The following is a 57,671-nucleotide window of genomic DNA, read 5'->3' as shown; positions in this document are numbered from 1 at the left end:
CAGCACACACAGAAAATCTGCATTATTCTGCAGCAGGTAGTCTACCATTCGCATTAATGCATCGTAATCAACGCTCTCATCTTCTTTGAAAGGAGTAATCAGTGCTACCCCCATTCCTTTCAATTTCGTTTGTATCATGAGTATTAATAATAATCTCTAAATATTTTGGACGCAAAAGTACTAATATTTTCTATTTTCCCGGCAAAAATAATATATAAAATAAGATTCTTGCAGAAAAATGCTACGATATGAGCTTTAGAAATTCCTCTTCGTTCATAATCTTAACCCCTAATTTGTTTGCCTTTTCCAGTTTGGCCGGTCCCATATTTTCACCTGCCAGAATGAAACTTGTCTTGGCAGAAATACTACCTACATTCTTACCGCCATGTTTTTCTATGAGGTCTTTGTATTCATCCCGCGAATAGTGGGTAAAGACTCCGCTGATAACGATGGATTGCCCTGCTAACTTATCGGTGTATCCACTTAAATCCTCTTCCGTACGATACAGTTGTAAGCCGGCTTCTTTCAGTCGCTTTACAAGTTCCCGATTTGATTCGTTCGAGAAATAATTTAGAATACTTTGCGCAATCTTTTCACCGATTTCATCAATGGTTATTAGGGTTTCCAAGTCTGCGTTTTCCAGTTCTTCTATGTTTTTAAATGCTTTGGCTATTTTTTTTGCCACAGTCTCGCCCACAAAACGGATACCTAATGCAAAGATGACACGTTCAAAAGGAACCTCCTTGCTTTGATTGATGCCATTAATGATGTTCTCAGCCGATTTTTCTCCCATTCGGTCGAGACCTTTTATATCATCGGCCGTAAGTCTGTACAAGTCGGCGGTGTTTTTTATCAGTCCTAACCGATAGAACATGTCTACGGTCTCCGGCCCGAGCCCGTCGATATTCATAGCGCGTCGGCTGATAAAATGTTCAATTTTACCTTTTATCTGCGGAGGGCAAGCTGTTTCATTGGGGCAATAATGGGCGGCTTCACCTTCGTATCGTACCAGTTTACTACCGCATTCGGGGCAATTTGTAATGAATTTCACTTTTTCTCCGATCATGAAGGAACGTGCGGAAGTGTCTACTCCTGTAATTTTAGGAATGATTTCTCCGCCCTTTTCCACATATACCATGTCACTGATGTGAAGGTCGAGTCCTTCAATGATATCTGCGTTGTGTAGTGATGCACGTTTTACGATCGTGCCCGAAAGTTGTACCGGATCCAAGTTGGCTACCGGAGTAACAGCTCCTGTTCTTCCTACCTGGTAAGTTACAAGATTCAGCCGGGTAAGAGCGCGTTCTGCCTGAAATTTGTATGCAATGGCCCATCGGGGGGATTTGGCAGTAAAGCCTAAATTTTTTTGCTGCTTCAGACTGTTTACCTTGAGTACGATACCATCCGTGGCAACCGGCAGGTTTTTCCGTTCTACATCCCAATATTTTATATAATCAAATATTTCCTCTAACGTGCGACATTTATGCATGGCATTCGATATTTTGAATCCCCATTTTGCTGCTTCCTGTAAATTCTCATAATGTCCGTCGCATGGTAAATTCTCTCCGAGCAGGTAATAGAGATAAGCATCCAGCTTGCGGGAAGCTACGATAGAAGAGTTCTGTAATTTCAGTGTACCCGAAGCGGCATTTCTCGGATTGGCAAATAATGGTTCTTCGCGTGCTTCTTTTTCCCGGTTCAACTCTTCGAATACATCCCATGACATGAGAATTTCGCCTCGAATTTCGAACGATTGCGGATAATTGCTGCCATGAAGTACAAGCGGAATAGTGCGGATTGTTTTTACATTATCGGTCACGTCGTCTCCTTTTTCTCCGTCACCGCGGGTTACTGCACGCACCAGTTTGCCGTCTTCATATGTGAGTGAAATGGAGGTTCCATCGTATTTCATCTCACAGCATATCTCAAAATCTTCATTCAAAGCCTTTTTTACTCTTTCATAAAAATCGGTCACTTCGTTTTCCGAGTATGTATTTCCCAAAGACAACATTGGGTATTTATGTGGTACTTGCGTAAAATTCTTATTAAGGTCGCTACCTACACGCATTGTAGGAGAGTTATCGTCTTTATATTCCGGATAGGCTTGTTCCAGATCCTGTAATTCGCGCATCATGTCGTCGAATTCCTTATCTGAAATCTCCGGAGTATTCAATACGTAATAATTATAATTATGCCGGTGAAGTTCGGCACGGAGTTCTTCTATTTTTTCTTTTACAGTCATATTTCTTGGATTGTTTCAGGCAAAAATACGGGTTTATCTTTGAATATTTGTAAATTTGCGGAAAATTAAAAGACTATGCGTATTGATATAATAACCGTTCTTCCCGAGATGATTGAAGGCTTTTTCAATTGTTCGATTATGAAACGCGCTCAAAACAAGGGCCTTGCTGAAATTTATATTCATAATCTTCGTGATTATACCGAAGATAAATATCGGCGTGTAGATGATTATCCTTTTGGCGGTTTTGCCGGTATGGTGATGAAGATCGAGCCGATTGAGCGTTGTATCAATGCCTTGAAAGCAGAGCGTGACTACGATGAGGTGATATTTACTACTCCCGATGGTGAACAGTTTGATCAGAAAATGGCAAATACACTTTCGCTTGCCGGAAATCTCATTATTCTTTGCGGGCATTTTAAAGGGATTGATTATCGCATTCGCGAACATTATATAACGAAAGAAGTCAGTATCGGAGATTATGTGCTGACTGGTGGGGAATTGGCGGCGGCGGTAATGGCGGATGCTATCGTGAGGATTATTCCCGGAGTCATTTCGGACGAACAGTCTGCGCTTTCCGATTCTTTTCAGGACAATTTATTGGCAGCTCCGGTATATACCCGTCCGGCAGAATATAATGGATGGAAAGTACCCGATATCCTTCTGTCCGGTCATGAAGCTAAAATTAAAGAGTGGGAGTTGCAGCAATCATTAGAACGTACCCGGAGATTACGACCTGATTTATTAGACGAATAACAGATGTATAAAAAAACGAAAGCGTTGCTCGGAAAAAAGCAACACTTTCGTTTTTTAGGTCTACTTGAACCTTGCATGGTTCGTATACTTGAGGATGTCAAAAAATAGATTATTTTCTATGTTTGTTTTCGGATTTCCATTCCCTCTTATTTTAAAGGCATAATGACAGTTTTCTACATTAAATGCTGCGAATGGTTATTGTATGTTTACGATTATACCTCAAGTGCACCGATTATTTCATTAACTGATTTATATCCGTGTCTGTCTAAGTAATTATTTATACCATCGGCAACTTTCACTGTAATAGCTGGATCTATGAAATTGGCTGTGCCGATTTGTATGGCTGACGCACCTGCAAGCATGAATTCTATCGCATCTTTCCAATTCATGATACCTCCTAATCCGATGACAGGAATATTTACTGCTTTGGATACTTGCCATACCATGCGTAACGCTATCGGTTTCACTGCTGCGCCGGACATGCCCCCTGTTATTGTAGAGAGTATCGGACGTTTGCGTTCTGCATCGATAGCCATACCGAGCAATGTATTAATTAGCGATACGCTATCTGCACCGCTTCCTTCTGCCGCGCGGGCTATTTCAGTGATGTCTGTTACGTTCGGAGACAATTTTACGATAAGTGTCTTTTTGTAAGCAGAACGTACGGCTTTCACTACTTCGGCAGCTCCTTTGGCAGTAACTCCAAAAGCCATACCTCCCTGCTTTACATTGGGGCATGAGATGTTCAATTCTATAGCAGGAATTTTGTCAAGTTCATTAATAATTTCTGCTGTTTTTACGTAGTCTTCAATGGCTGATCCGGAAACATTCACAATCATATTGGTTTGAATGTCTTTAATACGCGGATAAATGTGTTCGACGAAGTAATTTACTCCCTTATTTTGCAGTCCCACAGCATTTAACATGCCAGAAGGAGTTTCTGCCATACGTGGGTATGGGTTACCTTCACGTTTGTGAAGAGTAGTCCCCTTTACAATAATACCGCCTATTCGCGCAATATCGATAAAATCGGTAAACTCTTCACCGTATCCGAATGTTCCGGAAGCAGTCATTACCGGATTCTTCATTTGTAATTCGCCTATTTTTACATTTAAATCTGCCATAATAGTTTATTTATATTAAATACGGGACCTTCTTTACAAACACATAAATGTCCTTCATCGGTATTTTCAACACAACACAGACAGGCACCGACTCCACAAGCCATCCTGTTTTCTAATGAGACTTCACAATTGATATTATTACTTTTGGCATATTTTGCTACGGCCATCATCATAGGTTTAGGACCACAAGTGTAAATCTGCTCAAATTTCACTTTATCTAATATGGAATGTTGGGTGACATATCCTTTTTCTCCGTGACTTCCGTCTTCGGTAGTCGTATATACTTCTCCGTAAGCTGCAAACTCATCCAACTGAAGCAGATCTTTGTCAGTTCGTGCTCCCAAGAGGAAGGTGGGCTTGTTTCCGCTTTTAGCCAGTTGCTCCCCTAAATAAAGCATGGGGGCTGTTCCTACGCCTCCGCCTACCAATAGGAGCTTATCAGATGGGTTTTCAGGCATTGTAAAGCCATTTCCCAATGGAAGTACGACATTGATTATTTCTCCATTGGCAACTTCTGCCAAACGGCGTGTGCCGTCGCCTACAAGTTGTATTAGAAACCATACTTCATTTCGTTGTCTGTCTACATAATTAATAGAAATGGGGCGGCGAAGAAAGGTAGTTGGTGAACCATCTACCCGTATTTCTGCAAATTGTCCCGGTAGCATTTCGGGAAGTGGTGACTGAGAAGCCAATTTCAGCAGTGCATAGTTGGCATGCAATTTGAGATTCTCAGTTACTGTCAGGTCTAAAATAAATTTTTTCATGTATTGAAGCTAAATTCATATTCCGACTGCAAAGATACGGGAAATTGTGCAAACAGACGTTTTTACTTCCTATTTTTCCGGTCGGAATGTTTCATAAGTATTATCATCAAAGAAAATTCTTATTTCTGTGATTTTTCGTGGAGGTCTTTCTTTGTAGATAATCTCTTGTTTTACAATCTCTTTAGTGGCGTTTGAGGGCTTTTCTAATGCCATTTCCTTACGATTTTCCAAAGCATTCGTGTTGATGGCCGGATTTTTTGGATTCTCAGAGGCAAATAGAGGATAATCCAACTCTGGTGAATCGATATTTTGCTCTTCGTCGGTCATATTTCCTTTTCCCGTCAGTAACCAGTCGAGGCTAATATGATTGTATTTCTCATGCAGTCGCATAATAAAGTCAGTACTCGGATATTTGTTCCGATCACCTAAAGTATGGGAGATTGTGGCCTGAGCTACACCGATGCTTTCTGCAAATGCTGCGGCTGTCATTTGCTCATGTTCCATGATCATTTTGATTCTGTCTTTGATGTCCATCTCTTTCTAAATATTTACAACTATATATTCTATGAGTATATTCACAAATGTATAACAAATTTCTTGTGATTACAAAGGTAAACAAATGAAATTACAATAGCAAATTTCAAAAGAGAATATTTGTGTATTACAATCGGCATATCAATGTTTACAATTGGAATCTACAATTGGAATCTTTAATGTAGAGTGCTATTTTCTTGTTAAAGTATATATTTATATACATGATGTATATAGTTGATAATAAACATATTGTATTCGTATAATATGTATTATATGCAAGTCTTTACAAATGTTTGTAGATTATTTTATCTTTATTTGGAGTTATAATTAAAGAAGATTGTTTATTCCATTGGAATATCGTATATTATAGTGTATTATGTGAAATGTTAACCACTCTCCTATTACGATGTTGAATGATTGTTTGTTTTTGTAATATCGAACAATTTACATTATTGAATGCTTATTTTGTATTATATATGTAAATATTACACATGTAAATATTGAAAATGTGAATCTATATATATTACATTTGTGAATAGATATCTTTTTAAAGCTTTTAATTTACTGTATCTAATCGTTTGATATATTTCATTTTTTATTTACGATTATTCTCTAATAATTTCAAATTAAAAATCTTCGCAATATTTGTACATATAATCCCATGGAGTGGTATTTTTTTGATTCTACAGAGGGTATTTCTCTATTAAATATCTGATTAATAGTCTATTAGTCTACTTTCCCCGTATCGTATAAAGAGTGCAAATAGAAAAAGGGGTGCAAATGGTGAGATATTGTAGCAAAATGCTATAATTACTGATCTAAAAATCCAGTTAATTTTGGGAAAACTATGGATTTTTGCAGAATAGACTGTTTTTGATCATGTATTTGGGTGAGGAGCTTTACTTTTATCTTTTTAGTTTTTCTTTATGCCCCTTTTTATTTGTCCCTCTATAAAGAACTATTCGTTCCCTCATAAGGGAACGAATAGAACATACTTGGTTTATTTCTTACTTTATTAAACTTCTTTCTAAGTTTATTTTATACTAAACATGTAATTGAGTGCCGTATTAATACTGATTTCGGTTCATTGGGCGAATGTGTATATATATCGTGATAGGGGGATATGTGGTACGGAGATAATGCAGGAAACTGTAAGATATTATGATAAATATATATAGATGTCTGATTGTATTTGTATCTCCCAACTCTGAAGGAAAGAAGCTGGGAGATTAGAGTGTATAGTTTGTTGTAAACGGCCTGCAGAAGTCTTTCGGATAATTGATTAAAGGGCGTATATGCGTAGTTTTATCAATGTAAAATTTTAAACACCAACTCTCGGAGGATGTCTCCGTCGTTCATGGAAGCGTTGTTTATTCCCTTCGATTTTGCATCGGCATATCGTATTTCTCCAATGATTTGCATGGTCTTCACACCATTATATCGGCGCATGGCAGTCAGGTAATCACGGGCAGCCCAAGGTGATTTTAATCCTAACCAAGAGGCTACTCCCTGTTCTGTTTTTTCGGGAGAGTAATAAGCCAGCATCAGGTTTGAATAGAAATTGAAGAGTAATGAAAGTGTCATCTGTATAGGATTAGTTTTAGGATTTTCTTCAAAGTATTTTATTATTTTATTTGCTTTGAGAACGTCTTTTTCAACCAATGCGCTACGCAGTTCGAAGTTATTATAATCTTTGCTGATGCCTATGTTTTTTTCTATTTGTTCGGGAGTGACCCGTTTTTGTCCGTTAGGCAGGGTGATAATGAGTTTTTCTAATTCTCCGGTTAACCGACTTAAATCGGTTCCGACAAAATCGGCCAGCATAGCTGTAGCTTTGGGCTCCATATCAATGCCCTTACGTTTCATATAAGAGTTGATAAAAGCAGGCAATTGTGAATCTTTAATTTTCTTAGACTCGAAAAGAATGCCCGCTTTTTCTACTTCGGCTGCTAACTTTTTTCGTTTATCCAGTGTGCCGTGCTTGTGACACACGACAAGAATAGTAGAGTTTAAAGGCTTTTGTAGATAGTATGAAAGTTCTTCTATGTTGCGGATTGCCTGTGCCTCTTTTACTACCACTACTTGATATTCAGACATCATAGGATAGCGTTTTGCGGCATTTATAACAGTTGCCACATCTACATCGGCTCCATATACTACGGTCAGGTTAAACTCCTTTTCAGTCTCTGTCAGTACATTTTCTGTGATATAATCGGCTATGAGGTCGATATAATATGATTCTTCTCCCATCAGGTAGTAGATGGGACGATATTGCTTAGCTCTCAGTTCTTTGAGGATATCATCGCAACTCAGTTCTTGTTTTGCCATATTAGTGAAAAGGGCTTTACCAGTCGAATTTCAAATGTTTTACTGTTTTTTTCTCATCAATGATCATACGCAGAGAAGCGATACCGATTTTGACATGCTCTTCAACGTAGTTTTGGGTAACGATGTTATCGCTTTTGTCGGTTTTTACACCTTCCGGTATCATCGGTTGGTCGGATACCAGCAGCAGGGCTCCTGTAGGAATATGATTGGCAAAACCGCAACTGAATAAAGTAGCTGTTTCCATATCTACGGCCATGGCCCGGGTCTTTTTCAGATATTCTTTGAAGTCTTCATCGTGCTCCCAGATCCGACGGTTGGTAGTGTAGACTGTGCCGGTCCAATAATCGCGGGCATAGTCACGTATGGAAGAGGACACGGCACGTTGTAGCATAAATGCCGGCAGTGCAGGTACTTCCGGTGGGAAATAGTCATTGGATGTTCCTTCGCCACGGATAGCGGCAATAGGTAAAATGAGGTCTCCTATTTTATTTTTCTTATCAATGCCTCCGCATTTTCCTAAAAACAGGCAGGCTTTGGGATGGATGGCACTCAAAAGGTCCATGATGATGGCGGCATTAGGGCTTCCCATACCAAAATTGATAATTGTGATACCTTCTGCGCTGGCAGAGATCATATTGGCGTCGCGCCCCAAAATGGGTACATTGAATTTCTCTGCAAATATTTCTACGTATTTGTTGAAGTTGGTCAACAGGATATACTCTCCAAAATCTTCCAGGTTACGTTTTGTATAACGGGGTAGCCAATTAGCTACGATTTCTTCTTTTGTTTTCATAAGATTCATTAAATTTGTGCTCTCTCTGCAGGGAACCATTATTTAACTTACAAAAATACAAAATGTTATCGTTAAACTTGCCAGTATATGATACTAAAATTACGTCACGAAATGGAAAAAATGTTATTTTCGACGTAATTCGTAAACGATATGTTGCCTTAACACCCGAAGAATGGGTACGTCAGCACTTTGTTCACTTTCTTATTGCACACAAGGGATATCCCGTATCCTTAATGGCCAATGAGGTACTTCTTAATTTGAATGGGACGAAAAAGAGATGTGATACTGTACTATATAGGCGTAATCTTACGGCGCGGATGATTGTGGAATATAAGGCACCTCATATTGAGATTACGCAGGCTGTATTTGATCAGATTACACGTTATAATATGGTGTTGAAAGTAGATTATCTTATTGTAAGTAATGGAATGCAGCATTATTGTTGCAAAATGGATTATGAAAAGCAGAGCTATACCTTTTTGGAGGATATTCCGGATTATGGTTTAATAAATGATTAATAATGATTCAATGTGCCAATATGCCAATGTGCCAATTAGCTGCGCTATCATTGCACTGCGCAGCCAATTGGCACATTGAATCATTATTAATCATTATTTAAACCGTTCCTGTAATTTCTGCATCAGTTCATAGAAGTTCGGTATGTAGACGGTGGCTAATAAAGTATTCATAGCCATACCGAAAACTACTGCCGCTCCAAGGGCAATACGACTTTCTGCTCCCGCACCGGATGCGAATAGTAATGGCATCACACCTAATACGAACGCAAAAGAGGTCATTAATATAGGTCTTAAGCGGACATGACCGGCTTCATAAGCAGCGTCTCTGATTGAATTTCCTTCCGCCCGGAAATCACGGGCAAATTCCACAATCAAAATCCCATTCTTGGCTGAAAGGGCAATGAGTAGGATAATACCGATCTGGGTATATATACTTACCGGAGTTCCCATTACAAAACAACCGATCATGGCACCGAGTAATGCAACAGGCAATCCCATAATGGCGGCTACCGGGCTTGTCCAGCTTTCATATTGTGCAGCAAGTACAAGGAAGGCCACTAATAGAGCCATCAGGAAAACGATAGTAGTGGTGCTTCCTGCCTGTGTTTCTTGATAGGCAACAGAGGTCCATTCATAACCGAACTCCTCTCCTAAATGCTGACTGACAAGTTCTTGCATTTGCCGGATAGCTTCACCGGAGGAGGCTCCCGGTGCAACATTGCATGTGATGGCCGCTGTCTGGTACATGTTGTAACGGTTTATCTGGTTCTGTCCCAGTTGTTCTTCCACATCTGTGAATGAAGAGAACGGGACCATTTGACCTTGAGCATTCGGCACGCTGAGTTGCAGTACATTGTCAATGACTTTTTGTGCTTGGTCACCAGCTTCAATTTTAACTTGATAGATACGTCCGAATTGTACATAGTCGTTCACGTAGGCCGCTCCCATATAATAACCTAATGTGGCAAATACCTGATTTAGCTGAATGCCCATGAATTGTACTTTATCACGGTCGATATTCAGAAAATACTGGGGTACGTTGGCCTGATACTGGCTGCTGATAGAAGCTAATGCAGGTTTGGTGCGATAAGTATTGAGAAGCGTTCCGATAGCTTGCTGCATTTCTGTCGGCCCCAGGTTACGGTTGTCTTCAAGCTGTAACTGTAAGCCTCCGGTAGCTCCCAGGCCCGGTATTGCAGGAGGAACCATTGCGAATATCTGTCCTTCCTGTATGCTGTATGCCATTTCATTGAAACGTTTTACAACGGCGGCGGCAGTATGGTTTTTCCCCTTTCGCTCACCCCAGGGTTTTAGTACGACAAAGTATGTGCCCGCATTGCTTTGTTCACCTCCCATGATAGAGAAACCGGAAATACCGATATAATTTTTCACTTCGGGATAGGTGTCGAGAATGGCGTTAATCTGTTTGCCTACGGCCTGTGTACGTTCAAGGCTGGCTGCCGGAGGAAGTTGTACGACAGCAATGAAATATCCGTCATCCTCGTCCGGAACAAAAGTGGACGGCCATTTTACGAACAAAAAGATGGCTATCAAAGTAAATGCACCGTAGGATACTAATGCTGCTACAGGGCGTTCGAGCAACCATTTTACGATACGGTCATAAACTCCTTGAGTTTTGTCATATACTTTATTGAATCCTTTGTATATGAAGAAGTTGGATGGCTTACTCTTTTCCAGAAACAAAGCGCAGAGTGCCGGAGTCAGCGTTAATGAGTTAAAACCGCTCAGCACAGTGGAAGCTGCAATGGTAAGGGCGAATTGTTTATACAATTGTCCGGAGATACCGCTTATAAGAGTGGTTGGAATGAATACGGCCAATAATACAAGCACTACCCCGACAATAGGACCGGTGATCTCTCCCATCGCTTTGGTCACTGCGTCACGGGGAGAATATTGTCCTGTTTCGAGTAGTCGCGAAGCATTTTCTACTACCACAATAGCATCATCCACCACTATGGCAACGGCCAGTATCAGCCCGAAAAGGGTCAGTGTGTTGATGGAGAAGCCAAGAGCGGCCATTACAGCCAGAGTACCGATGAGCGATACCGGAATGGTAATACACGGTATGATAACCGCTCTCCAATTTTGAAGGAAGAGGAAGATCACGAGCACTACCAGTAAGGTGGTCTCGAGAAAGGTGACGAGCACTTCGTCAATCGAAGCATTGATCACATCGGTGGTATCCAGCGTGACATTGTATTCTATTCCGGAGGGAAAATTCTGCGCCAGTTCTTTCATTTTCTCTTTTACCCCTTTAGATACGTCCAGAGAATTGGAGCCCGGTTGCTGATAAATGGCAATGGCTGCCGTAGGATGTCCGCGCAACTGGGATACGACGCTGTAGGAAGCAGACCCCAGATCGATGCGTGCTACATCTTTCAGGCGTAGCATTTTTCCTTCCGATTCGCTGCGTAAAATGATGTTGCCGAATTCATCCGGTGACGAAAGGCGTCCTTTTACGCTCAATGTATATTGAAAAGCGTTCGCATTATCTTTTCCGATGGGTTGCCCTACGGTTCCTGCGCTTACTTCCATATTTTGGGCCTGGATAGCTTGATAGACTTCGGCGGGTGAGATGCCACGGATACGCATAGCTTCCGGGTCGAGCCAGATTCGCATAGAGTAATCTCCGGCTCCCATCACGTTGACGGCTCCCACACCTGGAACACGGGTCAATTGGTCTACAAGATTCAGTTTGGCATAATTGGTCAGATAAAGGCCGTCGTAAATAGAATCTTGTGCTGTCATGGTGAGGAACATGACGATATTGGACGACTGTTTCTGTACAGTTACCCCTTGCACCACGACAGGTTCCGGAAGGGACGACTGAGCTACGCTGACCCGATTCTGCACCTGTACGGTAGCCATGTCTATGTCTGTACCCACGGCAAAAGTAATGGTTAGCGAATAGGCTCCCGATGAAGATGAAGTAGATGACATATAGAGCATCCCGTCCACTCCGTTCACTTGCTGTTCGATAGGAATACCGACTGTTTGCGCCACGGTTTCGGCGTTGGCTCCGGGATAGACGGCGGAGACCTGTACTGTCGGCGGCGTGATGTCCGGGAATTGCGCCACGGGCAATATATTGAGTGTCACCAAACCCGCAACCACGATGATAAGCGCCAGTACAGTAGCAAATATGGGGCGGTTGATGAAGAATTTTGAAAACATAGTGCTATATATTTAAGTTATTAATCAGTCCACAGGATGTATTTTCATACCATCCCTTACTTTCATCAATGCTTTTGTCACATATCGCTCTTGGGGAGAAAGGCCGTCGGTTACTTGCCGGAGGCTGTCCCCTATCAGTTGCCCTATGGTGATATGCCGGTAACGGACTATGTTCGAATCATTTACAACGTAAAGGTATTTACCTAATTGATCCGTCCCGATCGATGCGGAATTGACAAGGATAGCTTGTTTCTGCTCGCCGTACGGAAGGGTTATACTGACGTATAGCCCGCTTTTGAGTATACCTTCCGGATTATCCAGATTGGCCCGTACGGTGAGAGTTCCTGTATTGAGATCTACATTAGGAGACAGATAGTCTAAAGTGGCCGGATAGGATTGCCTGCCATCTTTCCCCAAGTTTACGGTGACTGTGCGCGGGAGCTTTGAGGTCTCGGTTCCGTTTTGGGGAGAGCTGCTCATAAGCATCGATAACCATTGATTATCAGCTACATTAAAATAGGTATACATACGGTTGTCTTTGTACAGGGTAGCCAATGTGACGGGTTGTGCGGCACCGCTTATATAGCTGCCTATATCCATGGTATTCCGGCTGATCGTACCGTCGAAGGGTGCATGGATGTAGCAGTATCCCAAATTGGTGCGTGCAGTGTTCAGTGCCGCTTCGGCATTGCTGACGGCCGCTGTCGTTTCTGCTACATCCGATTCGGCTTGTAATACCTGTATCCGGCTGACGGCATCGCTTTTCAAGGCTTCGCGCATACGGGTATAATTGTTACGGGCATACGTCAGTTGTGCCTGAGCGGTTTTTAAAGCCGCTTCCGCTTTCGTCACATTGTCTTTATAGATGGTAGGTTCGATAACGAAAAGCAACTGTCCTTTCTTAACCCGGCTGCCCGGGGTGAAAGAGGTGGATTGTAGTGTGCCGTTCACACGTGCTACGAGGTTGACAGTCTGCTCTGTAGTCAGATAACCCGGATAATCCTTGGTCAATGTGATGTCCTTTATGAGTGGGCTGGCTACGCTGACTTCAGGTGTGTACATAGCGGCAGCTCCGGCGGTCTCTTTTTTCTCCCGGCAAGCAGTAAGGAGCGGCAATGCGAGGAGGATATACAATAATTTTTTCATTGTTATGGTAGGTTTAGTTATTTTAGTTGTTCCAGCCACCCCCTAATGCCTGATACAAGGCAATCAATTGCAGCAGAGAATTCCCCCGTGCCTGTACCAGCTGGTTTTCGTAGCTCAGCAATGATCGCTGTGCATCTAAGACGTTTTGGAAAGGGGTGAGTCCCTGCTTGTATAAATCGAGAGAGAGGGTGAGCGTTTCTTGTCCTTGATTGCGTACTTCCCGAAGGGCGACGATTTGCTTGATAGAGCTTCGGTAGGCGGTCATGGCATTATCGGTTTCCTGCACGGCTGTAAGTACTGTTTGATTGAATTGATCGATTGCTTCATCCAATTGTGCACGGGCCGATTTGGTGGCATTCACCAGTTTACCTCCACTGAAGATGGTCCAACTTAGTGCCGGGGCAATTTCGTAAGTGAAGCTCTTGTGTTTGGTCAGGTCTTTAAAATCTTTAGAGGCATATCCGACAGAGCCTTTGATGAAAACTTGTGGCAGCCAGTCCGACTTGGAAGCGCCTAATGATGCGGCCTGTGCATTGATTTGATGTTCAGCGCTACGGATATCAGGGCGTCTCATTAACAAGTCTGCCGGTATCCCTATGCTGATGGGTTCCATATAGTCGGGCAGTTCCCCTACCCGTTCCAATACGGGACGTATTTCTTGTGGATAGGTCCCAAGTAGTACGGCCAAAGATGTAATGTATTGGTTTATACCGGATTCCAACTGTGGTATGGATGCTTTAGTACTGAAATATACCGATTTGGCCTGCGCCACGTCGAGCTTGGAAACAAGCCCGGTATTGTACCTTACTTCGGTGATTTTGAGTACGGCCGCTTGTGAGGCACAATTTCTTTCCACTACTTTCAGCTCTTGCTGAAGTTCTCGTAATTGGATATACGATGAGGCTACTTGGGCCGAAAGAGAGACCATGACGGCGGTGTATTCTTCTTTGCTGGCTGCAAAGGTCTCTTTCTGAGCCTTTACCCGTTGGCGAATACTTCCGAAAATGTCCAATTCCCAGCTCATGTTGGCTGAAACATCATAATAATGTTGGGTAGATTGGGGCAGTTCGCTGGTATTTCCACTGGTTTGTTGGCGTGTCCATCCGGCATTGATCCCCACGGTGGGAAAGAATCCGCTACGTTCCATGCGTAAGCCGGCTTTGGCCATATTCATGCGATCGATGGCGGTGAGTACCGAGTAGTTGCGATCTACGGCAATGGAGATTAATGAATCCAGCGTGGTGTCTCCAAAAGATTTCCACCATTGATCGTCTACCGGAAGGGTTTGCCGGAATACTTCTCCCCCTTCCTCCCACGCTTGTGGCAAAGGGGTATCCAGATAATGATCCGCATGTTGTGCCGAGATTGCGGATGAAAGAAATAAAAGGAGCAGCAGGCTCCATGTTCGCATATTCATAAGTTCAGGTTTTTGAGAAATGAAAAGTAAACAACTGAAATTTCAGTTTGTTTAGAGGATGTTTGCTTTTTGTCTGACCAGAGTCTGATCTTGCTTCTTCTCTTTCCGGAAGAAGTAAGAGGAAACCATGCAGAATAAAAGTTATTTCGAAATTAGGTATTTAGTACTGTTTTGAAGTTTTTCTTTCCGGGAGAGATTGAGGGAATTCGGGACAATTCTTCCTTTGGATGTGACAGTTACAGGATATAAAAAAGGCCGCCTTAATTTTTCATTTAAGACGGCCTGTATAGGTATAATTTACCTGGTAAGGGTTTATTATTCTGCAGTTTTTCTTCTGATAGCTCTTTTGGTTGTTGGTGCCGGAGCTTCTTCTACTTTGTGTGCGATCTCTACGCCAGCCAATTCCGGGTCGATCATGATACGTCCACAGTATTCGCAAACAATTACTTTTTTGCGCGAACGGATATCCAGCTGTCTCTGAGGCGGAATTTTGTTGAAGCAACCACCGCATGCATCACGCTGTACGTATACGATACCTAAACCGTTACGTGAGTTTTTACGGATACGTTTGAATGATTGCAACAGACGCGGTTCGATCTTTGTTTCCAGATCTTTCGCCTTGTCTCTCAGCTTCTCTTCTTCCTGTTTTGTTTCCGCAATGATTTCATCTAATTCACTTTTTTTCTGATCGAGATCTTTCTGTCTTTCTTCCAGAGCAGCGACACTCTTTGCTACTTCTGCAGACTTTTCCTCTTCTTCGGCAGAAAATTCTTTGATTCTCTTTTCGCATAGCTCGATTTCCAGAGTCTGGAATTCGATTTCTTTTGTCAGAAAATCATATTCGCGGTTGTTGCGTACATTGTCCTGTTGTGACTTATATTTTTCTACGGAAGCCTTAGCAACTTCAATCTCTACTCTTTTACCGGCAATTGCTGCTTTCAATTCATCTACTTCTGCTTTGATCTTGTCTATACGAGTGCTCAGACCGGCAATTTCGTCTTCAAGGTCCTGTACTTCCAGTGGAAGTTCACCTCTCAACGTCTTGATCTTATCAATCTCAGACAACATGGTTTGCAGTTGGAACAGAGTTTTCAGTTTCTGTTCTACGGTCAACTCATTTGGATCTTTTTTTGCTTCTTTAGCCATTTTACTTATAAATATTTTATGGGATTCGTGTTTACTTTACTAAATTGGAGTGCAAAATTAGGAAATAAATCCCGGATTATGGAATAAAAAATTTCTTTTGTATACTGTTCGCTTTCGTAATGTCCTATTTCCGCCATCAGGATATCCGATTCGTGGCCGAAATAGTCATGATATCTGATTTCACCGGTGATAAATATGTCCGCCCTGTTGCTGATGGCCAGTGGCAGTAAGAAAGCACCTGCCCCGCCACAAAGTGCTACCGTCTGTATTTCACGTCCGGACAATTTATTGTGCTTTATGCAACCTACTTCAAAAGTCTTCTTGATGCGTTTCAAAAACTCCAGTTCTGTTTCCGGAACCGCGAGTTCGCCTATGATACCCGCACCGGCCTGCTGCCAGGCGTTTTGTAGCGGATAAATATCGAATGCCGGTTCCTCATAAGGATGCACGGCAAGCAATGTACGGATCGCTTCTCCTTTTTTATATGCGGGAAGAATGGTTTCAATTCTTATTTCCTTTTCGTGATGAAGTTCTCCGATGTTCCCGCAAAAAGGATTACTTCCTTCCTGTGCCCGGAACGTGCCTTCTCCTTCGAGGTTATAACTACTGCATGAATCATAGTTACCTATATGTCCGCATCCCATGGAAAACAAGGCATTCCGTACTGCATCAGCCTGTGCTGCCGGTACGAATGTAACGAGTTTCACCAGATTATTCTCTTTCGGTTCAAGTACACGGACATTCTTCAACCCGATTTTTTCTGCTATCTTGAAGTTGACTCCGCCCGGAGCATTATCCAAATTGGTGTGTGCCGAGTAGATGACAATATCATTCTTGATTGCCTTTAATATACAGCGCTCTACATAATCCTTTCCGGTGATGGACTTATAACCTTTAAAAATAAGGGGATGGTGCGATATAATGAGATTATACCCCATTGCAACAGCTTCATCAATGACAGATTCAGTGACGTCAAGACACAACAAAGCCCCTGTTGCTTCCGCATCTGTCAATCCTATTTGCAGGCCGGCATTATCAAATCCGTCTTGCAATGGCAGAGGCGCGAACCGTTCAAGGGCGCTTACAATCTCTTTAATTTTCATTATTGTAGAAAATTTGGTTGCAAATATAAGAAAAAAGAAAGGAAGAAGTATGACTTTTATCGTTTTTTAGTACATTTGTAGAAATTCGGAGCAGCGAGCAATACTTGCAACTTCGTTATTTACCGGATCTTGCGGCAAAGTTTAATTAAACGGTTATTTCTACCAGGTTTCCGTCCGGATCGAGAATAGCGCTTTCAAAGAAGCCGTCTCCCGTAGTGCGGGGTTCGCTGGCAACTGTAAATCCGTCACGGCGCAGACGTTCTGTTAGTGCGAGTACTGCGTCTTTACTTCCAGTTGAGAAAGAAAAATGTGCTAATCCGATATGGGGAATGTTATCTGCCGGAGAAGTAACATCTGTTTTGCGCATAATTTCTATTAGAGCGCTTTCCTCGTCAAAGCTCACAAGATAGGATTCGAAGCCTTTCAAAGGATTGATATATTTCTCATTACCGGTTCCTTTAAAATAAGTGATGTAGAAATCTTTTAGCTCTTCCAACTGGGTGGTCCAGAGCGCAATGTGGTGAATGTGCATATAAGTCTGTTTTTATTAATGATGATTATTCTTCTTCTTTTAAAAGAGCATAATAATGAAAGTCGAGTATCTTGCCATTTTTGATAACTGCTTTTCTCAAAATGGCTTCTTTTTTGAAACCGGCTTTCTCCAAAACTTTCATCGAGGGAATGTTGTATTCGAATACTCCGGCATAAATACGCATGACCGGTAGGGTTTCAAAAGCATATTTTACAGCTTCCTGCACAGCCGAGGTCATAATTCCCCGCCCCCAATATTGCTCACCTAACCAATATCCTATTTCGGCTGAAATTCTTTCTACATCGCTTCCCATAACAAAACCTACACCTCCAACCGCTTTTCCATCTATGTCTATGGCAAAGTTCTCTGCCGGACCTTCATGCTCCATATTCATTTTAATGAAATTCTCTGCATCTTCTTCCGTATAAGGATGTGGCAAACCGTCGCGGGTGTTGTTCCATATATTTATATTATTGATATGAAAAGTTAATGAAGGTATATCTTCCGGTGTCCAAACTCTTAATTGGTGGTTCATGATGTAGATTCGCTAAATGATTGTATATTTGCAAATATAGACAAAGTTGGTTGTAAACAATTTGATTTGAATCAAAATATGATAAGAAGTTATAATTCTCAGGATGCTGACCGGGTAATCCGTATTTGGCTGGAGGCTTCCATTCTTGCCCATCATTTTATCCCTGCTATGTATTGGATTGGTAAACAGGATGATATGCGGAATATTTATCTTCCTGCAAGCAATACTTATGTGTTTGAAGATGAAAATACTAGGTTGATACAAGGGTTTATTTCTATGACCGGCAATTATCTGGCTGCTCTATTCGTAATCCCCGAATCACAGGGAACGGGCATTGGAAAAGCGTTGTTGGAACATGTAAAGGAGAGGCATACGGAAATTACATTGAATGTTTATGCCAAAAATGAATCGTCCGTTCTTTTTTATGAGAAACAGGGATTCCGGTTGATAGAGGAACAGATAGAAGAAGGAACCGATGAAAAAGAATTTATAATGAGGTGGAATAGATAATTATATGATTAATAATATATTAAATATAGATTAGATGAAAAAGATTTTATTTTTATTATTGCTGACTGTCGTTTTCGGAGCCTGTGAAAGCGATACTGACTCGAATTGGAATAATCGTCCGGGAGGGAATTCGGATGATACGCAAAATTGGGATTCGTATGTGATCACCGTTAAGAATTGGGAGCGCATAGGAGGTGTGAACGCAGATAATTCTTTTTTCCGTTGCGTTGTTGAGGATGAATATTTGGATCAGTATATTTTTGATAAAGGGAGTGTTATGGTATATTTGATTCAATATGACGGCGATGTGCCGGTTCAGACTCCTCTGCCTTATGTAATGCATTATGCCGATGGAGACAATTTGTGGACAGAAACATTCTCTTATGATTATTCTGTGGGGTCGTTTGCTTTCTATGTGACTTACAGTGATTTCTTTACTGAGAACTCCCCCGGAGAATGCCAATTTAAAGTAGTGATGCATTGGTAATTTGTCTTTCTCTCTATGTATCGTGTACAAAGCTTTCGGGAACAATATTTGAAGATAGTGGGCACAATGCATACAGATAGTGAGAACAATGCATACAGACTGTAAGGACAATGCATACAGACTATAGGAACGGTTCTGAAAAGAGGGAAAGATACTATTTGTAAACCATTGGCTTAAAGCCCGTTATAAAAGTATATACTTCTGTATATTAAAAGTGTACATTATTACCATATAAAAGAATAGACTTTTATCATGTAATAGTGTACACTTTTGTATTTCTCTTAAAATGTGTGATGGCTATTCAAGTTCGTCCAGAATCTTTTTGATATCTACCGGCTGAAGTCGTCCGTAAACTTTCTCTCCTATCATTACCACAGGTGCCAATCCGCAAGCACCTACACAACGCAGGCAGTCGAGTGAGAATTTTCCATCGGGGGTTGTCTCCCCTACTTCGATTCCGAGAATACGTTTAAACTCTTCCAGTAATTTTTCTGACCCTCTTACGTAGCAGGCAGTTCCCATACAGACAGAGATGGGATGTTTGCCTTTAGGAGTCATTGTAAAAAAAGTATAGAAAGTGACCACTCCATATACTTTAGATACGGGAATATTTAGTTTATGGGCTATGATGCGCTGCATCTCTTCGGGCAAATACCCATGAAGATGCTGGGCTTCGTGGAGGATATTGATAAGTTCTCCCGGGTCGTTTCCGTGTTGGTCACAGAGCGATTTCACCTGTTCGACCACCGTACATGCTAATTTTATATCCGACATAAATTTAATCCTTTAGTGTTTAATCGATCGATTTGTTGAAATAATGAGTGTGCAGCAGCATATGCGCCTTTTCGCTGAGCGGTTTGCCCAGATACTCTTCATACAGCTTTTGAATATACGGGTTCTCATGAGATTTCCGTATAGGTTTCTGAGCATCCTCCTGATACAATGCTCTGGCACGTGCATATAATATATCTGCTCGTCCGTGATGGAGCGGTTGGCCGCCACCCCCGATACAGCCACCGGGACAAGCCATGATTTCGATGGCGTGATATTCATTATGACCGTTTCGTATATCTTCCAGCAGCCGGCGTGCATTTCCTAAGCCATGTGCTATTCCTACTTTCAATTCAAAACCATTCAGATTGATAGTAGCGCGGCGTACGCCTTCCAACCCTCTGACGTTCTCAAAGTTTACATTTTCCAGGACATTACCTGTATAAATTTCGTATACCGAGCGCAAAGCAGCTTCCATTACTCCGCCGGTAGTTCCGAAAATAACACCTGCTCCGGTCGATTCGCCCATCGGATGGTCAAATTCGCTGTCGGGCAACAGATGAAAGCCGATATTGGCCCGTTTGATAAGCGTTGCCAGTTCACGGGTCGAGATAGAATAATCTACATCGGGATTACCGTTGACTTTGAATTCCTCCCGATCGCATTCATACTTTTTGGCCAGGCAAGGCATGATGGATACCACCACCAGTTTTTCGCGTGGAATACCCATTTTTTCTGCCCAATAAGTTTTGGCGATAGAACCGAACATTTGTTGCGGAGAACGGGCGGTAGAAGGGATGTCGAGCAGATCGGGGAAGTGGTGTTCAAAGAAGTTCACCCATGCCGGACAGCATGAAGTGAGAATCGGCAGGCATACATTCTTATCGCCGTTGAGGAACCGGCCAAGTCTTTCCAGTACCTCTGTTCCTTCTTCCATTATGGTGAGGTCCGCAGCAAAATCGGTATCGAATACATAGTTGAATCCCAGTTCACGAAGAGCATATACCATTTTGCCCGTAACTTGTGTGCCGGCAGGCATACCGAATTCTTCGCCCAAAGCTACACGTACGGCAGGAGCTGTCTGCACGATAACTACTTTATCGGGGTTATCCAGGTCTTCGAGGAGCCGGTTGGTGTGATCGCGTTCAGTCAAGGCCCCTACCGGACAGACAGCTACACACTGTCCGCAATAGGTACATTCACTCTCACTCATTTTTTTGTCGAATGCGGGGGCGATAGTGGTATTGAATCCTCTTCGTACGGCTCCCAAAGCACCAACGGTTTGTACATCGTTACATACGCTTTCGCATCTGCGGCAGAAAATACATTTATCCATGTTGCGTACGATGGAAGAGGTTACTTCCCGCTTACGAAGTGAAAGTTCACCGCCATTGAAAGGCATTTCCCGTACATTGAATCGGAGGGCCAGGTTTTGCAATTCACAATTCCCCGATTTCGGGCAAGTGAGGCAGTCATTCGGATGGTCGGACAAGATAAGTTCGGCCACTACTTTTCTGGCATTCATTACCCGGAGGGTACTGGTGCGTACCACCATTCCTTCTGTGCACTTGGTGGCACAGGCCGGAGCAAGGTTACGCCTGCCTTCCACTTCTACTACGCATATACGGCAGGATGCCGGATTATTTTTTATACACGTTCCTTTCAGGTCGATGTGGCAAAGGGTCGGGATATTGATACCGATTTCAGTTGCAGCTTCGAGGATAGTAGTACCTGCGGGTACTGTTATTGAATGACGGTCTATTTGCAGTGTTATTTCTTTTGTTTCCATAGTCATTGAGATTAGCATACAGAGATTGCATTGAACTTACAGCGTGCCATGCACATGCCACACTTGATACATTTCTCCGGAAGAACGGTATGAGGTTTACGCGGTAATCCCGTGATGGCATCCGCCGGACAATTTTTAGCACATAGGTGACAACCGATGCAAGTATCGGGATTGATGTAGTAGGTCAGCAGAGACTTGCATTGTTTGGCACGGCATGTTTTATCCCGTACGTGCTCCACATACTCGTCATAGAAATTGTCTAATGTAGATAACACCGGATTTGGAGACGTCTGCCCTAATCCGCATAAAGCAGTATCCTTTATTACTTTACCGAGTGTTTGCAAAGTTTGCAGGTCTTTCTCGGTGGCTTTCCCTTCCGTTATTTTATTGAGTAATTCCAACAACCGTTTGTTGCCGATCCGGCAGGGGGTACATTTACCGCATGATTCTTCTACAGTGAAGTCAAGGAAGAAGCGCGCTACTGACACCATGCAATCATCTTCGTCCATAACGATCATTCCACCCGAACCCATCATAGAACCGGCTGCAAGCAGATTGTCGAAATCGATGGGGGTATCGAGATGCTTTTCGGTAAGGCAGCCGCCCGAAGGACCTCCGGTTTGTACGGCTTTAAATTGCTTCCCGCCTTTGATACCTCCGCCTATCTCATAAATTACCTCGCGTAAGGTTGTTCCCATCGGTACTTCTATTAACCCGACGTTATTGATCTTTCCGGCCAGGGCAAAAACCTTGGTTCCTTTGGATCGTTCCGTACCGATGGAGGCAAACCACTCGGCCCCGTTTATGAGAATGATGGGGATATTGGCCAGTGTTTCCACGTTATTCACATTGGTCGGTCTGCCTTGGTATCCGGATTCGGCAGGGAATGGCGGTTTCAGGGTCGGTTCACCTCTTTTGCCTTCCATCGAGTGAATAAGTGCGGTTTCTTCGCCACATACAAAAGCACCGGCTCCATACCTTATATTAATATCAAAGTTGAAACCTGTTCCCAATATATTCTCTCCCAACAATCCGTATTCACGGGCTTGCATAATGGCTGTTTTCAAACGGTGTATTGCCAATGGATATTCTGCACGAATGTATACGAGCCCTTGAGAGGCACCGATCGAATATCCGCATAATGCCATCGCTTCGATAATGGAATGAGGATCTCCTTCCATAATGGAACGGTCCATAAATGCGCCCGGGTCACCCTCGTCGGCATTGCAAACCACGTATTTAAGGGCTGCCTGCTGTTTTGCGGTCAGTTCCCATTTCATGCCTGTGGGAAATCCTCCGCCCCCACGGCCACGCAAACCGGAACGTTTGATCTCATCTATTATCTCTTCCGGAGTATGGTTGAAAAGGGAATCCGCCAAAGCTGCATACCCGTTGCGGGCAATATATTCTTCTATGTTCTCCGGGTCGATGAAACCACAATTGCGCAATGCGATGCGCATTTGTTTCCGGTAGAAATCCATATGTTTCGAATCGCTTACTTTCTGTTCGGTTTTAGGATCGGTAAATAGCAGACGCTCGATCCTCTTACCTCTTATAATATGTTCCCTTACTATTTCCTCGGCATCTTCGGGAGTTACTTGTATATAAAATGTATTGTCGGGTATGATTTTTACGATAGGCCCTTTCTCGCAGAAACCAAAGCAGCCGGTTGTTATGACCTCTACTTTGTCTGCTATTCCGTTTTCTTCGAGTGCTTTATTCAGATTGTCTGCAATGGTGTGACTGGAAGAAGCTTTGCATCCCGTACCTCCACAAATCAAAATCTGCAAGTGTTGTGAACCGAGAGTCAGACCGCAGCTATTTTCAGTTACTTTGTCGTTACTCTCTTCACGTAAACGGAGTGCGGTTGCCGCACTCTTTCTGATCTTTTCAAGATCGTGAATTGACAGTATTTTCATCGGTATTAAATTAAGTTCGGTAGCAAATATACAAATTCAACCGACGATACAAAAAGAAACTGTCTGAAATATTAAAAGGAAAGTATTTTAGGGAGATTAATAGACTTATTTTAGATATTTTTGCATACTGTGGATTGCAAATGGCCGTTTTCTGTGTCATTAAGATAAAAACGAAGCCTCTCCCACGGAGAGGGTTGGGGAGAGGCTTTTGTTTATTGATTAGTTACAAAGCTAACTTAGCTCCCTCTCCCACGGAGAGGGTTGGGGAGAGGCTTTTGTTTATTGATTAGTCACAAAGCTAACTTAGCTCCCTCTCCCACGGAGAGGGTTGGGGAGAGGCTTTTGTTTATTGATTAGTCACAAAGCTAACTTAGCTCCCTCTCCTACGGAGAGGGTTGGGGAGAGGCTTCTCCTTTTTTTCTACCATAACCTGTAACAGCCTGCCATATGCATCGAATGATTTACGCGATGCAAGTGAGATGGTGATCATCAGTGATAGCATGGAAGCGGTGAATGTAATTACCATAATCATCATTTGATATTTGATGGCCACATTCGGGCTACTGCCTCCCAATATCTGTCCGATCATTGTGCCCGGTAATGCCACCAATCCCATTACGGCGATATTGGCTATCAGAGGGCTGAAAGCTTTTATGATCGCCTGCCGGATGAAAGGAGCTTGTGCTTCCTGACGTGTCGCTCCGTTGCCGAGCAGATAGCAATAGAGTTGCTCTTCCCGTTTCAGACCGCTGTAATAGGTGTTCAAGGCGATGACATTGCTCGAAAGCATGTTTCCCATCAGAATGCCGAAAATAGGAATGAAGTATTGGGCGCTGAATACATTGTCCAGTTGAAGTACTATGCCGATAAAGTACATTCCTACCAGAACCACACTACATAGAAAGCCCACACTGATGGGAATCAACAGTATTTTCCGTTTTAATCCGGTACGCGAAAGGGCCGTTTGTCCGGCTACGAATATCATAATGATTACCCACAGAAAGTTTATCCACGGGTTATTCCACAGGAATAAGTATTTCAGATACATCCCGATCAGGAAAAGCTGTACGATCATGCGTGCCGTGCCGATAAGGGTGGCTTTTAACAGACCGGTTTTGAATTTCCACAAATAAAACACCGGTATGATCAGCAGAAGCAAGCCGGTAAGCAGGCTAAGGTAAGATATATCTATTGTTCCCATGAAAATATTTACGATTGAACGGTTGACGGTTAGACGATTGAGATTACATCCCTTTAATAATTGTGATTATCTGATTTTATAATGTGATTATCTGGTTACAGCCGTGGGCGAAGGCTTTGCTATGGGATACGGCTAAAACAGCAGCTCCTTGTTCGGCTTGTCTGCATAAAAAAGCCAATACTTTATCTGCAGATTCGGAATCGAGCGCCGAGGTGGGTTCGTCTACTATAATCAGCGGCTTTTTTAATAGGGCGGCCACGGCTATCATAATGCGTTGCCGTTGCCCACCGGATACTTCCCCTACCCGCTTGTTATACAGTTCTTCATCCAATCCCAATTCTGCAAAGCAGTCGAACAGCATTTTCTTCGAGAAAGGATTGTTTTTGTTAGCTTTCAGTTCAAACGGAAGCCGCACCATCTCCTTTACCCATTCAACGGGCAGTGCCAGTTCTTGGGGAATCCAGGCTGTCTGGCGGCGAATGATGTCAATGGTACTCTTATTTAATTCCAAATCGCCTACGGTGATTGTTCCTTCACGTAACGGTACAAATCCCATAATGGCGTTAAGAAGCGATGTTTTTCCCTTACCCGACTCTCCCGCAATGCAAGCCGTCTCGCCTCTGCGTACTTGCATGCAAAAGCCGGAAAAAAGCACGTCTTCTCCGAAAGCAATACATGCGTTATTTATTTGTAGCATTTATGTCTTAATAATCAGTCTTTTCGGCAAAGGTAGGAAAAATATGGCGCTTCTTTATACTTTATTTGTGAATCTTCACGAAGAATTTATCAGAAAGACGGAGAAGAAATGTTAGCCATACGGGGCGCATTTGTGCAAATACGGTAAGTAATTATCGATAAACAGTTAAATAAGATTAATCGGTATGGGGTGTTTCTACTATTCATATGTATTACTACCATAACAATTAAATCTTTTTATTATGAAACACATTTGCATACCTCTATTAGGTATTTTAGGTTGCCTGTATGCTTCTTCGGTCTATGCACAACAGCTTGTTGCACCTGCCGGGAGGGAGTCTCCTGCGGTGTCTTGGGTTATAGGGGAAGTTGTCGGAGGTTATTATCAAACAGATGACTGTATGATCGTTCAGGGAATCTTGTCTTATATCGATCTAAGCTCGTCTGTGGGGTTGGAGACTGATGAGTGGCAGGAGAAAACCGTGATATGGCCTTCTCCGGTCGGCGATTATTTGAATATCTCCATCCCTCCGTCTGCTTCTATGGCTTCTATCAGTATCTATTCACTCAATGGAGTATTGGCAAGACAGTTCAATATACTGAAGTCTCCTTCTACGTATAATGTATCTTCTTTAACTTCCGGTATTTACAGTGTAAAATTAACCGATATCAACGGTAAAACAGTAGTAATAAAAAAAATCATAAAACTATGAAACACATTTTCTTATTGATCAGCTTTTTCATCAGCCTGAATATGTTTGCAATCGATCCTCAGAAAGGATTTAATTATCAAGCCGTTTTGCGGGACGCTTCAGGGATGGTTATAAAAGAACAGAGCGTGACGTTACAGGTTACAATTATGTCGGACAATCAGGTGGCATATAAGGAAACCCACCAGCTCACTACATCGGCCACGGGATATATAAATATGGTTATTGGTAACGGAAGCCGTGTTTTCGGTACATTTGAAAAGATCGACTGGAGCGCTCAAAACCAATCGATTAAGATCAAACTCGATAGAGGGAACGGCTACGAAGAGATCAGTGCCACGGAATTGGGCAGCGTGCCTTATGCAAAATATGCGGAATATGCTTTGAACAGCAATTCCGAGGATTTTCAGAAGTCGATCGGTGCGTTGAAAAAGACGAATGACAGTCTGGTAAACTGCATCATCGATCTTAAGAAACAATTAGAAGCAAACGAAACGTCTCTAAGTGATTTGCAGGATGCCACTGCCTCATTTTCGGAGTATCAGGAACTGAAAGATAAAAAATACACTTCTATTCTTCCTCCGGAAGGTTTGGGACAGGTTAATATCGATGTGAATCTGAATAACGTGACAAAAGATTATCCCGTTACTGCCAAGCTGACTTATAATGGTGGCAACGGTTACGGTTTTAAGTCGGAAATAGAGATAACCTATCAGGGTTCTTCTTCGATGTCATATCCTAAAAAGAATTTCTCTATCGATCTCGACCGAAAAATAAAATTTGGAGACTGGATACCGATGGATTCTTATCATTTAAAGGCCAATTATATAGATGCTACGCAGGCAAGAAACGTTTGTATGGGGCGTGTTGTAGACGATGTTGCCTATACACTGCCGTTTGAGAAGCAACGTCCGTGGCGTTCGGGTTGGGGAGATAATGTAAAAGGTAATATACTGGATAACGGAGCTAAAGGACATATTGACGGGTTTCCCATAGAGCTGTATATTAACGATGAGTATTATGGTCTTTATACCTGGAATTTGAAGGTACATCGTGATAATTACTGTATGACAAAGTCGAATTACAATCATATTTTGCTGAAAGCGGAAGAGCATAACAATTTCTATGCATTTGTATCAAGTAACTGGGAGATGAAGAATCCTAAAATCGACGGAGTCAGTGGAGCCGGTGATATTCCGGCAGATATCGTAAAAAAGATTTCCCGCCCGTTGGATTGGTTCAATTCAGTGAAAAATAATGCGAGTGCTTTCAAAAGCGGATTCAACAATTATTTCAATAAAGATGCAATGATGGATTATTATATTATTCTGGAGGCATTTTATGCCGACGATGATGTCGATAAAAATCTATCGATGTGCACATGGGATGGAAGTATCTGGTATTTCCAGTGGTATGATATGGATACGATATTGGGATTGTATTGGAACGGGAGTAAGCTGTTGTCCAGTTCGGGAAGCGTACTGAACTCTCCCGAGCCCGGCGAGAGCGGCAAACGCTTTTGGAATATGTTTTATGCGGCTTTCCAACCGGAAATTGTTGCACGTTGGAATTATCTTAAGACGAATGCGTTGAGCTACAATAATGTAATCGGACGTTTCTCGGATTTTATGTCGCAAATATCACAGGAAGCCTACGAGAAAGACTTTAAGAGATGGCCGGCAATACCGTCTAACAGCAGTTGCTACACCTCTTTGGCACAAATCAGTAAATGGTATCAGGAGCGTTTGGTGTGGATGGATAGTTATTTTAAATAACCCCTATCGTCTGCGTATATACTGATAATAAAAAAAGCGTAGATTTATACAAATGATCGCAAATGTGATTTTGCTCTTTGTGTAAATCTGCGTTTTTTTATGTTTTCATTTAATTCTGATTCGTTATAAGAATTATGCTGTATAGCTTCTTCTTAATCACACGAGACAAAAGTTATGTCGAACTCAGGTTAATTTATCTTGGATTGGCTATACTCTTTGCATTATAAGCAAACAGTAAAGGGGATTCTCTGTTAGATAAAGAATTAATTCTTTTTTCCGTTACATTTTTATCTTTATCTTTGCTTAGTGAATTTTAAAAAAGAGATTATGATACAGAACGAACGAGATATTCGTCATGAACATGTGCTTGATGTGGCACGTCAGATGATGACAGCAGCCCGTACGGCTCCGAAAGGAAAGGGAGTGGATATAATAGAAGTTGCTTTGGTTACAGGGGATGATGTAAAAGTACTTTCCGATAAGATGGTTGCAATGGTAGAAGAACATGGTATGAAATTTTTTCTTCGGGATGCCGATAACATATTGAGTGCAGAGGGCATTGTGCTGATAGGTACGCATGAACAGGCTCAGGGTTTGAACTGCGGACATTGCGGATATGCCACTTGTGCCGGTCGTGCAGAAGGGGTGCCTTGTGCTATCAACAGCGTCGATGTCGGCATTGCTATCGGTTCTGCCTGTGCCACAGCAGCCGATATGCGTGTAGATACACGTGTGATGTTCTCTGCGGGATTGGCGGCACAACGGCTTGAATGGTTGAAAGGCTGTAAACAGGTGTATGCCATACCTGTCAGTGCTTCTTCCAAGAATCCGTTCTTTGACCGTAAGCCCAAACAATAGATTTCATAAATTAAAAAAACAAATCAGGCAGATGGGAATTTTAGTAGGACTTCCCCGTACAGGAGGTTCGGAGAAAGATTTACAATTGAATTTTGGCAAAGTAGCCGATCAGCAGATGGAGGTGCGGAAGCCTTTTCTTCCCGCTGAGTGGTATCCTCAAAGCGGAGTACAATTAACTTGGCCTCATGCAGAGACGGATTGGGCATATATGTTGGAGGAAGTGCAGAAGTGTTTTATCGATATAGCCCGGGAGATAGCGGAAAGAGAGTTGTTATTGATTGTCACCCCTGAACCGGAAGAGGTGAAAAAGCAGATTGCCGCTATTGTGAATATGGAGAATGTCCGTTTTCTGGAATGCGGAACGAATGATACATGGGCGCGTGATCACGGAGCCATTACCATGATGGATGCAGACGGGCCTTCCCTACTCGATTTCACTTTTAACGGATGGGGATTGAAGTTTGCTTCCCATCTTGATAATCAGATTACTCGTCATGCTGTTGAAAATGGAATTCTGAAAGGGCGTTATGTCAATCGTCTCGGTTTTGTGCTCGAAGGGGGATCTATCGAGAGTGACGGTATGGGAACTTTGCTTACTACCTCCGAATGCCTGTTGTCTCCCAACCGTAACGGACAAAAAAATAAAGTGGAAATTGAAGAGTATCTGAAAAGTGTTTTTCAAGTTCGGCAAATATTATGGTTGGATGACGGATATCTGGCCGGTGACGATACGGATAGCCATATCGATACATTGGCACGGTTTTGCCCCGCCGATACCATTGTCTATGTGCAATGTGAAGATGAAACGGATGAGCATTATGAAGCTTTGCAGGCTATGGAAGAGCAGCTTCATTCATTCCGTACATTGAACGGTGAACCTTATCGTCTGTTAGCTTTGCCAATGGCCGATAAAATAGTGGAAGAGGGAGAACGGTTACCTGCCACATATGCTAATTTCTTGATACTGAATGGGACTATCCTCTATCCTACTTATAATCAACCGGAGAATGACAGGCGTGCTTGTGAGGTTTTGCAAGAGGCTTTTCCCGGATATCAGATGGTAGGCATCGACTGTCGCCCTTTGATTAAGCAACACGGTTCCTTGCATTGCGTCACCATGCAATACCCCCTCGGCGTCCTAAAATAGTAACTTCAATCGTAAATCGTAAATTGTCCAATCGTAAATAGCTTTGATTGTTCAATCGTAAATATATTGATATAGATGAGAAAGATACAAGTCGGTTTGATTCAGCAAGCCAATACTTCGGACATCAGAACGAATCTGATGAATTTAGCTAAGAGCATAGAAGCGTGTGCTGCACGTGGTGCACAGCTGATTGTGTTGCAAGAGTTGCACAACTCCCTTTATTTTTGCCAAACGGAAAATACCCTTGTTTTTGATTTAGCGGAATCTATTCCCGGCCCTTCTACCGGATTTTATTCGGAGTTGGCTGCCGCTAACGGGGTCGTTTTGGTAACTTCTTTATTTGAAAAACGTGCTCCGGGATTGTATCATAATACGGCGGTCGTTTTCGACAGTGATGGCAGTATAGCCGGAAAATACCGGAAGATGCATATCCCCGATGATCCGGCCTATTATGAGAAGTTTTATTTTACTCCCGGAGATATCGGCTTCGAACCTGTCCAAACCTCTTTGGGTAAACTTGGCGTGCTTGTATGCTGGGACCAGTGGTATCCGGAAGCAGCCCGACTCATGGCCTTGAAAGGAGCGGAATTGCTGATTTATCCTACTGCCATCGGTTGGGAAAGTTCGGACGCCGATGATGAGAAGATCCGCCAGCTCAATGCATGGATTATCTCTCAACGTGCTCATGCCGTAGCAAACGGCATTCCGGTTATTTCTGTTAACCGTGTGGGGCATGAACCTGATCCTTCGATGCGTACGGATGGAATCCTTTTTTGGGGAAACAGCTTTGTTGCCGGTCCTCAAGGAGAATTGCTGGCGCAAGCTTCCAATGACCGTACAGAGAATATAGTTGTAGAAGTTGATATGGAGCGTTCGGAAAATGTGCGCCGTTGGTGGCCGTTCTTGCGCGACAGAAGAATAGACGAATATGGCGGACTGACAAAACGGTTCTTGGACTGATCTTTCGTTTCACAGTATATATACACAGAGGGCACAGATTTTTGGTTGCTGTACAACTAAAATTCTGTGCCCTCTGTATATTCTCTGTAGTGAATGACTATCGAAAAGTAATTTTTTTGTTTGTTATAAAATTGACTGTTCCATAGATAAATAAACCTAAGAATTGGGCTAAGTACTCATTTACATCCCCTGCTTCTACCAATGAAATAAGAAATAGGAACTGCGCACTATATGCTATACCGAAAGCCATACCAAAGAACAGCATCTGTTTCCAAAGGCTGTTCTTTCTGCTTTCGGTAGGAAATATCCAATATTTGCACCAAATAAAATTGTGTATTTGGGCTATAATATACGCAGTGATATTGGCAGGAATGTAATCGTACGACAACTTCTTCATCATCAGCCAAATGATGAATGCTGTAATCAAAGCATTGAGCGTACCTATTACGGCAAAACGAAAGATGCGTACAGACTCTTTCACTTATTCCTTGATATCTACGATCAGATTCAGTTCATCAAGTTGTGACGGATCGAGTGCTGCCGGAGCATCCAACATCACATCACGACCGGAATTGTTTTTCGGGAATGCAATACAATCGCGGATTGAATCCAGACCTGCAAAGAGCGATACCCAACGGTCGAGACCGTAAGCCAAACCGCCGTGAGGAGGAGCGCCGAATTTGAATGCATTCATCAGGAAGCCAAACTGTTCTTGCGCCTTTTCGGGGGTAAAGCCCAAGATTTCGAACATCTTTGCCTGTAGTTGTGCGTCGTGGATACGGATTGACCCGCCTCCTACTTCCACACCATTGACAACCATATCATAAGCATCTGCGCGAACAGCAGCCGGATCGGTATCCAACAGATGGATATCTTCGTCTTTCGGATGCGTAAACGGATGGTGCATCGCCATCAGGCGGCCTTCTTCTTCACTCCATTCAAACATCGGGAAATCTATTACCCAAAGACAAGCAAACTTGTTCTTATCACGCAATCCCAACTGCTTACCCATTTCCAGACGCAGTTCACAAAGTTGTTTCCGGGTCTTCATGGTATCATCGCCGGACAGTATCAAAATCAAATCGCCCGGTTTAGCTCCAAAAGCTTCTTTCATCTGCTGAAGCACCTCTTGTGTATAGAATTTGTCAACACTCGATTTTACCGTACCATCGGCTTCTACACGTGCATATACCATTCCTTTGGCACCGATTTGCGGTCTTTTTACGAATTCCGTCAATGCATCCAATTGCTTACGGGTATAGCTTGCAGCACCTTCGGCACAAATACCGCCGATATAGGTCGCATTGTCGAATACGGAAAAGCCGTGACCTTTCATGATATCCATCAACTCTACGAATTTCATTCCGAAACGCAGGTCCGGTTTGTCACTGCCGTAATATTTCATGGCATCGCTCCAAGGCATGCGTATAAACGGCTCTGTTAGTTCCACTCCACGAAGTGTTTTGAACAGATGTTTTGCCATGCCTTCGAATGTAGCGATAATGTCTTCTTGTTCAACGAAGCTCATCTCGCAGTCTATCTGGGTAAATTCCGGTTGACGGTCGGCACGAAGGTCTTCGTCACGGAAACATTTTGCAATCTGGAAATAACGGTCGAAGCCGGCCACCATTAACAGTTGCTTTAAAGTCTGCGGAGATTGGGGCAAAGCATAAAACTGTCCCGGATTCATACGTGAGGGAACTACAAAATCGCGGGCGCCTTCGGGAGTAGAACCTACCAATACCGGAGTTTCTACTTCGATAAACCCTTGTTCATCCAGATATTTACGTACCTCTATCGTCATTTTATGGCGCAATTCCAAATTGGAACGAACGGCATTACGACGCAGATCGAGATAACGGTATTTCATACGGATGTCATCTCCCCCGTCCGTATTATCTTCAATCGTAAAAGGAGGAGTTACGGCTGCATTTAGAATATTCAGTTCCGATACGATGATTTCGATATCTCCCGTAGGAATATTTGAGTTTTTGCTGAAACGTTCGTTTACAACTCCGGTTATCTGGATAACGAATTCGCGTCCCAGTTTGTTAGCTTGTTCACATAGTTCGGCGTTTACTTCTTCGTTGAAAACCAATTGAGTGATGCCGTAGCGATCGCGGAGATCAATAAAAGTCATACCTCCCATTTTACGGCTGCGCTGTACCCATCCGGACAGCGTTACTTGCTTGTTTACATCAGAGATTCTAAGTTCTCCACACGTGTGTGTTCTAAACATATCCTTAATTTACAATTAGACGATTTACTATTTTACAATTTTGCAAAAGTACACAAATTCTTAATCCTTTCGGGTTAATTTCTTAATAATTTTCTGATTTTTGTGGGTAATGTTGTCTACAATAGCTTCGTTGATCATTCTAATGCCGTTTACGTATTCCTGTGCCCTCTGCAATACATTTGCATTGTCTTTTTCCACGGTTGTTTTGGGCACGATAACCCGTAACCCTTTTTGTATAATTTCGATGTTTACATTCTCATCAGCCTGCATCGGATCACCGTCAAAATGAATGACTCCCGGTTTGGAACGATGAATGCGCAAGTTTTTACAACGGAAAGTTTTGATACGGCTATTTTGATCGATGGTTTTATTGAACAGTTGGAAGGCGAGCGACGGTACGTCCAGAACGGTGAACGGTTCAAGAATGGTAACATCCAGAAGACCGTCTGTCAGGGTGGCTTGTGGTGCTATATAGGCGTTGTTGCCATATTGTGACGCATTCCCGCATGCAATGAGAAATGCCTTATATTTATAGGTACCGTCTTCGGTTTCCAGTTCGTAAGTTTCGGGTTGATAAGTCAGACTCTCCTGCAATGTTTTTTCCAGATAGGTCAATAATCCGCGTTTTCCGGCATTGGCAAATTTCAGACTGACGAAAGCGTCGAATCCTACTCCGCAAGTACAAAAAAAATCTGTACCGTTGATCTTACCATAATCTATAATGTCGCATATCCCGTCGTTGATTATCTCCAATGCCTTTTTAGGCTCCATCGGGATATGCAGATGTCTTGCAAGTCCGTTGCCCGATCCGCATGGGATGATGCCGAGTGCTGTTTCCGTATGTACCAGCGAGCGTCCTATCTCGTTGATCGTTCCGTCACCACCGATAGCTACCACTACATCGGTTTTCATTTCCGCAGCTTGGGCAGCAATCTCTATGGCATGACCGGCTCTTTTTGTATACACCACATCCCAAGTATACTTCTCCTTATCTATTTTTTCGTCTAATAGATTAAGAATAAGCTCCTTACTCTGTGTGCCTGAAATCGGATTGACGATGAATATTAATTTCTTCATGTTTTCGTTCATGCTATATTTTTATCGATTGTGATCGACAAAAGTAATATAAATTTCTAAATTTTAAGTCTCCTCATCTCTCCAAAAGCATAAAGAGCATATTTTTTCTACTAAAAAGAACAGCTGAAAACAAATTTTGTTATCTTTGCCCCCTGTTTTAAACAGTTATTAAGGATAAAAAGGATTTGGACTGTTGTCTATCAGTAACCAATAAGCGAATAATAAATAACAATTCATGGGATTATTACAAGAGAAGTTAGCTAAATACGACTTGCCACAACAGTATATGGCAATGGGCGTATACCCCTATTTTCGTGAGATAGAAGGGAAACAAGGTACAGAGGTGAATATGGGCGGACACAAAGTTCTGATGTTCGGCTCAAACGCATATACCGGCCTTACCGGAGACGAAAGAGTTATTGAAGCTGGTATTAAAGCTATGAAAAAATACGGTTCCGGCTGTGCCGGTTCACGCTTCCTGAATGGTACGCTCGACTTGCATGTGAAGTTAGAGAAGGAATTGGCTGCTTTTGTCGGTAAAGAAGATGCCCTTTGTTTTTCTACCGGATTCACAGTGAATTCTGGTGTAATAGCTTGTTTGACTGATCGTAATGATTATATTATTTGTGATGACCGCGACCACGCTTCTATCGTAGACGGACGTCGTTTATCATTCTCTCAGAATTTGAAGTACAAACACAATGATATGGCCGATCTGGAGAAACAGCTTCAAAAGTGTAATCCGGATTCTGTAAAGCTGATTATCGTGGATGGTGTATTCTCTATGGAAGGTGATTTAGCTAATTTGCCCGAAATAGTGCGTTTGAAACATAAATATAATGCTACTATCATGGTGGACGAAGCTCATGGATTGGGTGTATTCGGAAAACAGGGACGCGGTGTTTGCGACCATTTCGGTCTGACAGACGAAATCGACCTGATTATGGGTACTTTCAGTAAATCGTTGGCTTCTATCGGTGGTTTTATTGCGGCTGACGAGTCGATCATTAACTGGTTGCGTCATACTGCACGTACTTATATTTTCAGTGCTTCCAATACTCCGGCTGCTACGGCTTCTGCTTTAGAAGCTCTTCATATTATCCAGAATGAACCGGAAAGACTTGAAGCGTTGTGGGAAGCTACGAATTATGCATTGAAACGTTTCCGTGAAGCCGGTTTTGAGATTGGTGCTACGGAGTCTCCTATCATACCGCTTTATGTACGCGATACAGACAAGACTTTCATGGTTACCAAGTTGGCATTTGATGAAGGTGTGTTTATTAATCCGGTTATTCCGCCGGCATGTGCACCTCAAGATACATTGGTGCGTGTTGCGTTGATGGCTACGCATACGAAAGAACAGATAGATTCTGCGGTAGATAAGTTGGTGAAATGCTTCAAGCAACTGGAAATTCTCTAAAAATCCTATCATTTAAGAAATATGAAGAAGAGAGGTGTTCAATATCAGAATGCCTCTCTTTTTTTTAACATTGTTAATTGCCTTTTTCAAGTATTGCTTTCTGTCCGGACAAACTATTAATTTCTTAAGTGTAAGAATACGTATTCTTGCATGTAAAGAATGCATTTTAACACAGTCTTAATATTAATGTTTTCCCGCGGGGAATAGTTATTCGTTTTCTTAGAAAAATATTCATTTATGCATTTGATATATAATGCTTTATCTGATAGGGGTCACCTTCTATAAAATTATCCTGGTCGGTCGGATTTCAAAAGACACTTTTCTTGTACTTGTCAATATGACAACTAACTTCAATCATATATCCTAAATATACGTACCATATTTTTTGATTTCTCTTTCTTATTTATGTAGGTAAGTATTAGATTTTGATAGGCCGGTTATATCGGGGTTTCTCTTTTTTCGTTTCCAGTGGAGTGATCAATCGGTACTTGTTAGTTTCCGGGTTTAACTCCAATATTACCAGACTTCCGTTTTCCGGTGATTGCATTGTTTCGAATTCTTCCACAGTGAGATGGAACCATCGCATAATAAATAAACGGATGGCCAGTGAATGAGTAATCAATATGCAATTTTCAGGATAGGAATCGGTAGTAAAATCACGATGTAGGGACCCTAACAGATCGTTTATGCGGTCATATACGTCACTTCCGGCTTCTCCTCCTGGGAAGCGATAATAGAATATTCCATATTCCCGTCTTTGTAATTTTAGTTGCTGTAATTCTTGTTCTGTACGCAGATACCCCCACTCTTGCTCCCTGAGTCGTGGTTCTTCGGAATAGTGAAATTGTTCTCGAGGAAATGCTTTCACGATTGCTTCAAAGGTGGAGCGTGTTCTCCAGAAAGGTGAAACATAAAAATAGAGTGTTTCTTCTTTTACTATTCTTTTTAGTTTTTTTCCGGCTTCTAATGCTTGTTCATAGCCTTTCGGGGTTAACTCGATTGTATAATCAGGTATTGTGGCGAATTTATTTTCGTCAATGTTTGCATCACATTCGCCGTGGCGGACAAGGATAATTCGTTTGGGTTTCATCAGATGATTTCTTTTTATTTTATACAATTTCTATAGTGCGGGACGTTTGGCGATGTGCCGGTTGATATATGATTTTTGTATAACAATTGACGCAAATCGGATAGTATATGACTGTATCGGAGCGTTTATCCAATATTTTTTTTATTTTCTCTTGCACTTGTAATAGTTGGATATCGGTAAACATACATTCGAATACACTGAAATTGACTCTTATTCCATATTTTTCCAGAATTTTAGAGACGCGTGCTCTTTTCCGGTCTTCTTTAATATCGTATGCTACGACACAGAATGTCTTTTTTGCTCTTGCCATTTGGTGTTGCGTATTTGGAGGTAAATATAATGAAAATGCGGGATATGTGGTATTGGAAAAGAAAAATTTTGAGGTTAAAATGGGGTAATATTATTAGAGTGAATTAAAGGTGTATGGATGTATCATTGTTTCTGAATTCGGGATAATGAGATATAAATGATTTTAGAGAGTTGCTTGTCTTAATATTCTACTGGAAGTAACTCAAATACGGGATCTGGGTTGTGACATGGCGTAACGGAGAAAAGTCTTAATCCTTATTCTACTGGAAGTAACTCAAATCAAATACTGCAACAATAAGAAATACGCAGAGCTTTTAAGTCTTAATCCTTATTCTACTGGAAGTAACTCAAATAAAAAAGACATTGCAACATGGGCACTAGTTCAGTCGTCTTAATCCTTATTCTACTGGAAGTAACTCAAATTACATTTCGAACGGCACATGCAAATCATTGAGCAGTTGTGCCGCGTCTTAATCCTTATTCTACTGGAAGTAACTCAAATTTCCGGAAAGCGCTGTGAGATGTATCTCGGTAAAGTCTTAATCCTTATTCTACTGGAAGTAACTCAAATGTAAGTTTATGCATGACACGGCCAAAGAAGATATGTTGTCTTAATCCTTATTCTACTGGAAGTAACTCAAATCTTGCAGGTTCTCGCCCTGTTAGGTATGGACGCGTCTTAATCCTTATTCTACTGGAAGTAACTCAAATATTGTTGATCATTTGAGTGAGGAATTGTCTGCATGTCTTAATCCTTATTCTACTGGAAGTAACTCAAATGCTTTAATTGGTGCATTTGTCGGCGTTTGCTGCAATGTATGTCTTAATCCTTATTCTACTGGAAGTAACTCAAATAATGTATTGCTTCTCACCTGACGGAAGACACTCATTCGTCTTAATCCTTATTCTACTGGAAGTAACTCAAATCTGCTCAAAATTACAAAGGGTTTTTAACGAAAAAAAGTCTTAATCCTTATTCTACTGGAAGTAACTCAAATGTGTAAAAGCCGCCTACAAATTTGATATCTGTAAGATGTCTTAATCCTTATTCTACTGGAAGTAACTCAAATTTAAAGCGATCAAAGCAAGTGAAAAATTAGCTAAAAAGGTCTTAATCCTTATTCTACTGGAAGTAACTCAAATAAAATTGCACGTTGGAAATGGTTAGGGCAATGCCGTCTTAATCCTTATTCTACTGGAAGTAACTCAAATTTCTTCTCATTCAGATGGAGAAGTGATTATGGAGAAAGTCTTAATCCTTATTCTACTGGAAGTAACTCAAATCAATCTGATACCGCCTTCATAGTAGCTGGTACCGTCTTAATCCTTATTCTACTGGAAGTAACTCAAATTCGAAGTGATTGCACCCTCTCCGTATTTTCAAAGTGTCTTAATCCTTATTCTACTGGAAGTAACTCAAATTTTAGTATGGATGGTTGTTTGTGCAGGTATTGGCGTATGTCTTAATCCTTATTCTACTGGAAGTAACTCAAATGTGTCATGAAAGACAATGCCAAACTTGCTATATTTGGTCTTAATCCTTATTCTACTGGAAGTAACTCAAATTTTTACAGACAAAGAAACAGTCGAAACTGTATCTGAATGTCTTAATCCTTATTCTACTGGAAGTAACTCAAATATTGCAGATTCTGACAGATATTCGAATCAACGAGTCTTAATCCTTATTCTACTGGAAGTAACTCAAATAAAAATTAACTGCGAATGGTCTGCAGATTCTGCAACGTCTTAATCCTTATTCTACTGGAAGTAACTCAAATGAGAAGAGGAAAATAAGATATTAAGGGAAGCACAAATGTCTTAATCCTTATTCTACTGGAAGTAACTCAAATTTTGGTGTTAATACTCAAGTGGATGCCAAAAGCGTCTTAATCCTTATTCTACTGGAAGTAACTCAAATATACAATCAAGGGGCTTAAGAAAAGCTTCGATTGTTCTGTCTTAATCCTTATTCTACTGGAAGTAACTCAAATACCATGCTGGTAAAGCGAGATGTGGACACAGATAGTCTTAATCCTTATTCTACTGGAAGTAACTCAAATATGAATTATGGGGCGGTGATAATTACTCGGATTTGCAAGTCTTAATCCTTATTCTACTGGAAGTAACTCAAATTTTACATGACACGCCCCCTAACTTTTTCCGTTGAAGTCTTAATCCTTATTCTACTGGAAGTAACTCAAATAGCGTAAACTTGGGTTCCGTTGAAAGCACCAGCGTCTTAATCCTTATTCTACTGGAAGTAACTCAAATACTCTGATTATCAATAATTTATTTTTTACTCTTTGTTTTGTATATTTCTCATAAAGTATTGTTATTTAATACAATACGCTATATTCCAATAACTTTTTCGCAAATGTATGTATTATTTTTAAGAAAATCAATAATTTGTTTGGCTAATATAGGCTTATCTGCTTAAAAATAAGATATTTACATTGAATATCTATTTTCGCAAATGATTTTGATTTTCTTTAAAAAAAATCATTTTCGAAAAACAGCATAGAGGTATTATACAATATATTATTGATTATAAATGCAATACGTCAAAGATCACTTGTATAGTAATGATTCATTTTCGCAAATGATTTACTTTGTTGCTAACATGTATTTTGTTGCGAATGTGATTTAAGTAATACAATTTATCTAAAAAATATAATATCAAATAAATCAGATAATTATCTTTTTATCGTTTTTCGCAAGAGTTTGGCCTTTTTTCATGTTTTGTTCACTTCATCTCACCACTTGGCTACATAGGGTTTGAATTCATTATTCTCTCCGGCTATATAATGAGCAATATCTTGAGACTGTTTCAATATGATTTGCGAAAAAGTAATTTCTTCGCCGCGAAATTTTTCATATCGGTTAAGTCTTTCTAAAATATGACGTATCAATGTACGCTTAGTGGATTCGTTTAATAATCCGTCATGCATCTTTAGTGGAATTTTCTTCTGAATCATACTGATTACAATACGGTCTACTACCTGTGAACGGAATAACTCTACAATGTCGAAAACCAATGTTGGTTTTCCATCTTGATGAGCATGTAAAATGCCGATGGATGGATTCAGTTTAGCAGCAAGAATATTTTTCCACACACGAGCATACAATATGGCATATCCATAATTCAACAATGAATTCATTAAATCAGTAGCTCCTTGATGTTCACGAGAGATAAAATTGATACCATCGTCAGCTATCAAAACACGTATATATGCCCAATAAGCTATTGCCCCTTGAGATTCTATACCCATTAATCCACTGGCATACTTTCCATCAGTTATCGGATAACTTTTTGCTTTTTCTATTTGTTGCTCAAGTTTGAGTACCGCTTCAATATATTTTTCTGATAACTCTCCACCTAATATATCTTTATGATACTTATGATAATATTTGATGAGATTCAGTTGATTCTTTAATTTCCCGACAATAATTTGAGAAGCTAATTTTACTTTTCGTTCCAATGGAAGACTGACCTGTTTACTCCAAAGAGTTTCATCTAAAAAGACAGGATTCAGTACAGTGGCATATTGCTTTCCTTTACTATCAAAAAAATCAATAGGAATTTTATGATTCATACAGAACATCATAGCATTACTGGAAAAACTAACACCCTTACCTATCACTGTGATGTGACGTAATGCCGGAGAAGGTTTATTAATAATTTTACCTTGTAATTTTACCGTAATCCCTTTGTAAGACGCACCAATATAACTTCCGGGAGTACTTACTACTAATTCTGCCCCTGCATTTTCCAGCTTTTGATATTCACGTTTCTTTTGAGTAATTAGTTTGGCATTGTTTCCGGGATTTTTCTTATCGGATGTAGTAGCAGAACGAGAAGCATGCACAACGTATGTACTGCAAAGTTGCTGTATTAGTTGTTGTTTATTCAGGTTACTACTTTCTGCAAAAAAGTCTACTTTCTGAAGATTAACAGCTAAGTCTTTCTTACTGATTATGTTGTTACAATTCTTTCGGATAAGCGTATTTAGGCGGTTCATCAAAGTACAGTCCAACTCTTTTAAAATTTCTTGAGGAAGAATTTTTGCATAATTCTGGAAAACTTTCGTTAATGCCTTATACAAAGGACTTTGGGAGAATTACCCATTTTTGAGGTAATGACTTGGCAACTGTGCAATCTGCTGCGTTCTACCTTGAATTGCTTACAAGGAACTCTTATTTTGTTGCAAAGATACGAATTTTACTTATATATAAAAAGCACTGTACTATTTATTATGTCCCTTAGATAGTACAGCACTTGAATATTTGTCTAATTTCTTTTGATATAGAAAAAATGTTTTAAAGGCTATTCTTTGTGATAAGAAACCATATCTCCCTTATCATTTCGATACATCTCTATATAATCCAAACAACTTGGCTTTAATGCGCCATTAAAGTGGAAAACAAATGTTCTTCTTCCATCATTTGATTCACAACGTAGAGTTGATTCATCTTGTTTTGTTACACGTCCTACAACAAGAGGATTGTATGGTGGTATCATAAATTCAAACGTGCCCTTGCTAAATTTGTAGTAGATGTCTCGTTGGGTTGGACTATCTATAGTTTTTTCTCCATTTCTCCATAAACAGTTTCTTGGTGAACTAAAGTGATTATAATCTTGCCCTGAACCGATTTTATGTGCTCTTATAAAATAGCTCTTCACATAACTACCATAATCAGAACACATTTGAATATTCATTTTATAACCATTAATACCATAATCCCGTTCTTCTACTCCATAGTGTCCTTCTCCATATTTTACCATGTATGAAAACACCTTATCAGCAACATTGAAGTTTCTTGATGGGATCTTATCAATAAGACCTTCCGAGAAGTAATCTAATTCAAAGTCAATCTGATAAGAACCTTTCAGATAAAGATATGCTGCAAGATAAATAGCTTCTGCTTCAAGGTCTTTTGTATTAAGAGGCATGTGTTTTTTCAGGTCTGTTACACTTTCCTTTACATATTGTTCTATAGGGTCCATAGATGGAGCTTCTGATTGCAGAACTGACTTTATCGTAGATTCAGACTTACAATTGTTTACACTTGAAGATGATTGTGAACTCACATTTTTATCTTCCTTTTTACCGAATAAAAATTCAAAAAAATCCATGTTATTTGTATGATTTAAAGTTTAACACTCTTTTTCTTGTTTCTTTGTAATTGTACCTACATTCATATTGTAATATCTTAAATAAAGATTCAATATTACGACTTGTTAATTTGCCATCCTCCGCACAGATTCCTGTATAAAACAACAAAGCTATTGATTTTGCCTGCTCGTGTTTTGCTGATACAATTTCATTATATGTTTTTTCTTCAATATCAACATATCCTCCCGTATCATTAGGTTTAATAGATGCGTGTTGATAATAGGTAAGTGATTTCATATTATACTTCCATCCCGAAGATATTGATATTTGGGTTGCTAATTCATTACAATAATGCGCATAGTACATATCAGAAATGTACAACAAGTCAGGATTGATATTTATTGGAATTATATACCTTGCCATAGAATCCATAGCAATAGATGCCCTATTTACATAAGCTTCCTGTTGAAAGATTTCATCATTTGTTGTACAGGCTAATTTTGTCAAATATAGATAATCATATGAATAAATCTTTCTATATAGTTCCATATGGTTTTTAGGGCACATCAATAGTAATAATCTAAAAGTATTTGCTGCCCCAGCTAATCCATAATCACTATTCCAATATCGATTCGGGAACATTGCAAGTTGATTTATACTTCGATAAAGATAATTTAGCCCTTCTTCGAACTTTTGCCCATACATATACATACCTGCTATATCAGCAAGTATATATGGATGCTCTGTATCTTTAAATTCAAATATGATAGAATTTAATACAAAAGTAGGAATTTCATATAATGCTAATGAAATTCCCCTTGTACGCCAAGGAGAATTTAAATCTTTGAATTTAGGCTTGTCATTTTGTGCATTTTGAACTTTGAGGACATAATTATCCACAAACGAATCATCTATGCACAAACTTCTATCAATCATAGTAATTTCAGACATTTCATAATTCTTACATTTATTGTGTAGATACAGTCCCAACTCTTTAAGTAAAGATATGATATACTCATTGTGTATTTTATTCACATAAAAATCAAACATCATAGGAAAGAGCCAATTGCCCTTTTTCTCTTGAAAACAAATGGGATGTTCATGTGCAAATTGACTGAACGATTTTGGGTCAGCAGACTCAATTTTCTCAAGGAGAGTTTTGATGTAATAATTATCTTCCATACAAAAAACTTAATTATCAATGTTATGATAGATTTTCTCCCTGTAATGTTATCAACCGCTTCTTAACAGTCCCGTTCTTACAGGATTTTACTATAGAAATTATGACTTCATCCATACGTGGCACTTCCAATTTTCTGTATTCATTTGTATCATCACAGAAAACCACAAGATACATCTTTTCGATAATTATGTCATAATTTCTTTCGAGAATATAGCGATATAGGTTCTGTTGAATACAATAATGCCAATATGGCGTATCCTCAATTTGATTGAGTTCACCTAACCCTTTCTCGCCATAGTTGTTTACCGCAATCGGTTTACCCCAAAAATCGACAATGCGATGACTACGTTTCCAATCATATATGTCAAAAACATCTCCACGTTTATGTATCATATCTATTGTACCAGCAATTTTTAGTTCGTCATCATATATAGCCCATTCTGTTCTAAACGGTTTAAATTTGTGGTTTTCGAGAAACTCTATGAATTGCATATATTCAAGTTCAAGAGAAATTTGTTCTTCTATGTGAACATATTTTCCGTCATATTTGAAAGAGAATTCTTGTTGATATGGAAGTCCCTTATAATAGTTTTCTATTTGTTGGTGCATAAAAGTTCCGACATCACGTGAACACGCACCTTTTGAATCCCATTCTTCAAGAATCTGTCCTTGTGATATATTTCGTTGATTAGCTTTATATTCTGACCAATAGTATGAATCAAATGGCTTAAAGAAACAAGATATCACACTGCTGACAGGAATAAATTGTTCCTGTCCATCATATAGATAAATATGTTCTTGTGGATAGAATTGAATATGAACGTCTTTTTCGCAAAAAACAGGTTCTCCTATTTTATAGTTTACTTTTCTATTTGAAGAAAACACCAATGGTTTCATTCTCTTGGCACAAACCCTTTCTTTTTCCGTTTGTGTTATGTCTGCAATTTCAAGTTTCTCATTGTCAACAATACCAAATTCATGGTTCAAGTATTTCTCGCGAGTATTTTCACTTGCCATAACTTTGGCTTCGATTTCTGTCCATCGTTCAATTTCCTTTGGAGTAGAACATGAGAGAAAATCGATTGGTAAAACCATAGAGGGTTGTATATAATGAAGAACTTGTGCTATAAAAGCCGCACATCCCTTAGGATTGGAAAAAACTTGATATTCAGTAAAACGAATAACAATCCATCCGATATTATTCAGAAGTGCATCACGAAAATCATCTCCACATCCTATATAATGTATAGGTTTTCGTGTAAATGCAGCATATGGTTCGTCTATTTCAATGTCTATTCTTATAGATGGGTGCTTTTTGCATATAATCGCTATATCTGGTTCAAAAGGCCTGTTATCTTCTACAGGAAGTATATTGCAATCACCGAGTATAAGTAAATCACATCCCCTGAAAGTATCTTGTAGATAATTTTGGAATTTAGCTTCACTGAACCCTCTTCTTGCTATAGCTTTTCTTCTGTATGGAAAAACAATACAGCCATCTTCAGGATATTTAGTTACTGGATATTTCCAGTTACTCTTATCTTGGACAACTGATGGCATCAAATAATCAACATATTGAACATCAAAATCATCAACCACTCCAACAGCATAATCACTTTCTATTTTTTTCTCTGTTTTGCAAATGACATCTATCAATTCTTTATCTACGCTTTTAGACAAAGCAAAATCTTTAACCTTCTTGACTTTTTCTTTTGCCGTCTCAATATCAGCAGACTTTAATGCATTAGAAATAGAATTGATTTCATCTTTTATTTGTTTTTGTTGCTGCACTTCTATGTTCTTTTTATCAATGAGTTTTTGCATCTCTTCCCGAGAAAACTCTTTCATTAAAGAAATATAAACAATACAGGGCTTTTGATGCTTAAATTTCTGTATTACAGATTCGCATCTTTTTACAAACAAGTCTTGTGTTGTTACTCCATCAATAATAACAACATAGTTTGAAGATAATTCATCTATATGATGGAGAGCACATGATTGAAATCCAAGTACAGCCAAATCAAGAGTTAAAAACTGAACTTGAAGATTTTCATCGAATTCAGCCCCATATGCGATTACTTGCACAGGGACACCCAATGATTTTATAAAGTTACTAATCTCTATGTTGATATAAGAAGGGGTATTTATTTTTCCCTCCTTATATTTATCTATATTAATGTTATTCTCTTGCGTCTGTTTAAAATGAGTGTAATCTAAATCGGTTGCAGTGCAAAAACTTGAAAAAAAGAATTGCCATATGCGATATTCTCCTTGTATGATATTTCCTTTATAGTCGGTTTTTTGAAAATTCATGTTATAAAAATAGCAACCAGAATGTGGCGTTGTAGATTTTTTGCTACGACATAACTTACTAAAAGCTATTTGTGCCTTTTCCCATTCTTCGGTACTTAAAAACTCTTTTTGCCGCCTATCGAAATCTATTATTTCCGTAATATTACTTATTATTATTGATTTGTTTGCAGAAGGATGTTCTTTTTGCCAACAAGTAAGTCCATCTGAATAGTTGGCTTTAATCATATTATATTCAGTTGATACCTGCTTTTCTCGTTGTATTCTTTCCAATTCGAGCTTTTCTCTCTTTTCCCATTCAACTTTAGGGAATGAGAGGAATTTATTTATATCTTGTTTTGTAAGATTGTTTTCAGACTGGAATATTCGTAATTCTTTTCGAAAGAAAGAGTATGCATTAGGATATATATCTTTTTGATGCTTAAATTTCTTTATTAAACGCTTGGTTGATAAATTTGATATAAATATAAAAGCTATAAGAATGGCTATTAAAATTCCTATAATTATGCATACGACTTTAAAACCTTGAGTAAGTCCCCAAGTTATAAGTGCTAGTAGGGCATATCCAATACAACCCCATTTTTTTTCTGAATCCATAATTCTTACTTATAAATATATAAAGCGTGAACTGCACAGCCACGTCTTTATTTGGAGGTCGTAGGAAACCTTGCATACAGATGTAGTAATAGCAGCCCACGCTATAGCGTGAGAACCACTATGCCATCTGAGTATGCAATTTGAAAATTTCCTACGTTTCCAAATACTTGATGCGCATAACGCTTCTTTCTTATCTAATATGTTTTGGAAAGAGTTACCTCAATCCGATACAAAGGTAAGAAAAATCCGTGATCTGCCATTCAAACATCACGGATTTTTTTGATTTACAGTTTCATACTCCTATTCTGTCTTGGTTTCGGTATTCCGATAGCTTCTCTAAACTCATTCATTTTCTTTCTGAACCAGTTCACGTGTGAAACCCCGTCTATCTTGAAATCGAATCTACCGTTTTCGTCCTGTCTGATGGAACAGACGGAGTGTCGGGTATCAAAACTTCGGTTAAATTCGGAAGAATAGAGTTCGCCTTTTATCCCGACCTCCTTGAACTCGCACAGTCTTCTGATTATTCCGTCATTGAACCCCAATCGGTCACGCAGGAAGTTTATTACAGGCATCAGCTTCTCCACATACGGGAAATAGCGTCTGACAAAATCCGTAAACTCCGACAGCTTGCGGTGCTGTTGCTCGTAAGCGTTTCTTATCTCCTGTATCTGTTCGGCTTGTTGCCGTTCCCGTTGTCGGGCTTCGTCTTCAAGTTCAAGGATGCGGTCTTGCAAGTCCTCGTTCCTGCGTTCCAACGATTTCATTCTTCCACTTCCGAAAAGAGAACCCACACTGCTTGCAAGGGCGGTTGCCGTATCGGTGGCTGCGCTTTTGAGCTTGTCGGTGCGGATTTCCGCTTTTACCTGTTTCAGTTCCTCCTGCGCCTCGGCTTTCTTCTCCTGTAACAGTCTGGTTTCGGTTTCAAGGGTTTCATTTTTCTTTTTCAAGTCCCGATAATACTGCATGGTGGTAGTGTGCCGTGCTTCCGAGCCCCGTACCCCACGTTGCAATCCGTATTTCGTCATCACCCTTGCGTAATTGTCGTGGTAGGCAATCAGGGTCTGGCGGTTGAACAGGTCATCGGCACACAAACGGACGGAATTTGTTTTCTTGCGGTACTTGCGCTTACCGTCCGTCTGTTCTTTCTTGGCTTTGCGCCTTTCACCCGTCACGATAGGAACAACGGCTGCGTGGATGTGCGGAGTCTTCTCGTCCATGTGCAGATGGGCGGCAACCACATTGTCTTTGCCGAATGTGGCTTGCAGCCATTGGATACTGTCGTTGCACCATTCGTCGAGCTTTCCTTTTTCCTGTATGTTCATCATGTCCTCGTGCGTACCCGACAAAACCACCCGAACGACACGGACTTGGTCGTGCGTGATTTTCCGTCTGATGCCTGCCGTGTTCAGCCTGTGGGCAATCGCTTCATCCCTGCCGTGAACGCCATCAGGGTATTCGACAAGCACCCTGTTCAGATGTGTTCTTGTCGGGTCTGCGTTTTTAGGTATTATCTTTCTCTCTATATGGTCGGACTGCGTGGTGTCCGATGTACCCTTTGCCTTCTTAATGTCCAATGAAAAATATCCCATATCATTACTGTTTTTGCGGTTATCGTTATGTTTCTTCTCTCTGCCTGTGGCATCGGCTCACAGGGTTTATTATGCAAATGAACCATTGCAGCACTCGGCATAATCCAAACGAGTTTGGCTTCTGCTCTCGTTTGCACAAGGTTTCCAAAGGGATTTCCCTTTGGCTCGATAGGGTGTTTTTAGCGTTACGGAGTAATGCGTGAAGAAAACGCCCTATTGAGCTATGGTATTTCTGTCTAAATACCTTGGGAGAGCGGACGTGCATATTACAGATGAAATCCCCCTTTCTTTTTCTGTGGCTGTATCATCCGCCTTGCGGATTGGACTTGCTTTTTCTCCTTTATCGGCTCTGCCGATTGGGACAAGGGCTTACCGCACAGGTAGTCGTTTAAGTCCTTATAATCACGATAGTACAGCGACTTATCAAGCAGCCGTTCCCCGAACTTCTCTTTCAGCTTCTTGCAGGTGTTCTGCCCTGCTGTGTCGTTATCAAGGAAACAGCCGATTCGGGTGTAGGTCTCCAATATGCTTTCCGCTTTCGCAAGATTGGAAACGGAGTTCAGTATGACATAGTCCTGCGTGTCCAATCGCGGGTGTTGCGGATTGTTTTTTACTCGGATGGTAAGGAATGAAAGGTAATCCATGAACCCCTCGAACAGGTAACACATACATCGTTGTCCGCCCTGCTGTCGGATATGGGTGATGTCTTTCGGGGCGACACATCCCTTGAAGTATCTGTTGCGCACTTCATATCCTCCTGCCATGTTCGGAAAGCCGATGGCAAAATATGGTTTGTCGGCATTCATAAACCGAAGTTCCCTGCATTCTCTTTTGGCAAGTCCGATGTTTATTCCCCTTTCTTGCAGATAGGCTGTAAGAGCAGGAGAGGACAACTCACCAACCCTTAATCCCTGATAAGGCTGATTGTCGGAATGCTGTCTGCCAAAAGAAAACGATGCAGGGCGGATGTATGCTGTCCGCTCCTCTATGCGTTTCAGCAGATAGGCTACATCTTCCGAATGGTAGAGTTCCGCTGCCAATGCGAGGATGTTTCCGCCTTTGCCGATGCCGAAGTCATACCATTTTTCAAGCTCGGTGTTTACCTTGAACGATGCGTCCGTTTCTTCCCGTAGCGGTGATTTATACCACAGGTTCTTGCCTTGTTGCTTTACAGGCGTATAGCCCAGACTTTGCAGATAGTCTGCCAGCTTGATTTGCTTTACATCTTGGATTGTCATATTACATACGGTTTTGAAGTTGATGAAAATTTGTTGATTTGATGAATTGTCAATGTAATATGTTTATATACAGCCTCGTAACCTCTCAACATCTTCTCAACAAACCGCTCACCAAAAGAGAAATTAACAAACGGGTGTCGGTGGTCTCTCAACTTCTCTTTTGGCTTGTTGAGATTTTGTTGAGAATGTATATCGTTTATTGTCAGTGTATTTATACCCATATTCAACAATTCAACAGAAAAATGATAATATTACAAGGATTCAAGTTGCTCCCTTGTGACGGTGTAGAAGCGTCCCACTCTCCTTATCGGTTCATACCGACACTCCCGATTGCAGTTGAATTGGTAGGTAGTATAAGTCAGTCCGTTTGGCGCAGGGGTAAGTTTCCAACATTCCTGCAACACTTTTCGGACTTGGTGTTTCTCCACCTTTACCTGTGAGTGTACCAGCAAAAGAAGAATGTCGCTGTAACAGAAAGAGAATGTATCCGTGCCGACACTGTCCATGATGTCAAGGACAAGTTCGTGCATCTCTATCTCCAATCGGTTGCGGTTGCTGCGGATAATCTTCTGCAAGGCTTCTGTATGCAGCAATGTGGGGTTGAACCACATCCGGCTTTCCTTATCGGTGGATAGCTGTCTGTATTGCAGGAAATGGAGAAAGGCGGGTATCTCCGCTTTCAGTTTTTGCAGGAAGTCGGTGTCATCGGACTGCAAGCGGTCTATCTTGCGCACCCAATAGCGTGTTTCCCCTGCATCTATGATTACGGGCAGATACTCGTTGTTGGAGCACAGCACGAATTTGGCGAAGAATGCAATCTCGTCACGGTCTTTGCCTTTGGCTTCCACCTTGTAGGATAAGGTAGTGCTGAGGTTTTTCAACCGTTCGCTGTCCTCCCTGCGGTTGAGCAACACCTCATCCACCACGATAAGGAGCTTACCCGCCCAATCGGAATTGAACTGGCTGCGGAAATCCTCGTTGGTGTTGAAAGTCACATTGTTCTGAAAAAGGGCTTTCAGAAAGTTCAGGAAGGTGCTTTTGCCCGTGTTGCGTTCTTCCGACACCAACAGCAGGATAGGCAACTTCTGAATCGGTTGCAGGTAGAGCAGTTGCAGATAGTCCATCCCCAACTCGTATTGTTCCCCGAAGATGTGATGCAGCAATGAACGGATAGAGGGGAAATCCCCTTGTCGGGGTACATGGTCTATCGGTTCGTAGAGGTTAAGGAATTTGCCGACCACGGAACGGTAGCCGATGTGTTCGGGTACTGTGCAGAAGCCGTCATACTTGGGAACGCTGCCGATGTAATCCTTGCCGTAATCCTGTCGCAGGGTCTCGTTGTTCCATGCGATGCGTTTCTTCACATACCCTCCGTTCAGTCTCGGTTGCTCCACAATCTTGTAGAGCATTGTCCCGACACGGATAAATTCTTCCTTTGCCATGCCGCCATCCGATGGCGGTCTGTGGCTGTCCTGTTGTTCGATAGCTGACATAATCAAATGGTTTTAAGTTTGAAAATTACCAGCTGTAAAAATATAATCAATTATCGGATAGGTTGTTATGCAAAACACAGCAGAATGGTGACAAATAGCCCCCGAAACAAAAACTTTCAATGGTTTGAGGCAGGAAACGGGTTGTGCAAACGGAAAAACTCCCGAAAAGCGAATGTCGGATTACGCTTTTCGGGAGAAAAAGTCAGAGCGTCTGTCGTTCTGTCGTACTGACTTAATGAATTACTGACTTACCGAGTGAATAATGTCAGGCATGCAGCTACGAGAAGTATTCGGATTTGGATATACCGTTGGTATTCAGCGAGAAGAAGATGCTTGTTTTCTCTTTTCGCAGGTACAGTCTTTCAAGAACGGCATTACGTACCTGTTCCGCTCTGAATGTGCCGATATGGAAAGCGAGGGCGACTATCGCTTCAAGGTTGTAAACCTCCATACTGCAATTATCGGATACCCGTATGCTTCGCCTTATCCCGTATTCCCTTAAAACTCCGCTCTTGCAAAGAGCCTTCAGTCCTGCACGGAATGTCGGGGCGGTTACTCCGAACAGGTCGCAAAGTTCCCATTCGCTCATGGCGGTTGCGCCTATATCGGTCGGCAAGGTGATGTTGCCATTGCCGTCCGTTGTGATGATGCTTCGCTTCATGGCTATGCTTGGTTATGGGGTTACACTTCCGAACGATGCGTTCAGTTTGTTGCCGAACATCGACAGGTCATTGTCAAGTTTCTGTGTGGTTATCTTCGCATAGATTTGAGTCGTGACAATGTTCGTGTGTCCCAGAACACGGCTCACGCTTTCAATGGGCATCCCCTTGCTAAGAGCCAGTGTTCCAAATGTATGACGTCCGCAGTGGTAGGAGATTTGCTTCTCTATTCCGCATTCCGCCATTACCTTTTTCAGTTGTTTGCACATCGTCCAATAGTTGATTTTCCCGAAAACCAGCCTGTCTTCCGACAGATACTTGTACCGTTCGATTATCTGCAAGGGAATATCCAGCAGCTTCACTTGGAACGGGACATTTGTCTTGTGCCGTTTCGACAATATCCATTTCTCACCGTTCACCTCCACTATTTCGTCCGTTGTGAGTTCTTTCATATCCACAAAAGACAAGGCGGTGAAGCAGGCGAAAATGAACAGGTCTCGCACCAATGCGAGGGTGGGGTTGTCAAACTCGTGCGCCATGATTCTTTTGATTTCGTCCTCTGTCAGATATTCCCGTTCCTTAACATTCGGGCTGATATGGAACTGCGCAAACGGATTTCTCGGTATCAGTCCGTTATAGTGCGCACGCATGACCACGCCTTTCAGCCACATGCAGTTCAGCCAGATGGTGGCGTTTTTCAGTCCCCGTTCAGCCGTAAGATAAGCCGCAAACTCCTTGATGAAGTCGGGCGTAAGTTCCAGCATGGACATGTCCGTCCGTCTGTAGAATGACTTGATAAAGGCTGCGACATAGTTCCTTGCCCTTACCATGACCTTGTATGTGCCGATGCTGCGGTCTTTGCCGACACGTTTCAGGAAGTTGGCGCAATCCTTGTCAAAAGCCTTTATCAGTGTCTCATACTCGCTTCCGACCCCTTGGTAGGCATTGCGCACCATTTCAGCCGTTACGTATGCCTCTCGGTCGGATATGCGCTGATAGTGCTTGATGATTTGCGCCTTGATGTTGTCCAATGCCAGATTGACGTTCCGTGCTTCGGCACTCTTGCCTTTGGCTCGGTTGCCTTTCGCATCCCAAAGGGTTTTCGGGATGGTCTGCTTGCAACTGAACTGCGCCACAGTACCGTTGATTGTCACTCGTCCCATGATGGGGACAATACCGTCTTTCTCCTTGCTGCCGTTCACGTAGAACAGCACTTTGAATGTACTTCTTGCCATACTCGTTTTTTTTGTTTGCAAAGTTAAATATCAACGAGTTAGACCTTGATACGCAAATCGGTGACAAACGGTGCAATAGCATCTCTCATATGTTAAATCTTACTCTTTTACGGGTAATGATTTGCAAACCATTCTTCTTCTTAAATCCGCTTTTCTTTGCGTTTTCCGATTTTTCGGCTTGTCATCATTTGACATCGTAACAACTCTGATATTAAGTCGTTTAGCGTCATTTCTCCCGTTTTTCGAGGTTATTCCAGAGATTTTCCGTAATAATTTCTTATTCCCCGTAATGTCTCCAAGCTCTTAGAGGAAAGGGATGCTTTGACAAAACAGATAGAGTTGATTCGTTCTTGTAAGATTTTCATCTTTTGTGCAGTAACTGCAGCATGGCTATCAGAAACGATAATTCCTAAAAATTCAACTCCATCGTGGAAATTGCAAACAAGAGGTTTGTTCAGTTGTAAATAGAAAGTATCGGCTAACTCCTCTTTTATTAATTCTACGGCTTCCTTTGTCTGTTTCTCAGATGGACTCGCAATTAGAAAATCATCGGCATAGCGAATATACATCGGTGCTTTACTAATAGCAAACTGATCAAAAGGATGCAAATAAAAGTTGGCCAATAGCGGAGAGAGAATAGCGCCTTGAGGTATACCTTTCGTAGTTCTCTCCCATTTTAGTTGTGGATTTACTATACCGGTCTGTACGCACAATTTGATAAGCCGTAAAGTCTCGTCGTCTTTGAGCCAGTTGCCTAAGCGGGTAAATAACCTTTCTTGGTTGATGTTATCAAAATAATTATCAATATCCAACTTTGCTATATATCCGTTTTTTAGCTTCTTTAGTTCTTGAATTGTCCTTCGGATAGCTCTTTCCGCGCCTTTTCCTGGCCTATACCCATAGCTGATGTTTAAGAATGTTTTATCCATCTGAGGTTCAATTGCTGTTTTGATAGCTTGTTGCACTATCTTGTCTTTAATACAAAGCAATCCTAATTTTCGTTTTTCTGTTTCGTTTTTGGCTATTTCCACTCGTAGATAAGGTTCGGGATTCCATGTACCGGTAACAAGCTCGTGATGTAATTCTGTTAAATTATCCGTTAATTTCTTTTCGAAGTGGGCAACGGTAAATCCATCTACTCCCCCTGCTGAGTTTTTGGCTCGCACGGCTCTCCATGCATTTTGCAATGCATGGAGAGTAGTAAAGGATTGGAATAGACTTTTCATAACTAACTGTTTTCTTGAGAAATATGACGACTTTACTTTGTTAATAGTTGCCCATATCCCACATTTGTTTTTGCTCCTATCCCACTATCTTGCAATATCTTAAGAAATAATGCCAATTTTTCTGCATTTGTTATTATGGAATTGACTAAGCGAAAACGTAACTCCATAGTACATCCCGATGCTATTTTTATAAAACTAATAGGTACAGGATCTCTTAGGGGATTCTTATGGGGAGTGATATAATCACTGGCCAATATATGGCCTGTCGAATCTGGAGAAATAATAACAGCGTCAAAAAAGATATCTCTCTTATAAATAGATTTGTTTTTATATGCAATTGTTCCTTTTATCGGATCATCATTTTCGGGATCACGCTCTTGCCCATCAAAAATATCTTTTATCAGATCCTTAACTTCTATTGTTTTATCTTCTACTATTTCGTCTAATAATGATTGTATATAGTCCGGATCATTGACAAAGGCAGAACGTAGAACCCCCTTTATTGAGGAGCCGTAGATAATAGGCATTCCATATGTGTAGTCTAAATGTATACCCAATTTAAATTCTCCTTCAATACTGGTCTCATGTGTAATGCCTGAACCCGTTATCAGACCGGGATATTGCACCTGTATCGGTACTTGGACATTTGTGCGTTTACATTCGGGAATGATAGCCAAAGTAGCTCCCAGCAGTTCTTCATTTTTGGCAGCTATTTGTGCTTGATTATTCTCTATAACTTCTCGATTGTTGGAAAAGAGATATGAGAAATTTACTTGGCTATAATAGTCCCTATAGAATAATTTATATAGGTTTTTATTCATTGTGATACTAAATTATAGGTTCTGACAACTTGTTTTAAAGCGACCGCACAATTCACAATTTCACGCTGCAGTATCTTTAAGGTATCTCGGTTGGCATTAATTGCAAAGCGTAATAAACTTTCCGCGTTGTGAATTGTCGGATATGTACTTTTTAATAATGCGTCGTTATGAATCATACGGGCAATCACTTCAAGAATGGGTCTGCGGTCTACTGCTCTGGTTTCATTGTTACTTCCTTTATAATATATTGCCAATGTCGGACATATCCCATTCATTGCAATTGATACGCCTAATGCTGATATCTGGCCATTGTACGAATCGCTAATATTTCCGGTAGCACGGTCCAGTAAAGTCGCTTCACCACTCTGCAACACTTGATCTGCTATTTTCATTAATTCATTATTTCTTTTTGTACTCATAGCTGTTCTTCTTTAGAGTTGTATAAATTCACAATAACCATAACCAATAGTAGCGTTTGCGCCTATCTGTATTACTTTTCCATTTAGCACTTTGGCGAGAGTGTCTTCACTTGATAAAAGCAAAGTACCCAAAACGGTTTCGCGTGGTAACACTTGTTCATACCAGAGATTTTTGCTTTCACCATTTTCAAGGCAATTGCGGGCAATGATAGGAAGTTCGTCATCTTCGCAAAAATCTTTGAATTGTTCACTGGAATAAATGATTGGGGTTCGTCCACAAATCGTCTGTATTTTATTAATAAGTGTGGCTTTATTGATAGGAAGTTGGAAAATTGATAATCTTTCTACAAAACGGTCTAATACGGCATCACAAGTGGCGAGTTCATATAATGTATGGTCATTGGGACGCGGAAGAGCCAGAATGTTAGCATCAAAAAAGACAGTATTTCCCTTTTGTGTTTTACTTTTGTCATTCTTGTCAACCCCAAAAATGGAAATACGCTGTTGGGGAGTGATAGAAGTGGTGCAAACCATAGTGGTGTATTCATTTATGGCTCCTTTTAGCGAACTGGAGTTAATACATGGTAGATTGGTAACAATATCACGTTGAATTGCTTTATCTATAAGTCCATAATTTGAAATATTTTCATTTCCTACATGAAGATTGGCTTTTGCTATAATAAGCCATGCATTTTTGTATTCCATAATTTTATTATTAAAAGTTTTATTATCGTTTAATTATTTGGTAATGATTGTACCCTATTTGTTTAAAACAGGGTTTCTCTAACGTCTCTTTTAAAGAAAGTAGTTGTTCGGAAGTACAGAAAAATACACTTCCTTTCTGATATAGATAGTATTTGTTACTCCTGAGATTTTTTGGAGACAATATGGTATAGTCTGTTGTCTCTACAGTTGTCTGTATAAAACGGAATGGCACTATATTAGTTATGGCATATTGAATTTTTTCTACCTCTTGGCGTTTCAAGTAACTATCGGATAATAGAACAACTTTATATTCAGAAGCAAATTCCTTTTTATTATTATACGATTCTGGATAAAAAATACTTTGCTCTTCTGTGGCTTTACGTGCTTCAAATATGAATTGTGAACTATCTCCTCCAATATTCACAATGGAATGTTGGTATGGAGGCGCTGTCAAATTAATACTGTCGTCTACCTCTACTTCAAAAGCAAATCGGAACTTTCTTTTCTGTTTATAATTGCCAAGACGATAACAAATTTGCTTATAATATGAACTGTCATCTTTTTCTGTTTTTCCATTATATTTTTTGTCAATACCAATTCGGGCATCCTCAATAAATATTTCAGATGCTTTTATACACGTATTGTTTCCAATATATAAATCTTCTTTCCATTCTTTAGGATCATATCCTGTAAGGATGGGGGCATCTCCTTGTTTTCCATTAAAAGAAACTTTAATGGCAGGAGTAAATGATACGTTGTAGCCATAATCTTTAGGAGCTGGTAACAGCGTTGTCCATACCCCTTCATTTACAGACATTTCTAAAAAACATGGGGAGATATTTTTAATTTTCTCGAAATTATTACTTGCGTAATCTTTGGTAATGACAAAACCTTGTGCACCTATTATTTCCCGGGCTTTTTCCGTAGAAATAATTTTTAGGTTTATAGTGTCAAATGCTTCTGATGAATTGGATAGCAACAAAAATCGCATCATGCCAAGCAAGGAAGTCTGCTGGGGGAATTGACCGGATTGAATAACGTAGCTGCTGTAACGTTCGTTGTAATCGTTTTTGTCACTAACTTTAAATGTCATATCTCCTCCAAAAAAGTATTTACCCAATGGCGTTAATGATACAATATATTTACTCATATTCTTTCCTCCTCTCCGTTTATAAATTTTGCAGTACGTAACATTCCGTATGCACAAGAAATTAGGGCTGGTATGTCTTTTATTTTTTGTTCATGCAGACTTTGGTACAATTGCATTAATAAAGTTTTAACCTGCTGTATGTATTGAATTGTTGCAGGCGTTTTATCTTCTATATCTACCACATGATCGAAAAATGCCTTTATCCTGACTGCCAACATATCGTTGTCTTCCGTATTTAAAAGTGCCAATAGGTTTTCATTTGACCGTATTTTATGGGCAACGGCAGAAACCAGTCGGTCTTTTGAAAGAGTGTATAGAATATGAGTAAAAGCGTCATATAAACCTGCTTCGCTTTTACTGAAACTGCCTTCATAAGTAGATCCGCTATGTTTTTGTATTTTCCAAGCTATTGCATTTTTTAATCCACCATGCCTTTCTTTATCTTTGGCTATTCCGAATAGTTGGTTACCGGCAATTTTCCAAGCTTCGTAAAGAGGATATTTATAATATGTAATAGAAAGCCCATAAGACATGGAAGTATGAATCGGGAGACCTTGCTCATCCTTAATATTCAGTTTGCTTACTTCGTTGGCGATATTTCTATATGCGTGGTCGATGCTTGATATTAAATGGAATATAGAATTGGACTGATTACCGCAAACCGGTGCAATAAATAATAAATCATCACCTCCGGCATAAATTGGTAACCCACCGAAATCTGTAATGAGTTCGCAGACTTCTTTACCAAATTTCATTAGTTTCTCTGAAATCTGATAAATTGTATTTTCGGGTAGATGGGTGACTACTTTACCCATATTATCACCGTCAGCTTGAACAATGC

General features: G+C 40.8%; 49 protein-coding genes and 1 CRISPR repeat array (2 of these 50 only partly in view). Of the genes, 10 read left to right on the top strand and 39 right to left on the bottom strand.

Annotation, left to right across the window (positions count from 1 at the left end):
* Positions 1-138, bottom strand: the start of a protein-coding gene (gene dapA / locus RB604_RS15900) for a 4-hydroxy-tetrahydrodipicolinate synthase (RefSeq protein WP_007481118.1). It extends 756 nt beyond the left edge of the window; the window shows 138 of its 894 coding nt (coding positions 1-138); its start codon is at positions 136-138; its stop codon lies off the left edge, out of view.
* Positions 139-241: 103 nt separating this feature from the next.
* Positions 242-2,242 carry an NAD-dependent DNA ligase LigA gene (gene ligA, locus RB604_RS15895; RefSeq protein WP_007481116.1) on the bottom strand — a complete coding sequence of 667 codons (2,001 nt, stop codon included), beginning with the start codon at positions 2,240-2,242 and terminating at the stop codon, positions 242-244.
* A 75-nt stretch (positions 2,243-2,317) separates the two neighbouring features.
* On the opposite strand from ligA, the gene trmD reads away from it, so the two are divergent.
* Positions 2,318-2,995 carry a tRNA (guanosine(37)-N1)-methyltransferase TrmD gene (gene trmD / locus RB604_RS15890; protein WP_005931694.1) on the top strand — a complete coding sequence of 226 codons (678 nt, stop codon included), beginning with the start codon at positions 2,318-2,320 and terminating at the stop codon, positions 2,993-2,995.
* 212 nt (positions 2,996-3,207) lie between these two features.
* On the opposite strand, the gene RB604_RS15885 is transcribed toward trmD, so the two are convergent.
* The 5 genes from RB604_RS15885 to RB604_RS15865 all read right to left on the bottom strand — a co-directional run bounded on the left by RB604_RS15885 (position 3,208) and on the right by RB604_RS15865 (position 8,538).
* The gene (locus RB604_RS15885; RefSeq protein WP_007481115.1) at positions 3,208-4,119 is read right to left on the bottom strand and encodes a dihydroorotate dehydrogenase; all 912 of its coding nucleotides are present in this window, start codon (positions 4,117-4,119) and stop codon (positions 3,208-3,210) included.
* A complete protein-coding gene (locus tag RB604_RS15880) occupies positions 4,107-4,883 on the bottom strand; it encodes a dihydroorotate dehydrogenase electron transfer subunit (RefSeq protein WP_005931698.1) in 777 nt (258 codons plus the stop codon). Before RB604_RS15880 ends, RB604_RS15885 begins: the two co-directional genes overlap by 13 nt.
* A gap of 69 nt (positions 4,884-4,952) precedes the next feature.
* Positions 4,953-5,417 (bottom strand): helix-turn-helix domain-containing protein, encoded by a 465-nt coding sequence (locus RB604_RS15875; protein ID WP_005931700.1) that lies wholly within the window; start codon positions 5,415-5,417, stop codon positions 4,953-4,955.
* 1,308 nt (positions 5,418-6,725) lie between these two features.
* The gene (gene holA / locus RB604_RS15870) at positions 6,726-7,745 is read right to left on the bottom strand and encodes a DNA polymerase III subunit delta (RefSeq protein WP_007481113.1); all 1,020 of its coding nucleotides are present in this window, start codon (positions 7,743-7,745) and stop codon (positions 6,726-6,728) included.
* Between the two features lie 16 nt (positions 7,746-7,761).
* Positions 7,762-8,538, bottom strand: a complete 777-nt coding sequence (locus tag RB604_RS15865; protein ID WP_025819158.1) for an AMP nucleosidase — start codon at positions 8,536-8,538, stop codon at positions 7,762-7,764.
* 62 nt (positions 8,539-8,600) lie between these two features.
* Here RB604_RS15865 and RB604_RS15860 point away from each other — a divergent pair, with 62 nt between their 5' ends.
* Complete coding sequence (locus tag RB604_RS15860) at positions 8,601-9,056, top strand: type I restriction enzyme HsdR N-terminal domain-containing protein (RefSeq protein ID WP_005931708.1); 456 nt, start codon at positions 8,601-8,603, stop codon at positions 9,054-9,056.
* A gap of 93 nt (positions 9,057-9,149) precedes the next feature.
* Here RB604_RS15860 and RB604_RS15855 read toward each other — a convergent pair whose 3' ends face one another.
* The 7 genes from RB604_RS15855 to RB604_RS15825 all read right to left on the bottom strand — a co-directional run bounded on the left by RB604_RS15855 (position 9,150) and on the right by RB604_RS15825 (position 18,130).
* The gene (locus tag RB604_RS15855) at positions 9,150-12,251 is read right to left on the bottom strand and encodes an efflux RND transporter permease subunit (RefSeq protein WP_007481111.1); all 3,102 of its coding nucleotides are present in this window, start codon (positions 12,249-12,251) and stop codon (positions 9,150-9,152) included.
* Between the two features lie 24 nt (positions 12,252-12,275).
* Complete coding sequence (locus RB604_RS15850) at positions 12,276-13,397, bottom strand: efflux RND transporter periplasmic adaptor subunit (protein WP_055294397.1); 1,122 nt, start codon at positions 13,395-13,397, stop codon at positions 12,276-12,278.
* 22 nt (positions 13,398-13,419) lie between these two features.
* Positions 13,420-14,814 carry an efflux transporter outer membrane subunit gene (locus RB604_RS15845; RefSeq protein WP_021935952.1) on the bottom strand — a complete coding sequence of 465 codons (1,395 nt, stop codon included), beginning with the start codon at positions 14,812-14,814 and terminating at the stop codon, positions 13,420-13,422.
* A gap of 315 nt (positions 14,815-15,129) precedes the next feature.
* A complete protein-coding gene (locus RB604_RS15840; RefSeq protein ID WP_005931715.1) occupies positions 15,130-15,960 on the bottom strand; it encodes a zinc ribbon domain-containing protein in 831 nt (276 codons plus the stop codon).
* Positions 15,961-15,965: 5 nt separating this feature from the next.
* Positions 15,966-17,063 carry a Nif3-like dinuclear metal center hexameric protein gene (locus tag RB604_RS15835; RefSeq protein ID WP_055294400.1) on the bottom strand — a complete coding sequence of 366 codons (1,098 nt, stop codon included), beginning with the start codon at positions 17,061-17,063 and terminating at the stop codon, positions 15,966-15,968.
* Between the two features lie 145 nt (positions 17,064-17,208).
* Positions 17,209-17,595, bottom strand: coding sequence for a VOC family protein (locus tag RB604_RS15830; protein WP_055294403.1), 387 nt, complete (start codon positions 17,593-17,595; stop codon positions 17,209-17,211).
* A gap of 25 nt (positions 17,596-17,620) precedes the next feature.
* Entirely contained in the window at positions 17,621-18,130 is a 510-nt protein-coding gene (locus RB604_RS15825; protein ID WP_055294405.1) for a GNAT family N-acetyltransferase, read from the bottom strand.
* A 78-nt stretch (positions 18,131-18,208) separates the two neighbouring features.
* Between RB604_RS15825 and RB604_RS15820 the strand changes: the two genes are divergently transcribed.
* Entirely contained in the window at positions 18,209-18,640 is a 432-nt protein-coding gene (locus RB604_RS15820) for an N-acetyltransferase (RefSeq protein WP_055294409.1), read from the top strand.
* Positions 18,641-18,674: 34 nt separating this feature from the next.
* Positions 18,675-19,127, top strand: a complete 453-nt coding sequence (locus RB604_RS15815; RefSeq protein ID WP_005931728.1) for a hypothetical protein — start codon at positions 18,675-18,677, stop codon at positions 19,125-19,127.
* A 297-nt stretch (positions 19,128-19,424) separates the two neighbouring features.
* Here the strand turns inward: RB604_RS15815 and nuoE are convergent, their stop codons facing one another.
* The 5 genes from nuoE to RB604_RS15790 form a co-directional block, all read right to left on the bottom strand.
* Entirely contained in the window at positions 19,425-19,901 is a 477-nt protein-coding gene (nuoE, locus tag RB604_RS15810) for an NADH-quinone oxidoreductase subunit NuoE (RefSeq protein ID WP_005931730.1), read from the bottom strand.
* A gap of 19 nt (positions 19,902-19,920) precedes the next feature.
* Positions 19,921-21,687 (bottom strand): NADH-dependent [FeFe] hydrogenase, group A6, encoded by a 1,767-nt coding sequence (locus RB604_RS15805; protein WP_055294411.1) that lies wholly within the window; start codon positions 21,685-21,687, stop codon positions 19,921-19,923.
* Positions 21,688-21,698: 11 nt separating this feature from the next.
* Positions 21,699-23,606, bottom strand: coding sequence for an NADH-quinone oxidoreductase subunit NuoF (nuoF, locus tag RB604_RS15800; RefSeq protein WP_005931736.1), 1,908 nt, complete (start codon positions 23,604-23,606; stop codon positions 21,699-21,701).
* A 370-nt stretch (positions 23,607-23,976) separates the two neighbouring features.
* Complete coding sequence (locus RB604_RS15795; protein WP_005931739.1) at positions 23,977-24,807, bottom strand: ABC transporter permease; 831 nt, start codon at positions 24,805-24,807, stop codon at positions 23,977-23,979.
* 76 nt (positions 24,808-24,883) lie between these two features.
* The gene (locus tag RB604_RS15790) at positions 24,884-25,504 is read right to left on the bottom strand and encodes an ABC transporter ATP-binding protein (protein ID WP_005931742.1); all 621 of its coding nucleotides are present in this window, start codon (positions 25,502-25,504) and stop codon (positions 24,884-24,886) included.
* 241 nt (positions 25,505-25,745) lie between these two features.
* On the opposite strand from RB604_RS15790, the gene RB604_RS15785 reads away from it, so the two are divergent.
* The 5 genes from RB604_RS15785 to RB604_RS15765 all read left to right on the top strand — a co-directional run bounded on the left by RB604_RS15785 (position 25,746) and on the right by RB604_RS15765 (position 30,953).
* Positions 25,746-26,216, top strand: a complete 471-nt coding sequence (locus RB604_RS15785) for a T9SS type A sorting domain-containing protein (RefSeq protein ID WP_007481091.1) — start codon at positions 25,746-25,748, stop codon at positions 26,214-26,216.
* Positions 26,213-27,988, top strand: coding sequence for a CotH kinase family protein (locus RB604_RS15780; RefSeq protein WP_055294413.1), 1,776 nt, complete (start codon positions 26,213-26,215; stop codon positions 27,986-27,988). Before RB604_RS15785 ends, RB604_RS15780 begins: the two co-directional genes overlap by 4 nt.
* A gap of 327 nt (positions 27,989-28,315) precedes the next feature.
* Complete coding sequence (locus tag RB604_RS15775; protein ID WP_055294415.1) at positions 28,316-28,846, top strand: ferredoxin domain-containing protein; 531 nt, start codon at positions 28,316-28,318, stop codon at positions 28,844-28,846.
* 31 nt (positions 28,847-28,877) lie between these two features.
* Positions 28,878-29,993, top strand: coding sequence for an agmatine deiminase family protein (locus RB604_RS15770; protein ID WP_055294418.1), 1,116 nt, complete (start codon positions 28,878-28,880; stop codon positions 29,991-29,993).
* A gap of 75 nt (positions 29,994-30,068) precedes the next feature.
* Positions 30,069-30,953: a carbon-nitrogen hydrolase gene (locus RB604_RS15765; protein WP_005931757.1), complete on the top strand. Its 885-nt coding sequence runs from the start codon at positions 30,069-30,071 to the stop codon at positions 30,951-30,953.
* A gap of 97 nt (positions 30,954-31,050) precedes the next feature.
* Here RB604_RS15765 and RB604_RS15760 read toward each other — a convergent pair whose 3' ends face one another.
* Genes RB604_RS15760 through RB604_RS15750 form a run of 3 tightly spaced genes read right to left on the bottom strand, consistent with a single transcriptional unit; the run spans position 31,051 to position 34,281 of the window.
* A complete protein-coding gene (locus RB604_RS15760) occupies positions 31,051-31,434 on the bottom strand; it encodes a GtrA family protein (RefSeq protein ID WP_025819058.1) in 384 nt (127 codons plus the stop codon).
* A complete protein-coding gene (aspS, locus tag RB604_RS15755; protein ID WP_005931759.1) occupies positions 31,435-33,192 on the bottom strand; it encodes an aspartate--tRNA ligase in 1,758 nt (585 codons plus the stop codon).
* Between the two features lie 60 nt (positions 33,193-33,252).
* Entirely contained in the window at positions 33,253-34,281 is a 1,029-nt protein-coding gene (locus RB604_RS15750) for a diacylglycerol/lipid kinase family protein (RefSeq protein WP_007481081.1), read from the bottom strand.
* A gap of 223 nt (positions 34,282-34,504) precedes the next feature.
* Here RB604_RS15750 and spt point away from each other — a divergent pair, with 223 nt between their 5' ends.
* On the top strand, positions 34,505-35,689 hold the full coding sequence (spt, locus tag RB604_RS15745; RefSeq protein WP_005931766.1) for a serine palmitoyltransferase: 1,185 nt from the start codon (positions 34,505-34,507) through the stop codon (positions 35,687-35,689).
* Between the two features lie 418 nt (positions 35,690-36,107).
* On the opposite strand, the gene RB604_RS15740 is transcribed toward spt, so the two are convergent.
* The 17 genes from RB604_RS15740 to RB604_RS15660 all read right to left on the bottom strand — a co-directional run.
* On the bottom strand, positions 36,108-36,779 hold the full coding sequence (locus RB604_RS15740) for a histidine phosphatase family protein (RefSeq protein WP_055294421.1): 672 nt from the start codon (positions 36,777-36,779) through the stop codon (positions 36,108-36,110).
* Positions 36,780-36,798: 19 nt separating this feature from the next.
* Complete coding sequence (gene cas2, locus RB604_RS15735) at positions 36,799-37,089, bottom strand: CRISPR-associated endonuclease Cas2 (protein ID WP_007481075.1); 291 nt, start codon at positions 37,087-37,089, stop codon at positions 36,799-36,801.
* 244 nt (positions 37,090-37,333) lie between these two features.
* Positions 37,334-39,359: direct repeats of the CRISPR family, unit length 35 nt; unit sequence GTCTTAATCCTTATTCTACTGGAAGTAACTCAAAT.
* 482 nt (positions 39,360-39,841) lie between these two features.
* Complete coding sequence (gene cas1, locus RB604_RS15730) at positions 39,842-41,107, bottom strand: CRISPR-associated endonuclease Cas1 (RefSeq protein ID WP_309006047.1); 1,266 nt, start codon at positions 41,105-41,107, stop codon at positions 39,842-39,844.
* Between the two features lie 305 nt (positions 41,108-41,412).
* On the bottom strand, positions 41,413-42,222 hold the full coding sequence (locus RB604_RS15725; RefSeq protein ID WP_117678478.1) for a hypothetical protein: 810 nt from the start codon (positions 42,220-42,222) through the stop codon (positions 41,413-41,415).
* Between the two features lies 1 nt (position 42,223).
* Positions 42,224-43,384 (bottom strand): hypothetical protein, encoded by a 1,161-nt coding sequence (locus tag RB604_RS15720; protein ID WP_018697426.1) that lies wholly within the window; start codon positions 43,382-43,384, stop codon positions 42,224-42,226.
* 22 nt (positions 43,385-43,406) lie between these two features.
* The gene (locus RB604_RS15715) at positions 43,407-46,292 is read right to left on the bottom strand and encodes a putative endonuclease domain-containing protein (RefSeq protein WP_117678479.1); all 2,886 of its coding nucleotides are present in this window, start codon (positions 46,290-46,292) and stop codon (positions 43,407-43,409) included.
* Between the two features lie 284 nt (positions 46,293-46,576).
* On the bottom strand, positions 46,577-47,884 hold the full coding sequence (gene mobV / locus RB604_RS15710) for a MobV family relaxase (protein WP_018697421.1): 1,308 nt from the start codon (positions 47,882-47,884) through the stop codon (positions 46,577-46,579).
* A 266-nt stretch (positions 47,885-48,150) separates the two neighbouring features.
* Positions 48,151-49,122: a DUF8464 domain-containing protein gene (locus RB604_RS15705; protein WP_122141227.1), complete on the bottom strand. Its 972-nt coding sequence runs from the start codon at positions 49,120-49,122 to the stop codon at positions 48,151-48,153.
* A gap of 251 nt (positions 49,123-49,373) precedes the next feature.
* Positions 49,374-50,615, bottom strand: coding sequence for a primase-helicase family protein (locus RB604_RS15700; RefSeq protein WP_026318661.1), 1,242 nt, complete (start codon positions 50,613-50,615; stop codon positions 49,374-49,376).
* Positions 50,616-50,892: 277 nt separating this feature from the next.
* Positions 50,893-51,276 carry a hypothetical protein gene (locus tag RB604_RS15695; RefSeq protein ID WP_018697418.1) on the bottom strand — a complete coding sequence of 128 codons (384 nt, stop codon included), beginning with the start codon at positions 51,274-51,276 and terminating at the stop codon, positions 50,893-50,895.
* 12 nt (positions 51,277-51,288) lie between these two features.
* Positions 51,289-52,509: a site-specific integrase gene (locus RB604_RS15690; protein WP_018697417.1), complete on the bottom strand. Its 1,221-nt coding sequence runs from the start codon at positions 52,507-52,509 to the stop codon at positions 51,289-51,291.
* 248 nt (positions 52,510-52,757) lie between these two features.
* Positions 52,758-53,735 carry a reverse transcriptase domain-containing protein gene (locus RB604_RS15685; protein WP_309006026.1) on the bottom strand — a complete coding sequence of 326 codons (978 nt, stop codon included), beginning with the start codon at positions 53,733-53,735 and terminating at the stop codon, positions 52,758-52,760.
* A 32-nt stretch (positions 53,736-53,767) separates the two neighbouring features.
* Positions 53,768-54,556, bottom strand: coding sequence for a type III-B CRISPR module RAMP protein Cmr6 (gene cmr6 / locus RB604_RS15680; protein WP_055294425.1), 789 nt, complete (start codon positions 54,554-54,556; stop codon positions 53,768-53,770).
* Positions 54,553-54,975: a type III-B CRISPR module-associated protein Cmr5 gene (locus tag RB604_RS15675; protein WP_055294427.1), complete on the bottom strand. Its 423-nt coding sequence runs from the start codon at positions 54,973-54,975 to the stop codon at positions 54,553-54,555. The genes cmr6 and RB604_RS15675 overlap by 4 nt, the downstream gene beginning before the upstream one ends.
* Before the next feature lie 12 nt (positions 54,976-54,987).
* Positions 54,988-55,680: an RAMP superfamily CRISPR-associated protein gene (locus RB604_RS15670; RefSeq protein ID WP_055294429.1), complete on the bottom strand. Its 693-nt coding sequence runs from the start codon at positions 55,678-55,680 to the stop codon at positions 54,988-54,990.
* A 22-nt stretch (positions 55,681-55,702) separates the two neighbouring features.
* Positions 55,703-56,830 carry a type III-B CRISPR module-associated Cmr3 family protein gene (locus RB604_RS15665; RefSeq protein WP_055294432.1) on the bottom strand — a complete coding sequence of 376 codons (1,128 nt, stop codon included), beginning with the start codon at positions 56,828-56,830 and terminating at the stop codon, positions 55,703-55,705.
* A protein-coding gene (locus tag RB604_RS15660) for a Cas10/Cmr2 second palm domain-containing protein (RefSeq protein ID WP_055294434.1) crosses the window boundary here: on the bottom strand, positions 56,827-57,671 show its 3' portion. The gene runs 595 nt beyond the window's last position; 845 of the gene's 1,440 nt are visible here — the last part of the coding sequence; the start codon falls outside the window, past its right edge; its stop codon occupies positions 56,827-56,829. Before RB604_RS15660 ends, RB604_RS15665 begins: the two co-directional genes overlap by 4 nt.

The organism is Bacteroides salyersiae (assembly GCF_031172035.1).
GTDB classification, from domain to species: domain Bacteria; phylum Bacteroidota; class Bacteroidia; order Bacteroidales; family Bacteroidaceae; genus Bacteroides; species Bacteroides salyersiae.
This window is presented reverse-complemented; position numbering and strand designations above follow the sequence as displayed.

What these genes read in the sequence shown, in the direction of transcription:
- RB604_RS15780 (WP_055294413.1), top strand. Translation starts at nt 26,213, where the DNA reads ATGAAACACATTTTCTTATTGATCAGCTTTTTCATCAGCCTGAATATG.
- RB604_RS15860 (WP_005931708.1), top strand. Translation starts at nt 8,601, where the DNA reads ATGTTATCGTTAAACTTGCCAGTATATGATACTAAAATTACGTCACGA.
- RB604_RS15815 (WP_005931728.1), top strand. Translation starts at nt 18,675, where the DNA reads ATGAAAAAGATTTTATTTTTATTATTGCTGACTGTCGTTTTCGGAGCC.
- RB604_RS15775 (WP_055294415.1), top strand. Translation starts at nt 28,316, where the DNA reads ATGATACAGAACGAACGAGATATTCGTCATGAACATGTGCTTGATGTG.
- RB604_RS15685 (WP_309006026.1), bottom strand. Translation starts at nt 53,735, where the DNA reads ATGAAAAGTCTATTCCAATCCTTTACTACTCTCCATGCATTGCAAAAT.
- RB604_RS15705 (WP_122141227.1), bottom strand. Translation starts at nt 49,122, where the DNA reads ATGACAATCCAAGATGTAAAGCAAATCAAGCTGGCAGACTATCTGCAA.
- RB604_RS15865 (WP_025819158.1), bottom strand. Translation starts at nt 8,538, where the DNA reads ATGAAAACAAAAGAAGAAATCGTAGCTAATTGGCTACCCCGTTATACA.
- RB604_RS15875 (WP_005931700.1), bottom strand. Translation starts at nt 5,417, where the DNA reads ATGGACATCAAAGACAGAATCAAAATGATCATGGAACATGAGCAAATG.
- mobV (WP_018697421.1), bottom strand. Translation starts at nt 47,884, where the DNA reads ATGGGATATTTTTCATTGGACATTAAGAAGGCAAAGGGTACATCGGAC.
- RB604_RS15740 (WP_055294421.1), bottom strand. Translation starts at nt 36,779, where the DNA reads ATGAAACCCAAACGAATTATCCTTGTCCGCCACGGCGAATGTGATGCA.
- RB604_RS15885 (WP_007481115.1), bottom strand. Translation starts at nt 4,119, where the DNA reads ATGGCAGATTTAAATGTAAAAATAGGCGAATTACAAATGAAGAATCCG.
- ligA (WP_007481116.1), bottom strand. Translation starts at nt 2,242, where the DNA reads ATGACTGTAAAAGAAAAAATAGAAGAACTCCGTGCCGAACTTCACCGG.
- RB604_RS15700 (WP_026318661.1), bottom strand. Translation starts at nt 50,615, where the DNA reads ATGTCAGCTATCGAACAACAGGACAGCCACAGACCGCCATCGGATGGC.
- cmr6 (WP_055294425.1), bottom strand. Translation starts at nt 54,556, where the DNA reads ATGAATAAAAACCTATATAAATTATTCTATAGGGACTATTATAGCCAA.
- RB604_RS15805 (WP_055294411.1), bottom strand. Translation starts at nt 21,687, where the DNA reads ATGGAAACAAAAGAAATAACACTGCAAATAGACCGTCATTCAATAACA.
- RB604_RS15790 (WP_005931742.1), bottom strand. Translation starts at nt 25,504, where the DNA reads ATGCTACAAATAAATAACGCATGTATTGCTTTCGGAGAAGACGTGCTT.
- RB604_RS15795 (WP_005931739.1), bottom strand. Translation starts at nt 24,807, where the DNA reads ATGGGAACAATAGATATATCTTACCTTAGCCTGCTTACCGGCTTGCTT.
- RB604_RS15665 (WP_055294432.1), bottom strand. Translation starts at nt 56,830, where the DNA reads ATGAGTAAATATATTGTATCATTAACGCCATTGGGTAAATACTTTTTT.
- RB604_RS15845 (WP_021935952.1), bottom strand. Translation starts at nt 14,814, where the DNA reads ATGAATATGCGAACATGGAGCCTGCTGCTCCTTTTATTTCTTTCATCC.
- RB604_RS15880 (WP_005931698.1), bottom strand. Translation starts at nt 4,883, where the DNA reads ATGAAAAAATTTATTTTAGACCTGACAGTAACTGAGAATCTCAAATTG.
- aspS (WP_005931759.1), bottom strand. Translation starts at nt 33,192, where the DNA reads ATGTTTAGAACACACACGTGTGGAGAACTTAGAATCTCTGATGTAAAC.
- RB604_RS15675 (WP_055294427.1), bottom strand. Translation starts at nt 54,975, where the DNA reads ATGAGTACAAAAAGAAATAATGAATTAATGAAAATAGCAGATCAAGTG.
- holA (WP_007481113.1), bottom strand. Translation starts at nt 7,745, where the DNA reads ATGGCAAAACAAGAACTGAGTTGCGATGATATCCTCAAAGAACTGAGA.
- RB604_RS15820 (WP_055294409.1), top strand. Translation starts at nt 18,209, where the DNA reads ATGATAAGAAGTTATAATTCTCAGGATGCTGACCGGGTAATCCGTATT.
- RB604_RS15690 (WP_018697417.1), bottom strand. Translation starts at nt 52,509, where the DNA reads ATGGCAAGAAGTACATTCAAAGTGCTGTTCTACGTGAACGGCAGCAAG.
- nuoF (WP_005931736.1), bottom strand. Translation starts at nt 23,606, where the DNA reads ATGAAAATACTGTCAATTCACGATCTTGAAAAGATCAGAAAGAGTGCG.
- RB604_RS15695 (WP_018697418.1), bottom strand. Translation starts at nt 51,276, where the DNA reads ATGAAGCGAAGCATCATCACAACGGACGGCAATGGCAACATCACCTTG.
- RB604_RS15840 (WP_005931715.1), bottom strand. Translation starts at nt 15,960, where the DNA reads ATGGCTAAAGAAGCAAAAAAAGATCCAAATGAGTTGACCGTAGAACAG.
- RB604_RS15670 (WP_055294429.1), bottom strand. Translation starts at nt 55,680, where the DNA reads ATGGAATACAAAAATGCATGGCTTATTATAGCAAAAGCCAATCTTCAT.
- RB604_RS15770 (WP_055294418.1), top strand. Translation starts at nt 28,878, where the DNA reads ATGGGAATTTTAGTAGGACTTCCCCGTACAGGAGGTTCGGAGAAAGAT.
- RB604_RS15750 (WP_007481081.1), bottom strand. Translation starts at nt 34,281, where the DNA reads ATGAACGAAAACATGAAGAAATTAATATTCATCGTCAATCCGATTTCA.
- trmD (WP_005931694.1), top strand. Translation starts at nt 2,318, where the DNA reads ATGCGTATTGATATAATAACCGTTCTTCCCGAGATGATTGAAGGCTTT.
- RB604_RS15715 (WP_117678479.1), bottom strand. Translation starts at nt 46,292, where the DNA reads ATGGATTCAGAAAAAAAATGGGGTTGTATTGGATATGCCCTACTAGCA.
- RB604_RS15835 (WP_055294400.1), bottom strand. Translation starts at nt 17,063, where the DNA reads ATGAAAATTAAAGAGATTGTAAGCGCCCTTGAACGGTTCGCGCCTCTG.
- RB604_RS15765 (WP_005931757.1), top strand. Translation starts at nt 30,069, where the DNA reads ATGAGAAAGATACAAGTCGGTTTGATTCAGCAAGCCAATACTTCGGAC.
- cas2 (WP_007481075.1), bottom strand. Translation starts at nt 37,089, where the DNA reads ATGGCAAGAGCAAAAAAGACATTCTGTGTCGTAGCATACGATATTAAA.
- RB604_RS15725 (WP_117678478.1), bottom strand. Translation starts at nt 42,222, where the DNA reads ATGGATTTTTTTGAATTTTTATTCGGTAAAAAGGAAGATAAAAATGTG.
- RB604_RS15825 (WP_055294405.1), bottom strand. Translation starts at nt 18,130, where the DNA reads ATGAACCACCAATTAAGAGTTTGGACACCGGAAGATATACCTTCATTA.
- nuoE (WP_005931730.1), bottom strand. Translation starts at nt 19,901, where the DNA reads ATGTCGGATATAAAATTAGCATGTACGGTGGTCGAACAGGTGAAATCG.
- spt (WP_005931766.1), top strand. Translation starts at nt 34,505, where the DNA reads ATGGGATTATTACAAGAGAAGTTAGCTAAATACGACTTGCCACAACAG.
- cas1 (WP_309006047.1), bottom strand. Translation starts at nt 41,107, where the DNA reads ATGAACCGCCTAAATACGCTTATCCGAAAGAATTGTAACAACATAATC.
- RB604_RS15830 (WP_055294403.1), bottom strand. Translation starts at nt 17,595, where the DNA reads ATGCACATTCACCACATTGCGCTCTGGACCACCCAGTTGGAAGAGCTA.
- RB604_RS15720 (WP_018697426.1), bottom strand. Translation starts at nt 43,384, where the DNA reads ATGGAAGATAATTATTACATCAAAACTCTCCTTGAGAAAATTGAGTCT.
- RB604_RS15855 (WP_007481111.1), bottom strand. Translation starts at nt 12,251, where the DNA reads ATGTTTTCAAAATTCTTCATCAACCGCCCCATATTTGCTACTGTACTG.
- RB604_RS15785 (WP_007481091.1), top strand. Translation starts at nt 25,746, where the DNA reads ATGAAACACATTTGCATACCTCTATTAGGTATTTTAGGTTGCCTGTAT.
- RB604_RS15850 (WP_055294397.1), bottom strand. Translation starts at nt 13,397, where the DNA reads ATGAAAAAATTATTGTATATCCTCCTCGCATTGCCGCTCCTTACTGCT.